The organism is Sorangium sp. So ce327 (assembly GCF_051530205.1).
Taxonomy (GTDB): domain Bacteria; phylum Myxococcota_A; class Polyangia; order Polyangiales; family Polyangiaceae; genus Sorangium; species Sorangium cellulosum_B.
In genome coordinates this window covers 1,845,046-1,901,474 of sequence record NZ_CP150330.1, presented here as the reverse complement: position 1 = coordinate 1,901,474, position 56,429 = coordinate 1,845,046, and the positions used below count along the sequence as shown (strand labels likewise).

The 56,429-nt window shown below is 70.7% G+C and carries 51 protein-coding genes and 1 riboswitch (2 of these 52 only partly in view); of the genes, 23 read left to right on the top strand and 28 right to left on the bottom strand.

From position 1 onward, the window contains the following. The 4 genes from WME95_RS07145 to WME95_RS07130 all read right to left on the bottom strand — a co-directional run. On the bottom strand, window positions 1-689 hold the 5' portion of the coding sequence (locus WME95_RS07145; RefSeq protein ID WP_437907669.1) for a TOMM precursor leader peptide-binding protein. 421 nt of this gene lie to the left of the window's left edge; the window shows 689 of its 1,110 coding nt (coding positions 1-689); the start codon lies at window positions 687-689; its stop codon lies beyond the left edge, outside the window. Then, window positions 661-1,182, bottom strand: a complete 522-nt coding sequence (locus tag WME95_RS07140) for a GNAT family N-acetyltransferase (RefSeq protein WP_437907668.1) — start codon at window positions 1,180-1,182, stop codon at window positions 661-663. The genes WME95_RS07145 and WME95_RS07140 overlap by 29 nt, the downstream gene beginning before the upstream one ends. Then, the gene (locus WME95_RS07135) at window positions 1,163-2,428 is read right to left on the bottom strand and encodes an MFS transporter (protein ID WP_437907667.1); all 1,266 of its coding nucleotides are present in this window, start codon (window positions 2,426-2,428) and stop codon (window positions 1,163-1,165) included. Before WME95_RS07135 ends, WME95_RS07140 begins: the two co-directional genes overlap by 20 nt. 241 nt (window positions 2,429-2,669) lie before the next feature. Continuing rightward, window positions 2,670-2,945 (bottom strand): hypothetical protein, encoded by a 276-nt coding sequence (locus tag WME95_RS07130; protein ID WP_437716179.1) that lies wholly within the window; start codon window positions 2,943-2,945, stop codon window positions 2,670-2,672. A gap of 804 nt (window positions 2,946-3,749) precedes the next feature. Here WME95_RS07130 and WME95_RS07125 point away from each other — a divergent pair. From WME95_RS07125 to WME95_RS07105, 5 genes are all read left to right on the top strand, one after another. Further along, complete coding sequence (locus WME95_RS07125; protein ID WP_437907666.1) at window positions 3,750-5,531, top strand: hypothetical protein; 1,782 nt, start codon at window positions 3,750-3,752, stop codon at window positions 5,529-5,531. Window positions 5,532-5,643: 112 nt separating this feature from the next. Continuing rightward, entirely contained in the window at window positions 5,644-5,775 is a 132-nt protein-coding gene (locus WME95_RS07120; RefSeq protein WP_437907665.1) for a hypothetical protein, read from the top strand. Between the two features lie 21 nt (window positions 5,776-5,796). Beyond that, window positions 5,797-6,315 carry a hypothetical protein gene (locus WME95_RS07115; RefSeq protein ID WP_437907664.1) on the top strand — a complete coding sequence of 173 codons (519 nt, stop codon included), beginning with the start codon at window positions 5,797-5,799 and terminating at the stop codon, window positions 6,313-6,315. A 66-nt stretch (window positions 6,316-6,381) separates the two neighbouring features. Then, window positions 6,382-6,783 carry a hypothetical protein gene (locus WME95_RS07110; RefSeq protein WP_437907663.1) on the top strand — a complete coding sequence of 134 codons (402 nt, stop codon included), beginning with the start codon at window positions 6,382-6,384 and terminating at the stop codon, window positions 6,781-6,783. A 258-nt stretch (window positions 6,784-7,041) separates the two neighbouring features. Next, complete coding sequence (locus tag WME95_RS07105; protein WP_437907662.1) at window positions 7,042-8,103, top strand: endonuclease/exonuclease/phosphatase family protein; 1,062 nt, start codon at window positions 7,042-7,044, stop codon at window positions 8,101-8,103. A gap of 240 nt (window positions 8,104-8,343) precedes the next feature. Here the strand turns inward: WME95_RS07105 and WME95_RS07100 are convergent, their stop codons facing one another. The 6 genes from WME95_RS07100 to WME95_RS07075 all read right to left on the bottom strand — a co-directional run bounded on the left by WME95_RS07100 (window position 8,344) and on the right by WME95_RS07075 (window position 14,315). Then, entirely contained in the window at window positions 8,344-10,026 is a 1,683-nt protein-coding gene (locus tag WME95_RS07100; RefSeq protein WP_437907661.1) for a methyl-accepting chemotaxis protein, read from the bottom strand. Then, on the bottom strand, window positions 10,005-11,000 hold the full coding sequence (locus tag WME95_RS07095) for a CheR family methyltransferase (protein WP_437907660.1): 996 nt from the start codon (window positions 10,998-11,000) through the stop codon (window positions 10,005-10,007). The genes WME95_RS07100 and WME95_RS07095 overlap by 22 nt, the downstream gene beginning before the upstream one ends. Beyond that, window positions 10,997-11,551, bottom strand: a complete 555-nt coding sequence (locus WME95_RS07090) for a chemotaxis protein CheW (protein ID WP_437907659.1) — start codon at window positions 11,549-11,551, stop codon at window positions 10,997-10,999. Before WME95_RS07090 ends, WME95_RS07095 begins: the two co-directional genes overlap by 4 nt. Before the next feature lie 55 nt (window positions 11,552-11,606). Then, window positions 11,607-13,295 carry a chemotaxis protein CheA gene (locus WME95_RS07085; RefSeq protein WP_437907658.1) on the bottom strand — a complete coding sequence of 563 codons (1,689 nt, stop codon included), beginning with the start codon at window positions 13,293-13,295 and terminating at the stop codon, window positions 11,607-11,609. 5 nt (window positions 13,296-13,300) lie between these two features. Further along, window positions 13,301-13,852, bottom strand: a complete 552-nt coding sequence (locus WME95_RS07080) for a chemotaxis protein CheD (RefSeq protein WP_437907657.1) — start codon at window positions 13,850-13,852, stop codon at window positions 13,301-13,303. 61 nt (window positions 13,853-13,913) lie between these two features. Continuing rightward, window positions 13,914-14,315 carry a response regulator gene (locus WME95_RS07075; protein ID WP_437907656.1) on the bottom strand — a complete coding sequence of 134 codons (402 nt, stop codon included), beginning with the start codon at window positions 14,313-14,315 and terminating at the stop codon, window positions 13,914-13,916. Window positions 14,316-15,060: 745 nt separating this feature from the next. After that, window positions 15,061-15,175: riboswitch (SAM riboswitch) on the top strand. A 36-nt stretch (window positions 15,176-15,211) separates the two neighbouring features. Here WME95_RS07075 and WME95_RS07070 point away from each other — a divergent pair. Then, window positions 15,212-16,684 carry an aminotransferase class V-fold PLP-dependent enzyme gene (locus WME95_RS07070; RefSeq protein WP_437907655.1) on the top strand — a complete coding sequence of 491 codons (1,473 nt, stop codon included), beginning with the start codon at window positions 15,212-15,214 and terminating at the stop codon, window positions 16,682-16,684. Window positions 16,685-16,699: 15 nt separating this feature from the next. Here the strand turns inward: WME95_RS07070 and WME95_RS07065 are convergent, their stop codons facing one another. Further along, window positions 16,700-17,716: a lipoyl protein ligase domain-containing protein gene (locus WME95_RS07065; RefSeq protein ID WP_437907654.1), complete on the bottom strand. Its 1,017-nt coding sequence runs from the start codon at window positions 17,714-17,716 to the stop codon at window positions 16,700-16,702. Window positions 17,717-17,836: 120 nt separating this feature from the next. Here WME95_RS07065 and WME95_RS07060 point away from each other — a divergent pair, with 120 nt between their 5' ends. Both WME95_RS07060 and WME95_RS07055 read left to right on the top strand, forming a co-directional pair. After that, window positions 17,837-19,672 carry a vWA domain-containing protein gene (locus WME95_RS07060; protein WP_437907653.1) on the top strand — a complete coding sequence of 612 codons (1,836 nt, stop codon included), beginning with the start codon at window positions 17,837-17,839 and terminating at the stop codon, window positions 19,670-19,672. A gap of 106 nt (window positions 19,673-19,778) precedes the next feature. Further along, a complete protein-coding gene (locus WME95_RS07055) occupies window positions 19,779-20,732 on the top strand; it encodes a serine/threonine-protein kinase (RefSeq protein WP_437550329.1) in 954 nt (317 codons plus the stop codon). Window positions 20,733-20,850: 118 nt separating this feature from the next. Here the strand turns inward: WME95_RS07055 and WME95_RS07050 are convergent, their stop codons facing one another. Next, a complete protein-coding gene (locus WME95_RS07050) occupies window positions 20,851-21,762 on the bottom strand; it encodes a LysR family transcriptional regulator (protein ID WP_437907652.1) in 912 nt (303 codons plus the stop codon). A 57-nt stretch (window positions 21,763-21,819) separates the two neighbouring features. On the opposite strand from WME95_RS07050, the gene WME95_RS07045 reads away from it, so the two are divergent. Both WME95_RS07045 and WME95_RS07040 read left to right on the top strand, forming a co-directional pair. Continuing rightward, window positions 21,820-22,827, top strand: a complete 1,008-nt coding sequence (locus WME95_RS07045) for an aldo/keto reductase (RefSeq protein WP_437907651.1) — start codon at window positions 21,820-21,822, stop codon at window positions 22,825-22,827. Between the two features lie 71 nt (window positions 22,828-22,898). Then, window positions 22,899-23,561 carry a glutathione S-transferase family protein gene (locus tag WME95_RS07040; RefSeq protein ID WP_437550324.1) on the top strand — a complete coding sequence of 221 codons (663 nt, stop codon included), beginning with the start codon at window positions 22,899-22,901 and terminating at the stop codon, window positions 23,559-23,561. 36 nt (window positions 23,562-23,597) lie between these two features. Here WME95_RS07040 and WME95_RS07035 read toward each other — a convergent pair whose 3' ends face one another. Then, window positions 23,598-23,975 carry a response regulator gene (locus WME95_RS07035; RefSeq protein ID WP_437907650.1) on the bottom strand — a complete coding sequence of 126 codons (378 nt, stop codon included), beginning with the start codon at window positions 23,973-23,975 and terminating at the stop codon, window positions 23,598-23,600. Then, a complete protein-coding gene (locus WME95_RS07030) occupies window positions 23,959-25,968 on the bottom strand; it encodes a sensor histidine kinase (RefSeq protein ID WP_437907649.1) in 2,010 nt (669 codons plus the stop codon). The genes WME95_RS07035 and WME95_RS07030 overlap by 17 nt, the downstream gene beginning before the upstream one ends. A 770-nt stretch (window positions 25,969-26,738) precedes the next feature. Between WME95_RS07030 and WME95_RS07025 the strand changes: the two genes are divergently transcribed. Genes WME95_RS07025 through WME95_RS07015 form a run of 3 tightly spaced genes read left to right on the top strand, consistent with a single transcriptional unit; the run spans window position 26,739 to window position 29,417 of the window. Then, complete coding sequence (locus WME95_RS07025; RefSeq protein WP_437907648.1) at window positions 26,739-27,392, top strand: hypothetical protein; 654 nt, start codon at window positions 26,739-26,741, stop codon at window positions 27,390-27,392. After that, window positions 27,362-28,930, top strand: a complete 1,569-nt coding sequence (locus WME95_RS07020) for a hypothetical protein (protein WP_437907647.1) — start codon at window positions 27,362-27,364, stop codon at window positions 28,928-28,930. Before WME95_RS07025 ends, WME95_RS07020 begins: the two co-directional genes overlap by 31 nt. 1 nt (window position 28,931) lies before the next feature. After that, window positions 28,932-29,417 (top strand): hypothetical protein, encoded by a 486-nt coding sequence (locus WME95_RS07015; protein ID WP_437907646.1) that lies wholly within the window; start codon window positions 28,932-28,934, stop codon window positions 29,415-29,417. A gap of 10 nt (window positions 29,418-29,427) precedes the next feature. Here WME95_RS07015 and WME95_RS07010 read toward each other — a convergent pair whose 3' ends face one another. The 4 genes from WME95_RS07010 to WME95_RS06995 form a co-directional block, all read right to left on the bottom strand. Further along, complete coding sequence (locus WME95_RS07010; RefSeq protein WP_437907645.1) at window positions 29,428-30,501, bottom strand: hypothetical protein; 1,074 nt, start codon at window positions 30,499-30,501, stop codon at window positions 29,428-29,430. 230 nt (window positions 30,502-30,731) lie between these two features. After that, on the bottom strand, window positions 30,732-32,153 hold the full coding sequence (locus WME95_RS07005; protein WP_437907644.1) for a multicopper oxidase family protein: 1,422 nt from the start codon (window positions 32,151-32,153) through the stop codon (window positions 30,732-30,734). Window positions 32,154-32,239: 86 nt separating this feature from the next. Then, window positions 32,240-33,817: an alkaline phosphatase D family protein gene (locus WME95_RS07000; RefSeq protein ID WP_437907643.1), complete on the bottom strand. Its 1,578-nt coding sequence runs from the start codon at window positions 33,815-33,817 to the stop codon at window positions 32,240-32,242. A 179-nt stretch (window positions 33,818-33,996) separates the two neighbouring features. Beyond that, entirely contained in the window at window positions 33,997-34,497 is a 501-nt protein-coding gene (locus WME95_RS06995) for a response regulator (RefSeq protein ID WP_437907642.1), read from the bottom strand. Window positions 34,498-34,688: 191 nt separating this feature from the next. Between WME95_RS06995 and WME95_RS06990 the strand changes: the two genes are divergently transcribed. The 3 genes from WME95_RS06990 to WME95_RS06980 all read left to right on the top strand — a co-directional run bounded on the left by WME95_RS06990 (window position 34,689) and on the right by WME95_RS06980 (window position 39,356). Further along, window positions 34,689-35,303: an NAD(P)H-dependent oxidoreductase gene (locus WME95_RS06990; protein WP_437907641.1), complete on the top strand. Its 615-nt coding sequence runs from the start codon at window positions 34,689-34,691 to the stop codon at window positions 35,301-35,303. Window positions 35,304-35,624: 321 nt separating this feature from the next. Next, on the top strand, window positions 35,625-37,604 hold the full coding sequence (locus tag WME95_RS06985; protein ID WP_437907640.1) for an ABC transporter ATP-binding protein: 1,980 nt from the start codon (window positions 35,625-35,627) through the stop codon (window positions 37,602-37,604). Between the two features lie 99 nt (window positions 37,605-37,703). Beyond that, window positions 37,704-39,356, top strand: a complete 1,653-nt coding sequence (locus WME95_RS06980; RefSeq protein ID WP_437910959.1) for a glycerol-3-phosphate dehydrogenase/oxidase — start codon at window positions 37,704-37,706, stop codon at window positions 39,354-39,356. A gap of 13 nt (window positions 39,357-39,369) precedes the next feature. On the opposite strand, the gene WME95_RS06975 is transcribed toward WME95_RS06980, so the two are convergent. The 4 genes from WME95_RS06975 to WME95_RS06960 form a co-directional block, all read right to left on the bottom strand. Further along, on the bottom strand, window positions 39,370-39,753 hold the full coding sequence (locus tag WME95_RS06975; RefSeq protein ID WP_437907639.1) for a response regulator: 384 nt from the start codon (window positions 39,751-39,753) through the stop codon (window positions 39,370-39,372). Between the two features lie 230 nt (window positions 39,754-39,983). Beyond that, a complete protein-coding gene (locus WME95_RS06970) occupies window positions 39,984-41,939 on the bottom strand; it encodes an ATP-binding protein (protein ID WP_437907638.1) in 1,956 nt (651 codons plus the stop codon). 117 nt (window positions 41,940-42,056) lie between these two features. After that, entirely contained in the window at window positions 42,057-42,734 is a 678-nt protein-coding gene (locus WME95_RS06965; RefSeq protein WP_437907637.1) for a hypothetical protein, read from the bottom strand. Next, entirely contained in the window at window positions 42,731-43,915 is a 1,185-nt protein-coding gene (locus tag WME95_RS06960) for a hypothetical protein (RefSeq protein ID WP_437907636.1), read from the bottom strand. Before WME95_RS06960 ends, WME95_RS06965 begins: the two co-directional genes overlap by 4 nt. A 294-nt stretch (window positions 43,916-44,209) precedes the next feature. Here WME95_RS06960 and WME95_RS06955 point away from each other — a divergent pair, with 294 nt between their 5' ends. The 5 genes from WME95_RS06955 (at window position 44,210) to WME95_RS06935 (ending at window position 48,539) form a co-directional block, all read left to right on the top strand. Beyond that, on the top strand, window positions 44,210-44,527 hold the full coding sequence (locus WME95_RS06955) for a putative quinol monooxygenase (protein WP_012233804.1): 318 nt from the start codon (window positions 44,210-44,212) through the stop codon (window positions 44,525-44,527). A 1-nt stretch (window position 44,528) separates the two neighbouring features. Then, window positions 44,529-45,707 carry an iron-containing alcohol dehydrogenase gene (locus WME95_RS06950; protein ID WP_437907635.1) on the top strand — a complete coding sequence of 393 codons (1,179 nt, stop codon included), beginning with the start codon at window positions 44,529-44,531 and terminating at the stop codon, window positions 45,705-45,707. Between the two features lie 27 nt (window positions 45,708-45,734). Further along, window positions 45,735-45,935: a hypothetical protein gene (locus tag WME95_RS06945; RefSeq protein ID WP_437907634.1), complete on the top strand. Its 201-nt coding sequence runs from the start codon at window positions 45,735-45,737 to the stop codon at window positions 45,933-45,935. Window positions 45,936-45,978: 43 nt separating this feature from the next. Further along, window positions 45,979-47,121: a class I SAM-dependent methyltransferase gene (locus WME95_RS06940; RefSeq protein ID WP_437907633.1), complete on the top strand. Its 1,143-nt coding sequence runs from the start codon at window positions 45,979-45,981 to the stop codon at window positions 47,119-47,121. A gap of 251 nt (window positions 47,122-47,372) precedes the next feature. Further along, window positions 47,373-48,539: an acyl-CoA dehydrogenase gene (locus WME95_RS06935; RefSeq protein WP_437907632.1), complete on the top strand. Its 1,167-nt coding sequence runs from the start codon at window positions 47,373-47,375 to the stop codon at window positions 48,537-48,539. 39 nt (window positions 48,540-48,578) lie between these two features. Here WME95_RS06935 and WME95_RS06930 read toward each other — a convergent pair whose 3' ends face one another. The 5 genes from WME95_RS06930 to WME95_RS06910 form a co-directional block, all read right to left on the bottom strand. Next, window positions 48,579-48,800, bottom strand: a complete 222-nt coding sequence (locus WME95_RS06930; protein ID WP_437907631.1) for an addiction module protein — start codon at window positions 48,798-48,800, stop codon at window positions 48,579-48,581. Between the two features lie 57 nt (window positions 48,801-48,857). After that, a complete protein-coding gene (locus tag WME95_RS06925) occupies window positions 48,858-49,337 on the bottom strand; it encodes a DUF2383 domain-containing protein (protein WP_437907630.1) in 480 nt (159 codons plus the stop codon). A 303-nt stretch (window positions 49,338-49,640) separates the two neighbouring features. After that, window positions 49,641-50,147, bottom strand: coding sequence for a hypothetical protein (locus WME95_RS06920; protein ID WP_437907629.1), 507 nt, complete (start codon window positions 50,145-50,147; stop codon window positions 49,641-49,643). A gap of 257 nt (window positions 50,148-50,404) precedes the next feature. After that, the gene (locus WME95_RS06915) at window positions 50,405-51,751 is read right to left on the bottom strand and encodes a DNA topoisomerase IB (protein ID WP_437907628.1); all 1,347 of its coding nucleotides are present in this window, start codon (window positions 51,749-51,751) and stop codon (window positions 50,405-50,407) included. A gap of 12 nt (window positions 51,752-51,763) precedes the next feature. After that, complete coding sequence (locus WME95_RS06910; protein WP_437907627.1) at window positions 51,764-52,114, bottom strand: polyhydroxyalkanoic acid system family protein; 351 nt, start codon at window positions 52,112-52,114, stop codon at window positions 51,764-51,766. 403 nt (window positions 52,115-52,517) lie between these two features. On the opposite strand from WME95_RS06910, the gene WME95_RS06905 reads away from it, so the two are divergent. Further along, the gene (locus WME95_RS06905) at window positions 52,518-54,362 is read left to right on the top strand and encodes a hypothetical protein (RefSeq protein WP_437907626.1); all 1,845 of its coding nucleotides are present in this window, start codon (window positions 52,518-52,520) and stop codon (window positions 54,360-54,362) included. Window positions 54,363-54,559: 197 nt separating this feature from the next. Beyond that, window positions 54,560-56,086 (top strand): amidohydrolase family protein, encoded by a 1,527-nt coding sequence (locus WME95_RS06900; protein WP_437907625.1) that lies wholly within the window; start codon window positions 54,560-54,562, stop codon window positions 56,084-56,086. 28 nt (window positions 56,087-56,114) lie between these two features. On the opposite strand, the gene WME95_RS06895 is transcribed toward WME95_RS06900, so the two are convergent. Further along, a protein-coding gene (locus tag WME95_RS06895) for an MATE family efflux transporter (RefSeq protein WP_437907624.1) crosses the window boundary here: on the bottom strand, window positions 56,115-56,429 show its 3' end. Its footprint extends 1,074 nt past the window's final position; 315 of the gene's 1,389 nt are visible here — the last part of the coding sequence; its start codon lies off the right edge, out of view — the gene reads right to left on this strand; its stop codon occupies window positions 56,115-56,117.

Genomic DNA, 56,429 nt, shown 5'->3' with positions numbered 1-56,429 from the left:
TCCGCAGAGAGCACGACGAAGTGAACGCCCTTCAGCGCGGCGCTCAGCTCTCGCGCGCTGCTCACCTTGAGCGGGACCGGACGGACGAGCGTGCCCCGGTTTCGCTCGGCCAGCCGCTCCGCTGCCACGTCGATCTTGGGCCGCCCGACGTCCTTCTCCGTGAACAGCACCTGACGCGTCAGGTTGCTGAGCTCGATGTCGTCGAAATCGATGAGCCGCAGCTCGCCGAAGCCGGCTCCGATGAGCGCCATCGAGACCCAGTTGCCGATTCCGCCCATGCCCACCAGCGCGACGCGCCGCCGCGCGAGGCTGGCCTGCACGGCGACCGGGTCGGCGCCCGCGAGATCGTAGAACAGAAGATGGCGATCGTACCGGCGAAAGCGCTCTGGAACGGGCTTGGCCGGGCGCAGGATGCCCGCGGACTTCAGGTCTCGTCCGAGCCGCTGCGCCTTGGCGGGGCGCTCGCGCACGCGCCGAGCCGCTGAGGAGAGCGTGGTGGGCTTCAGGAAGCCGAGCAGGAAGTCGAGCCCCTCGCTGTCCAGCGTGAGCTCCTTTCGCAGCCGATCCGTGTGACCCAGCGTGAGCTGAACAGCTCCGTCTCGCGTCGCTTCAGCACGCTCCAGCCCGAGGTAGCGTGGGATCTGAAGCCTCGATGCGCGCTCACTGCGTGCTTTGGTTGCATTTTGCATAGAGATACCTATCGCGCACCGCTCCCCGGTGCATCAGATAACATCGCAGGTGCCCTTCACGAACCATGCCGGCCTTCTCGAGGACGCGCATCGAGGCGACGTTGTCCGGATCGACATAGGCCTCGATACGCGCCACGCCCAGATCGGCGAAGCCTCGATCGAGCGCGAGCGAGGCCGCCCTCGTCGTGATCCCCCGCCCCCAGTGCCTGCGGGCGAGGACATACCCCAGCTCCGCCCTGCAGGACGCCGCTCCGGACCGGCGGTCGAGGGTGATGGCGCCGACCGGCGTGGCGTCCAGGCAGATGGCCATGAACCACGGGTGTGATTCAGCGACGTCCGCGAGGAAGAGGCGGGCACGCTCACGATCCTGGTAGCTGTCCCAGAACAAGGAGCGAGTCACCTCGGGGTCGGACGCCCACGTCATGAACGCGTCCAGATCACCCGCGCAGAGCGGACGCAGTGAGACATCCAGTTCATGTATGCTTCTTGTCATTCTTCACCACGAGCAGGAAGATCACCATGAGCACGCACAACCCGATGGATACGGTCGCGAAGAGGTTGTAGAGGTTCACGACAGATAGACGCTCGCCGTCCCGGCCCGAGAGCTGCCAGTGGATGATGGCGAGGGCGCCCATCATGCCGACGCGAGAGAACAGGCTCAACGAGCTCAGGACCGATGCGCGCGACGAGGAGGTGATGCGCTCGTTGATGCGGGCGCTCAGGAAGCTCCGCACCGAGGCAAGGCTGCCCTGGAGCAAGCAGAACACGACGAGCGCGGGAAGCCAGGCGCGCATCTGGCCGACGAGCATGTACAGGACCGAGAAGCTCATGAAGAGCGTCAGCATGAACGACGCGCTGCGTACCCATGCCCTCTTGGCGATGGCAGCGTAAACGGACCCGAACAGGGCGGAGGCGCCGGCATAAGCGATGAAGGTCGTGCCCAGGGCAGTGGTCTCGACGGAAGGATCGAGCTCCTGGAAGAGCGGCTGCCAGTAGTGGAGGATCGGCTGGATCACGAGCTGCACCAGCAGGCTCGCGAGGAACAGCGGCAGCACGGTCGGCCGCAGGATGCCGTCGGCGAAGGCGTTGCGCAGGTGCACACGGAGCGGCGTGTGCTCCGCCGCGACGCGAGAACCCTGCACGTCGCCAGGGAGCGCGAACACGAGCCATGCCATCGCGGCACCGAAGGTGAGCGCCGCGCCCAGGTACGGCAGCCCCACACCGCGGGCCGCGATGAGCCCGCCAGCGAAGCCGAACGCCATGACCGCAACGCTGTTGCACGTCTGGTTGAGGTAAAAGAAGCGATCGAGGTGCTGCGGTGAGCTCGCGAGCCCCGACGAGTCGATGGCGTAGGCCTCGTAGCAGCCGGACCAGAAGCAGAGCGACAGGGCGGTCAGGCATTCAGCGACGCAGAACCACGCCCAGGTATCGCAAGTGAAAAAGAGCAAGAACCCTGCGCCGCCGAGCAGCAGCGCGAGCGCAAGGCTAAGCCGCCGCCCGACCACGTCTGCCACGAGACCAGTAGGAAACTCGCCGACGAGAATCACGGCCGCTTGGACCGACTTCAACGTCGCGATGTCCTGCAGCTGGAAGCCCCGGGACAGGAGGTAGAGCACCGACGTTGCGCCGACGAACATCCGTCCGCCCTCGAAGAGCATGTCGAGAGCGAGAAATCGGCCCATCCTCGGCGGCGGCGCAGGGGCGAGGGGGATGTCGATGTGCTCTGACACGGTGGACATGGAGTTCCTATTGGGACGTGTCGACACTATCAATCCATCAAGGTCGATTCAAGCGCAAAATGGACGGCAACTCGCCCTCACGGTGCACGTCGATCCGCCATGGAAGACAGGTAGTCAATGATGGGCTGCGCTACGAGGGACGTCATCCCGCCTGGTCGTGATTGTCCTGGTGACGGCGGCGCGCCGCGGAGGCGAGTTCATCGCCGCCGCGGCGCGACCAATGTCCCTGTAGTCGCGGTCGCTAGTTACGGACCGAGCCGGCGTTGCGCACCGAGCCCGCGTTCCTCACCGAGCCCGCGTTGCGCACGGAGCCTGCGTTGCGCACGGAGCCTGCGTTGCGCACCGAGCCCGCGTTGCGCACCGAGCCCGCGTTGCGCACCGAGCCCGCGTTGCGCACCGAGCCCGCGTTGCGCACCGAGCCCGCGTTGCGCACCGAGCCCGCGTTGCGCACCGAGCCCGCGTTGCGCACCGAGCCCGCGTTGCGCACCGAGCCCGCGCTCTTGATGACGATCTTCATGCTGGGTTACCTCTCCTTTTACGCGTTACGCGTGTGGTCTGTAAGAAACGGCGTTTTGCCGCGGTGATGCGTGGTCTACTGAAGTGGTCTCTTGTCGTGAACGCACGCTGCGCGTTCACCTTGCCTCATACGAACACGTCGGAAGCTCCGGCTCTTCCTCCTTCGCTAGGAGCGTTCGCCTTAAGCGTTCAAGCTAGACTCTTCATTCCTTGTTTGGAAGCGTCGAAAATGTGCTGTTGGTCGGCTGATGTCTCGCGTCCCATGCGTTGGTCCGGTCATTACGCCTGTTCGAACGCGAGGGCGCCGGCGTGCGGGTCGCAGCCCCACGCGCCAGCGGGTCGGGTACGCGAGGGTCGGATGGCCCAGCTCGGCCGTCGTCCCTCGCGGGCCTCGCATCGCCGACGCAAACCCGAGCTTCGGCGGGCAAGAGGGCCCGTGGCCGTGTGCGTCGGCGCCGCGGCCTCGCCGGCAGCGTCGCCGGCGGACAGCGGGGTTCGGACTCTGCGACGTCGCAGGGTCATGGGGAGGCCTGCCCGAGCTCGAGCCGCCGGACCGCCGGAGCCGCAGCCCCGGCGCGCTCGATCGGTCCCTCCGGGGATCGTCATCGCGGCAGCCCACCGCAGCGCCGGCGCCGACGAGACTGCATAAGTGCCAGAGGAGCAGAAGTCGACGCATCGCCGCACGCTCCTGCTGCAAGGAGTTGTCATCTCCGGACTCGGAGCTCGGGGCGAAATGAATTAGAGTCGATCGGCAGGTCGAGGCGTGGAAGGGCGCCGAGCTCCGGCGCCGGGTGGGAGCAGCGCGATGAACGAGATCAATTTCTACAAGCTTCCGCGTACCATCCAGGACGGCGTGCTCGAGGCGTTCCGCGGGCGGTTCGCGCCGGCGCCGATCGTCAGCCGCTTCGGCACTCGGCGCACCATCGTGGCCTGGCTCACGGTCAGCGCCGCCTCGGGCCTCCTGCTGGCGGCGCTCTGTGCGGCCGGCCTGGGCGACGTGAACAGCGTTCTCGCGCTCCACCCGAGGTCGGCGGCCGCCGCGTACGTGCTGCTCGCCGCGACCACCGTCATCGGCGTGCTCCGGGCGCTCGCCTACAACGCCGACCTCGTCACGCTGCCGTTCGCGCCCGGCCTGTTCGTCTTCCCCGCGAACCTGGTCGACGCGCGCGACCACAGGCTCCGGGTCTTTTCGCTCGCGGAGCTCTCGCGCGTCTCGGCGGGCCCTCGCGGCGCCGTGGTCCTCACGTTCGGCGGCACGCAGCACGCCTTTCCCCTCGAGGACCCGTCGCGCTCGGACGACGTGATCCGGGAGGTCGAAGCGGCGTGCAGCCGCATGAAAGCGAAGCCCGACGCCGCCGAGCTGCGCCGGCTCGATCCCTTCGAGCCGCCCGCCATCCAGAGCCCGTTCGCGTCGCCGATCCCGCTCTCGCGCGAGGTCCCGGGGTGGCAAAGCTATGCGTGGCTCCTCGCGGCCGCGATCGGCGTGGCCCTCGGCCTGGGGCTCTTCTTCCTCCGCAACCGGATGAGCGACGCGCGGATGTACGCCGCGGCGCGGGAGCGCGACGACGTGGCCGCGTACCAGAGCTACATCGCGCGCGGCCGCGGCCACGCGGAGGTCGTCTCCCAGGTGCTGCTGCCACGGGCCGAGCTACGCCTCGCGGTGGCGAAAGGCTCGGTGGAGGCCATCGACGACTTCCTCCGCGCCCACCCCAAGACGGGCATCCAGGCCGAGGTCGACGCGGCCCGCCGCGCCGCGCTCGCCGCGGAGCTCGATCGGGCACGGGAGGTGGGTACGCTGGCGGCGCTGCTGGCGTTCGCGGAGCGCTACCCGAAGCACGGCCTGGACAAGACGTTCAACGACGCCAGGCACGCGCTTTATGCGCGCGCGCTCGATCGGTACAAGAGCGAGATGCCCGAAGGGGGCGAGCAGAACGCGGATCTCGTGAGGCGGCTCCTCGCCTACGCGGAGCGCGTGGGGCCCAGGAGCACGCCGCAGGGCCTCCGCGGCCCGGCCGTCCAGGTCCGCTTCCGGCGGCTTCCGTCGCAGGACCTGGAGCGCGCCGACGACATCGTTAGGAAGATCCCGATGTTCAGCGGCGCCGCGTCCCTGCCGAGCCGCTACGTCGATGCGACCCGCCTCGATCCCCAGGAGAAGCGGACCGCGTCGGCCCTGGTGGAGGGGTTCGCGCGGGGGTTCGAGCCGGAGCTCGTCACGTTCGAGCCGGGCCCGCCCTTCGAGGGCTCCGCCGAGGAGCAGCTCACCGTGACCTCCCCCTCGCTCGTGGTGAGCTATCGCGTCGAGTCGTCCGGGATCGCCCATGCCAGCAAGAAGCCGCAGATCATCATCATGGGGCTCAAGTTCCTGTTCAAAACGGAGTTCATCTTGCCCGGAGACGCGGAGCCGCTGCTCACGAGCTACAAGATCTCGCGGAAGGTCCCGGCCGGGCTCATCCAGCAGCAGACCCCCGCCCCGCGCCCCGGGGTCCTCGAGGCCGTCGTCTACGAGGCCATGATGCGCGAAGCCTTCATCGACCTCGAAGAGCGCTACCTCTCCAAGTGGTTCAGGAAGCGCGACGCGCCCAAGTGAGGGTGGACGCGGCGGGCGCGCGCGACGTCGGGAGAATGACACCGCCACGGACGTCCCGCAGCCCGGCAACGAGTTCCCCATCGTCTGCGGCATCGACGCGGGGGCCCGGTGGATGTGGTATGAGTGGAACCCGAGCCGCACGGCCGGCAGCCCGTTCGTCTGGCCCAGCGCCAGCGACAACGTGATCAAGGATTTCCTGATCTTCCGGCTGGGCGCCGAGTTCGTGCCCGAGCCGCCGCGCTAGCAACGCCTGGAGGTGCACCTCATGCGGCTCGACCGATCCTTTCGACGAACGCTCCTTGCCGGTCTCCTGCTGAGCGCCGGCCCGTCGACAACAGCTGCGCTCCTCATCGCAGCGCCGGGCTGCAGCGACTGGCTCGGCCGGGACGATATCCGCTGCTTCGAATGGCCCGACGAGCTCGGGGCGTGCCTGGACCGCGAGCAGGCGGTGGAGGAGCTCAACACGATCGATCGAAGTTGCAACGACCAGGTCGTGTCGGTGGAGAGCGCGAAGCAGCGAGACGGATTGTGCTGCTACAAGGTGACCGCCAGGAACTACGCCCGCGGCTGCCCCACGACGAGCGCTGCCAGCGCCGGGGGCAGTGGCCCGGTCAAGGGCAGTGTTGGCCACTCGGGGGGCGGTGGCGGCCAGTCCGGGGGCGGTGGCGGCCAGTCCGGGGGCGGTGGCGGCCAGTCCGGGGGCGGTGGTGGCCAGTCCGGGGGCGGTGGCGGCCAGTCCGGTGGTGGTGGTGGCCAGTCCGGTGGTGGTGGCGGCCGGTTTTGACTGAAACCGGCTGGATCAGACTGATTCGGCGAGCGCGGCTTCGAGGTCCACCGCATCGCGCTCGGCGTGTTCGACGCGATCGAGGCGTATCCGTGGGTGGGTGCGCAGCTCTCACGCGCTCCGTGGGAGACGGCGATGCTGCGGATCTACGAGCGCCTCGGCCGCCAGGTCGAGGCGCTGGGCGTCCGCGGGAGCGCCCAGTTCACCGCGGCGTCGACGCTGCTCAGCTACGTCATCGGGGTGAGCGGCCAGAACGCCACGGCGATCCAGTTCGCGCGCCGCGAGCTCGCGCCGTCGACGAACCGCGTCGGCTTCCTCGAGGCGGCAGCGGCGCGCTGGCGCGAGCTCGACGCCCGCGAGTACCCGTTCACGCGAAGCGTCGCCGCCCACCTCCCCGGCCACGACGACCGCGGAGAGCTCCTCGCCGGGATCGACCTGATCCTCGCCGGGATCGCCGGCTCGAGGTGAGCCGCGGAAACCAGCGCGTACAGCGTGGCTGTATGGTGGGATGGCCATTACGAGGAGATTGACATCCGGATCGCGTTTGGATTTCCTGGCTCCTGTGGCGCTCAATGGCACACCGACGACGCTGCACCTGCGGCGCATCGCATCGCGCATCGCGCATTGGAGCAGCGACGCGGAGAAGCGTCGCAGGACGGCGAATCTACGATTGTCGGGTTCGTCGTTCGTACTTGAGCGGCAATCCCCAGAGAAAAGGAAGTGTCCATGAATCTGAGAGAGCTGAGCATTGCGACATTCAACCTCTTCAACCTCAACGAACCTGGCTTGCGGATGTACTCGGACCCGGAGGGCTGGACCCAGGATCAATACAATCTCAAGCTCCAATGGGTCGCCCGGCAGCTGAAAATGCTGAAACCCGACGTTTGCGGGTTCCAGGAATTATGGCACCGCGACTCCTTGGACAACTGCTTGCAGACCGCGGGCATGACGGAGAATTACGATGTGCTGGCGCCGCCAGAGGCTACGGGGACGAAGATCGTCTGTGCCGCCATCGTACGCAAGGGGCTCCTGGAAGGCCAGCCGGACTGGATAGAGCGTTTCCCCAGAAAATTCGTCCTGCAATCCAGCGGCGACGATCCGCAGACGCCGGACATCAACGTGAGCATCAGCGGCTTCTCCAGGCCGGTCCTCCACTTCACGATAAAACCGCGTGAAAACGACCCTGCGATTCATGTCTACGTCTGCCACTTCAAATCCAAGGCGCCGACGAAGGTGTTCAACGAGGCCTGGTACAAGGCAGACAGGACTACCTATTCAAAGCACTCGGCCGGGCTCGGGTCGGCGCTCTCGACGATCCGTCGAACGGCGGAGGCGGCGGCGCTTCGCTTCCTTCTGACAGAACAGATGAAGGGCAACAATACACCCGTCATCGTGATCGGCGATATCAACGATGGGCAGCAGAGCAACACGGCCAACGTGCTGACCGGCCAACCGAAGTACCTGGTAGGCGATTCGGCTGGAGGTGGAGACACCGCGCTCTATACCGCGCAGACCTTGCAGGAGTACCGCGACACGAGGGACGTCTACTACACGCACGTCCATCAGGACATACGCGAATCGCTCGATCACATCCTGGTGAGCCAGGAGTTTTACGACAACAGCCGCAAACGCCTATGGATGTTCAACGGCATGACGGTGAACAACGATCACTTGAACTTCGAGGATCACAAGGCCGACGGCACCAACGATCACGGCATCATTCGCGCGATCTTCAAGTACAAGCCGATGAAGAAGGAAGCGCAGGACGTGATCGAAGACGAGGCTTGAGCCCGCTCGCGCGTCCCGCGGCTCTGCGCGCCGTGACGCCCGCAGGCCGCGGAGTGGACGCGGCCTCCTCGATGCATCGATAAGTTGCTGTTATAGCGTCACCTCTTCGAGGAGCAGAGCGGCGGGCGACCGCACAGGAGACGGGCCCAGATCGGCGTTTTCGGCGCGGAAGCGCACTCCTGTGCGCTGAGCACCGAAAACGTCGAGATGGGCCCGTATCCGAAGCGGGCGACCGCCGCTCTAGAAGGGGATGAAGTCCTGATCGCCTGGGGCGTGCGGCACGCGCCCGTTGCTCGATGCGCCGCCGCCGCTCAGGGGGCCCTTCTGCGGCGGCCTCCACAGCGCCTTGCCGCCGCGGCGGTCCGGTAGACGCGGCGGCGCCGCGGGCCTCTGGCCCGGGTCGCCGTCGCTCTCCTGCGCGAGGCGGAACGACGCCATCACGTTCTGGAGCTGCTCTGCCTGCGCCGAGAGCTCGGCCGCCGTGCTGGCGAGCTCCTCGGAGATCGCGGCGTTGCGCTGCGTGGACTGCTCTATCAGCTCCACCGCCCCGCTGATCTGGGCCACGCCGTTCGACTGCTCCTTGGATGCCACGGCGACGCCCTGCACCAGCTCCGCGGTCTCCCGGATCGACGGGACGAGCTCCGCGATGAGCTGGCCCGAGCGCTCCGCGACGACGATGCTCGACGCGGCGAACGAGCCGATCTCCTTCGCCGCATCCCGGCTTCGCTCGGCCAGCCGCCGCACCTCCGTGGCGACCACGGCGAAGCCCTTGCCGTGCTCGCCCGCGCGAGCCGCCTCGATCGCGGCGTTCAAGGCGAGCAGGTTCGTCTGGTACGCGATCTCCTCGATGATCACGATCCGCTGGGTGATCGCCTTCATCGCCTCGACCGTCTCCCGGACGGCCTGACCGCTCTGCTCCGCGTCCCTCGTCCTCCGGTGCGCCGTCTCCTCGACCTGCTTGCAGTTGGCGGCGTTCTTCGCGATGGTGCCGCTCAGCTGCTGCAGGCTGGTCATCGTCTCCTCCACGGACGCCGCCTGCTCGCTGGTGCCCTGCGACAGGCTCTGCGCCGTCGCCGAGAGCTGCACCGAGACCGACGAGACCGAGACCGCGCCGCTCCGGACCTCGCCGATGAGGCCCGCCAGGCGCTCCGACATGGCCTTCACGGCGCCGAGCATCTGGCCGAACTCGTCGGAGCTCTTCACCGTGACCTGGCCCGTGAAGTCGCCCCCGGCGATGCGCTGGTGGATCGACACCGCCTGGGTGAGCGGCAAGAGGATCATCCTGCTGAAGACGACGGCGAGCACGGCGGCGACGACGATCGCGAGAAGACCTCCTATCTGCAGCGTCACGTACATCGTCTTGACGAGCGCGTTCGTCGCCGCCTGCCGCTGGGCGAGGAGGGAGATCTCCTCGTCGTCGATCTCCTTGAGCGCCGTGCGCATCTGGTCCATGAGGCCCTTGCCGCGCCCCTGCTTGACCTCCTCGGCGGCGCGATCCACCGGCGCCTTCGCCTCGTCCGCGCTGCGGCGCTGCTGGATGATCGGCTCCAGCACGGAGGAGAGCCACTCGTCGTGGAGCTTGTCGATCCTGTCGAGGCGCGTCTGCTGGCGCGGGTTGTCCCTGGTGAGCTCCCGGGCACGGCTCAGGTTTTTATCGAACCGGTCTCGCCCGCTGCGGTACGGCTCCAGGAACGATTCCACCCCGGTGATGACGAAGCCGCGCTCTCCTGTCTCGGTGTCGAGCAGCGACGCCATGATCTCTCTCGTCGTGAGCATCACCTCGTAGGTGTGCTGGTCCCACGAGCGGGCCTCGTCGAGCTCCGCGAACCTCATGTAGGACGTGCCCGCCAGTCCGAGGACGAGGACGACCATGGCGGCGAAGCCGAGGTAGAGCTTCCGGCCTACTCCGATATGCGCAAGCATGATGCATGCTCCGGGCTAGATGTGGTGCGGCTTCCTGCGAGCCCCGCCGGGGGCGGGAGCCGATAAACGGATGGCGCGACGCACCGCACGCGGTGGTCCGTCCCGTGGAGGCCCTCGGCGTGTCCGAGGAACAGGTACCCTGAAGGCGCGAGGCTGGCGATGAGCCTCGCCACGATCGACGCCTTCGTCGCGGCGTCGAAGTAGATGAGGACGTTCCGGCAGAAGATCAGATCGAACAGGCCGAATCGCTTGGGCGCCGCGTCGAGCAGGTTGAAGCGCCGGAAGGTGATGAGCCTGCGCAGCTCCGGCCGGGCCTTCATGAGGCCCGCGCTCGCGCCCGTCCCGCGGAGCATGTAGCTGCGCAGGCGCTCCTCCGGGATCTCCGAGGCCCGCTCGAGCGGCCACACCGCGCGTTGCGCCTGGTCGAGCGCGCGGACGGACAGGTCCGTCGCGAGGATGCAGATCCCCGGAGCGCCGGGCGACGCGGCGGCGGCCCATGGCGGCGCCTGTCCCGCCGTGTCGCCGCGATCCCGGGAGGGCAGGCTGTCGAGCAACGACATCGCTATCGAGTAGGGCTCTTCCCCGGTCGAGCAGGCCGCGCTCCAGGCGCGCAGCGGGCGGCGGCCGCGCGCGAAGGGCGCTCCGTGGCCCGCGCTCTCGTGCCACGCCGGGAGGATCTCGCGCTCGAGGAGCTCGAACTGAGCGCGCTCCCGGAAGAAATGGGTCTCGTTCGTGCAGATGCAGTCGAGCATGTGCACGAGCTCGCCCTCGCCGTCCGGCGCGGTCACGCGGCGGTAGTACTCGCCGAAGCTGCGGAGCCCGAGCGCGCGGAGCCGGGGCCCGAGGCGGCAGAGCAGGAGCGGCTTCTTCTGCGGGCCGAGCGCGATGCCCGAGGCGCGCTTGACGAGCCGCTGGAACAGCCCGAACTCCTCGTCGCTGAGGGCGCGCGGGCCCAGCTCGGCGAGCGAGATCATGGCCTGTCCCCTTCGCCGGCCGGCGCGCCGTGGCCGCCTGGGAGCGCCGGCGGGGCCCCGGGGGCCGAGGGGCCGGACGGCGTCGAGGCCAGGAGCTCCGCCGGCGAGAGGATGCGGTCGATGTTGAGCAGCAGCACGAGCTTCTGGCCCACCTTTGCCATCCCGAGCAGCTGATCCACGCGCACCTGCGCGCCAAAGGCCGGCGCCTGCTCGATCTCGTCCTCGGAGAGCGTGAGCACATCGCCCACACCGTCGATGAGCAGGCCGAGGCGGGTGTTCTCGCCGTCGAGCTCGGTCTCGACGATGAGGACGCACGTCCATCGGCTCACCCTCGTCGGCGGCAGCCCGAGCTTGACCGCGAGATCGATGACCGGCACGACGCGGCCCCGGAGGTTCATGGCGCCGACGATGCACGCTGGCATCATCGGGACCCGCGATGTGACGCTGTGCTCGACGATCTCCCGCGCCCGGAGGATGTTCACCGCGTACTCGTCACCCGCGATGATGAAGGAGATGTATTGCGACACGGGGCTCGACGCGTCGGAGATCATGACGCCTCCATAAAGAGAGATGGCAAACGGGCGCCCTGCGCGCCGGGGCGCCGGCTCATCCTGGGCTGCCTCCGGCGGCCGATGGCGCTGCCCTGCGCTCGTCGGGGGCGTCGACCGGGCCGAGGTCCCCGAGGACGCCGCCGAGCAACGCGTCGACGTCGAGGATCATCGCCACGCTGCCGTCGCCGAGGATGGTCGAGCCGGAGATGCCCCGGACGCGGCGAAACAGCTGGCCGAGCGGCTTGACCACCGTGCGCCCCTCGCCGTCGAGGAGGTCGACAACGAGGCCGGCCTCGGAGCCGTCGTGCGCGACGATGACGACGCGCTCCTCCGGCGGGGGAGATCCGCCGAGCCCGAAGAGCGCCCGGAGGCGGACGCACGGCAGCGCGCGCCCGCGCCGGATCATGAGCCCCTGGCCGCCGCCGTGCGCGAGCGTGCCGCGGGGCAGATCACAGCAGGCGAGCACCGCGCGGAGCGGGATCACGTACCGCTCGCCGCCGATCCCGACGGAGAGCCCCTCGATGGTGGCCAGGGTGAGCGGGAGCTGGATCGACAGCGACGTGCCGATCCCTTCGCGGCTCTCGATCCGGATCGTCCCCTGGATCGACTCCACGCTGCGCCGCACGACATCCATGCCCATGCCGCGCCCCGCCAGGTGGGACGACTCCGCCGCCGTGGAGAACCCGGGCTCGAAGACGAGGCTGAAGAGCTCATGATCGGGGAGCGTCTCGGGCGCCGGGTGCCTCCCCAGCGCGCAGACGCGGGCGGCGATGCGCTCGCGGCTCATCCCGGCGCCGTCGTCGGAGATCCGGAGCGCGATGCCGCCCCGCTCGTGCGCGGCGTGAAGGGTGATCGTGCCGCAGGGGTCCTTGCCCGCGGCGCGCCGCGCCTCGGGCGGCTCGATGCCGTGACAGATCGCGTTGCGCAGGATGTGCGTCAGGGCGTCCCGGAACCGCTCGACAACGGCCGTGTCCACCTCGACGTCGCCGTGCACGACGAGGAGGCGCGCCTGCCGGCCGTGCGCGTGGGCGAGATCGCGCACCGTGCGCTCGTAGTGCCGGAACCAGGGGCCGACCGGCACCATGCGCGCGGCGCGCACCGCCTCCTCCAGCTCCTTGCAGAGCCGATCTTGCTCCTCCATCTCGTCGCGCAGCGCAGCGCCGGCCTCGCCGCGCACCGCGCGGAGCGTCCGAGCGATCCTGTTCCGGCCGAGGGTGAGCTCTCCGATGAGATCCGCCATGCAGTCCAGCTTCTCGACGGCGACACGGATGCTCTTGATACCGGTCGCTCCCTCCGCGTCGTCCTCGGTCGCGCGGCGCGCGCTCGTCGCCCCCGCGTCCTCCTTCGCCGTGAGCCCTCCATGCCGCGCCTGCTCCAGGCGCGCGACGACCTCTCTGTACGAGGTGCTGCGCTCGGCCTGCCCCCGCTCGACCTCGGCGACGAGCCGGCGGGCTGCGTCCACCGTCTCGAGCAGCAGCGAGACCACGGGCGTCGAGAGCGGGAGCTCGCCGCGGCAGAGCGCCTCGATGATGTCCTCGGCGGCGTGCCCGAGCTCGCTCAGGCCGCCGAGGCCTACCGAGCCGGCGCTCCCCTTGAGCGTATGGGTGGCGCGGAAGACGCGCTGGAGGACCTCGTGAGCGTCGCGGCCGGTCTCGAGTTGCAGCAGCGCGCGCTCGATCTCGTCGAGGATCTCGTGCGCCTCTGGCGTGAACGTCTGGAGCAGCTCGTCGCGATCGCTGTCCATGCGGCTCACAGAGGCTGGATCGAGATGGCGCCGTCGCTCGTCCGGAAGACGATCTTGCGTCCCCGGTTGCCGCCCGTGTCCAGCTGGGCGATCCGTATCCGCTCCGCGCGCAGGAACGCGAGCCCGGCATCCACGTTCTGGGCGCCGAGGTGGGTGCCGCGCTCCCGGAACGCGGAGATGAGGCAGGCGCCCCCGACGACGTGCGCTTGCAGCGCCTGGCTGGAGGCCCCGAGCGCCACGAGCCGCTCGAGGAGGCGCCGGCATGCGAACTCGGCGAAGCGGACCGAGGCCATCGCCGGGCTCGGGCATTCCGGAAGCACGTAATGGTTCATCCCGCCGACGCCGGCGGTGGCGTCCCAGAGGCAGATCGCCACGCAGGACCCAACGATGGTGGTCACCATGGTGGGCTCGGGCGAAGCGAACAGCTGGCCTGGCATGACGTGCTGGGTCTCCGCCGGCAGCGAGCGCCAGCTGGACGGTCCGGCCGACGCGGACGGCGCCCTCGGGCCGGACGGGCTCGTCCTCTCCTCTCCGCCGACATCGTCGGGCAGGGCCATGGATCCATCGTCGCCGCTGGAAGGGGCGAGACGTGCGCCCTCGAATGCCCTCGCCGCCGAGTCAGTCGCCAAGGCAGTTCCTGACCTTTTCCAGGAGCTCCATCGTGTCGATAGGCTTCGTGACGAAATCGGAGCAGCCGCACCGGAATCCCTGTTCCATGTGCGCGACATCGCTCCGGCTGGTGACGAGCAGGATCGGCGTACCGCGCGTCGCGTCCTCCGCGCGCAGCTGCTGGCAGGCGTCGAACCCGTTCATGTGCGGCATGACGACATCAAGGAGGATGAGATCCGGCCGCTGCGCCAAGGCCACTTCGATCCCCTGGCCGCCGTCGTTCGCCGTGATGAGATCGTAGTCCTTGCTCAGCGCCATCTGCTCGATACGCAGGATGGTCTGAGAATCGTCGACCAGCAGAATCTTCTTCCGAGGCATCGTTGCCCCCCCTCGATCCGATTCAGCGGACATGGCCCGGCCGTGCCGTCGCGCATGAGCACGACTCCCCCTCTTCCCACCTACCTGCAGGGCGTCTCCCCCGAGCAGGATCACCCTACCACGAGGGCAGGCGGAATCTCCAATAGAAATTTGCAACAGGCACGCATCTGGTCCCTGTCGGTCGCGATGATTTGCCGGCGCGCCCGGATCCTCTCCATGAGGTTCGCGGCCACGGCGCTGGCGGCACGCGGGCGGGCAGGCGCTGGCAGGCCTGCAGCCGGAGCGCGCGGCCTCGAGTGGAGGCGCCATCCCCGCGGCGGCGGCGATCGAGCGCGGAACAGGCGCGCGAGCTCCGCGACCGTGAGCTCATGGAGGTCGAAGGCCGCTGGAAGGGAGGCGGTAGGGAGACAGGTAGCAGGAAGGCAAAGGATGTGCGCCGCAACCATGCACAGCAAGCCTGAAGGCGCGACGCGCGGGTGCGTTCGGATGTCGCGCCCAGGCAGAGTCATCGTCCACCTGGTCGACGGCCGCCCGCGTCGCCGAGGGGGTGGACACGGAGGAGAGGACGAAGAAACGTCGCGTCCTCTCCATGGCTCAGATTTGGTGTGTTCGAGTTCTTCCCCATCACGGCGCCAGGGATGAGCTTGGGAAACGCTCTGTTGGGCTCCGCCCGACGGCCGTCAAGCGCCCGGGGAGCGCGCGCGAGGAAGACGGAGACCGCTCCGGTCGATCGAGGCGGTCCTTGCCACGAGGCAACCAACGCGGTAATGGTCCGGCAGGTCATGAGCGCCAGCGCGTAGCCCCGGCTCGCTGGCCGACAACCCTCCGATCCGCGGTGGGGTGTCCCGGGTGACGACCTGGCCGGCCGCATGTGCGGCGGGCAAGCGCGGACTCTGGTCGCCCGGAGTCCCCTGGACTCCTGAGGTGATATGTCGATCGCTTCCATCGTGGACTGGCGCCCTTCCGCGGGCGCGCCGGCGCCGTCTGCCCTCGGTTCGCTCCCTTCGCTCCCTTCGCTCCCTTTGCCCGTCGTCGGGGCGGATCTCGCCGTGCCGCTCGTCACCGGCGAGCAGGTGGGCTACGTGAACCTCGATTACGCGGCGAGCGCCCCGTGCCTGCGCTCGGTGCTCGACGCGGTCTCGGCGCTGTTGCCCTGGTACAGCAGCGTGCACCGCGGGGCGGGGTTCGCGTCCACCGTGACGACCGAGCTCTATGCCGCCGCTCGCCGGGAGGTGGCGGGCTTCGTGGGAGCGCGCGACGAGGACACGGTGGTGTTCACGAGGAACACCACCGACGCGCTCAACCTGCTCGCCGCGGCGCTGCCCGAGGACACGACGGTGGTGATGTTCGCCTCGGAGCACCACGCGAACCAGCTGCCGTGGCGGCGCGGCCGGTCTGTCGTCCTCCCGGTGCCCGCGAGCGCGGACGAGGCGATCGCGCGGGCCGACGACGCGCTGCGCGGCGTGCGCTCACGCCATCGGCTGCTCGCCGTGACGGGGGCGAGCAACGTCACGGGCGAGCTGTGGCCGCTCCCGGAGCTCGCCGCGGTCGCCCATCGCCACGGCGCGCGGCTCGCCGTGGACGCGGCCCAGCTCGCGCCGCACCGCGCGATCGATCTCGCCGGGATCGGGGCCGATTATGTCGCGCTGTCCGGTCACAAGCTCTACGCCCCCTTCGGCGGCGGGGTGCTCGTCGGCCGCGGCGACTGGCTCGACGCCGCGCGCCCCTACCTCGCCGGCGGCGGCGCCGTCCGGCGCGTCACGCACGACGGCGTCGAATGGGCGAGCGGCGCGCCCCGCCACGAGGCCGGCACGCCCAACGTGGTCGGCGCGGTGTCGCTCGCGGCGGCGTGCCGCGCGCTCTCCGAGGTGGGCATGTCCGCCGTGGCGGCGCACGAGGCGCGCCTGCTCGACCGCGTCACGCGCGGCCTGTGCGCCGTGCCCGGGGTCGAGCGCCTCGCGATGTGGGGCCCGGAGAGCCCGCGGATCGGCGTCGTGACGTTCAATGTGCGGGGCCTCCATCCCGGCGCGGTCGCCGCGGCCCTGAGCGCCGAGCACGGCATCGGCGTGCGGGACGGGTCGTTCTGCGCGCACCCGCTCATGACGGCGCTCGCCGGGGATCGCGCGCCGGAGGCGAGCGGGAGCGCGGCGGTGCCCCTCGCGGTGCGGGCGAGCTTCGGCGTCGGCACCGGCGCGGCGGACATCGACCGGTTCGTCCTCGCGATCGCCGATCTCGTCGCCCGGGGTCCCCGCTGGCGTTATCGCCTCGACGGCGGGCGGCATGTCCCCGATCCGGATCCTCGCCCGCGCCCCGCGCTGGCGGGCCTCCTCGCCGGGGGCGCGGCCGGCGCGGCGCTCGGGCCCCTGGCGAGCCAGCTCGCGCCCTGCCAGGCGCTTCTCTGAGGCCTCCGAGGCGGATCAGCCCCCGGGCGCGCGGCCCAGGGCGAGCGCGCGCCGCGCGAGCGCGCGCAGGTCGGCGAGGGTCGCCCCCTCCAGCGGCGAGGCCTCGGCGTCGACGTCCTCGCCGCGCGCCGGCGCATCCCCCCGGCCGAACGCGTCGAGGAGCCAGCGCGCCGTGAGCACGTCGCCGCCGAGCCACGCGCGCGCCGGCGGAGCGTGCGGAACGTCGGAGAGCGCCGCGGCCTCGATCCAGCCGATGGGCACGCGCGCCAGCGCCGCGGCGGAGGCGCCCGGCGGCACCGGGTCGTCGGGCGCGGTCACGGGCTGGAAGCGCTCGGCCGCGAGCTCTGGCGCCTCGCCGCCGTCGATCAGCGGGAGCGCGGCGCGGAGGGCGACCCCCTCGACGACGGCGCGCGCGAGCGCCTCGAGCGAGAGGCGCGCCGGAAGGACGTCGGAGAGCGCGGCCGGGGCCTTGCCCAGCCAGCGGTCGATGACGCGCTCGTCCGGCGCCGCGAGCTCCGGGGGGATCGCGGGCGGCGCGTCGAGGCCCGCGAAGACCTCGATGAGGACCGCGCCGTCCGGCGTGGCGTCGAGGCCGACCAGCGCGGCGGGGCGGTGCTGCAGCGAGATCCACTCGCGCCCGAAGTAATGCGCGGGCGCGCCGGCGCGGGAGAAGCCCTTGAGAAAGCCGCGCACGTTGCGGTTGAGGAGCGTCCGGGCCGTGGCGTCGGGCGCGAGCGCGGCGGCGTGCGGCAGCGCGAGGGTCCACACGACGCCGCGCCCGCCGAGGAAAGCCGCGGTGCCCGTCGTGGCGCGCCGCAGGACCTTCGCGCCGCGCGCGGCGCAGGCCGAGAGGTCGACCACGCGCGCTGCGCGCTGGGCCGCGCCCAGCACCACGGCGGGGCCCTCGACGAGGCTGGCGGCGAGCCAGGGCGCCGCCTCTGCGGAGCCGGCGCGCGCGAGCAGCGCGGGGCCGAGCGCGAGCGCGTCCTCGAGAGGGCGATGAACCGGCGGGAGCGAGTGCATGGCGGGCATCGAGGGAGTCTCCTTGGCGTGAAGCTCGGCGCGCGGCGATGCGGCGAGGCGGCGATCTGCCGGCCTGCGGAAGCCATCGACCCGTTGACGGCAGCCCGGGGCGGGGTGTGCCATGGTGCCATGTTCAACGCCCGCCCCGATCGCCCCTTGCTCCCCGCCGAGCCCTCGGAGCGACTGATCCGGGTGGAGATCACGGTACCCCGGCCCGAGGGGAGCCAGGCCCGCAAGCCTGTCCACCTCTCGCTGGTGATCGACCGCTCCGGCTCGATGTCCGGCGAGAAGCTCCGGCTCGCGCTGGAAGCTGCTCGCCAGGCCATCCGCACCCTCCAGCCCGGCGACCGCTTCAGCGTGGTCACCTTCGACCACCAGGTCGAGGTGCCCATCCCCTCCACCGAGGCCACGCCCTCGGCGCGGCTCCGCGCCGAGGCCGCGCTCGACACGGTGACCGCGCGAGGCAACACCGACCTGGGCGGCGGCTGGCTCCGCGGCTGCGCCGAGGTGGGCGCGCACCTGCCCGAGGATGCCATCGGCCGCGTCCTCCTGCTCACCGACGGCCAGGCCAACCACGGGATCACCTCGCCCGACGAGCTGACCTCCCGCGCCCGCTCCCAGCGGCTGCGCCGGGTCACCACCAGCACCATTGGCCTGGGCGAGGGCTTCAATGAATTCCTCCTGGGCCGCCTCTCCGAGGAGGGCGGCGGCAACTTCTATTTCGCCGCGCGCGCCGACGAGCTCCCCGGCTTCGTCGGCCGGGAGATCGGCGAGGTGCTCTCCGTGGTCGCCCGCGACGCCGCGCTCGTGATCCGCGCGCCCGAGGGCGTCGAGGTGGAGTCGCTCAATGACTACCCCTGCACCCGCGACGGCGGGACCTGCTCCTTCTCGCTCGGCTCGCTCCCGGGCGGGATGGTGCTGGCCCCGATGTTCCGGCTGCGCTTCCCCGCCGGCGCGATCGGCGAGACGCTCCCCGTCAACGTCGCGCTCACGGACCGGGACGGCGCGCTGTCGAAGGAGCCCTGGACGCTGGCATGGCCTCGGGTCGCGGAGGAGCAGATCCGCGCCCAGCCGGCGGATCGGGAGGTGCTCCGGGCCGCGGCTGCGCTCGACGCCGCCCGCGCTCGCCGGGTGGCCCTGGGGCTCAACGACGCTCGCCGGTGGCAGGAAGCCGCGTCCACGCTGGCCGACGCGGCCAACCGACTCCGAGGCTACGCCGACGGGGATCCCGAGATCCTGGCCGAGGCGGACCGGCTCGACGCCGAGCGGGACGCCTATTCCAGGCCGATGTCCTCCCTGAGCAAGAAAGGCCACTATTTCGACGCGATGATGGCCATGAAGATGGGCGTCCGCGGCCGCGCCAGGCCAGGCCCTCAGGTCCTCGGTCTCCCCACGGCTGCCCGGCTGGCGCCGCTGCTCCGGACGGCATCCCAGGCGCTCGGCGGTGTGAAGGGGGCGCCGGCCTTCGACGTGGACGAGTCGCTCCAGGGGTCCCCGATCCCCGCCGGTCCGCTCTCGCAGCGCGACGAGGACGAGCTGGCCGCCGACGCGGACTTGCTGGACCCAGGCGCCCTCAAGGTGGTCTTCGTGGAGCAGCCCCTGCCGGACGGCTGGTTCTCGCACTGGCATCCGGGATCCCGGACGGCGGTGATCTCGCTGGCCGGCCTGGACCAGCTCATCTCCTTGCCAGCCGCGTCCTTCGTGGCCTACGAGCTGCTCCTCTACGGGCTGCACGCTCTCTCCGCCGAGTATGAGCCGGCGAAGCTGTTGCACGCCGAGACCCTCGCCTGCCTCTTCGACCTCTGCCAGCAGAGGTCCGAGGTGGGGCTCAAGCTCCAGGCCGGTCATGTCTGCGCCGGGTGCCTCGGGAAGCTCTCCACCGTCGGCCTGGATCGCGACGTGGTGACCCAGCTATGGCGAGCGGTCCAGGCGCTCGCTCAGTCGGGGACGTCGACAGGGCGTTGACCGCCAGCATCCCCCGGGGAACGCGGACGAGGCCCTGCAAGAGGGGCGCGGACGAGACCCTGCGGGACGAGGCCCGGCGGGGAGCCGCCGGTGGTAGCATCTCCCCATGGCGACCGAAGAGGAGCTGGCGGAGCAGCGCGTCGGCACGTGGATCGGCCCCTGGGCGGTGGAGAGCGTCCTCGGGGTCGGCGGCATGGCGAGCGTCTTCTTTTGCCGCCGGGCTGACGGGTGCGTGGCGGCGGTCAAGCTCCTGCACGCCGAGCTCGCCGAGATCGAGGCGGTGCGAAAGCGGTTCTTGCGCGAGGGGCCGATCGGGAGCGCGCTGGCCGCCGTGGCGCCGCTCTGCGAGGGGCTCCCCCAGGTGCTGGAGGCCGCGGCCACGGCTGACGGCCTTGTCTACATGGCCATGGAGGTGCTCGAGGGAGAGACCGTGTTCGACCGCATGGCCCGGCACGGGACGCTCCCTGTCGGTCAGGTGATCGCGCTCGGCGAGCGGGTCCTCGACGTGCTGATCGTGGCGCACGAGCACGGCGTCGTTCACCGCGATCTCAAGCCCGAGAACCTCCATATCGGCAACGACGGGCGCGTGAGGGTGCTCGATTTCGGCCTCGCGCGCGTCCTCGACCCGCTGCTCGAGGACGTCGCCGGGGTGCCCGAGATGACGAAGACCGCGACGGGCGTGTCGATCGGCACCGACGATTACATGGCGCCCGAACAGGCCCTCGGCCTCATCCGCGAGATCGACGGCCGGACGGACCTCTTCGGCCTCGGAGCGACGATGTTCCGGCTGCTCGCGGGCCGCACGATCCACGGCAACCTCGAGGACGCGCGCCTGCTCATCGCGGTCGCCACGGAGAAGGCGCCGCCCCTCGCGATGCACGCCCCCACGGCGCCGCCCGGCCTGTGCGCCGTTGTCGACCGCGCCCTCGCCTTCCTCAAGCAGGAGCGTTATCCCGACGCGAGGACGATGCGCGCCGATCTCGCGGCCGTGCGCGCCGGCCGCGAGCCGCCCTATGCGACGGCCGTTGCGCGGCAGCCGCGCGGGGCGACGGGGGCGTAAAGACCAGGGGCAGACCGCGCTCCAGGTGGAACCAGAAGGCCGGACGAAAGATCGATGATCTTCGTGCCTTCATGGAACTCTCTCCGGGCCGATGGGCGCTGACGGGCCGGCAGGCCGGTCATCCCTTGCTCAACGGCCGCGCGATCTGGACGATCTTCTCCCGAGCGAACTTGCACGCTTCGTCGTCGTCCGTGGCGGCGGGCCAGAGCAGCTCCATGTACCCGGGCTGGACCTCGAACGGCAGGGGCTTGGTCCGAAGGTGCGGCCTGACGGCGCGGATGTCGTCGGCGACGATCTCGGGCACGGTCGCCAGCATCGCTGTGCCGTCGATCAGCGCGCCCAGGTTGGAGAAGCTCGCGACGGAGCACCGGATCCTCCGCGTCTTGCCGAGCAGGTCCTCCACGAAGCCGCGCAGGTCCCCGTTGTACGAGACGATGACGTGATCGTGCGCGAAGTACTGGGCCTCCGTCAGCTTGCGCAGGCGCGCGTGGCGCGGGTCGTACAGGCAGGTGAAGCCGGTCTTCAAGAGCCGCTGGCGGCGGACGTTCGAAGGGAGATCGTCGGCGACCGTGATCGCCGCGTCGACGCCGCCGGCGAGCGCGGCGCCCACGGTGCGGAACTGCACGGGGACGGCGACGACGCGCACGCGCGGCGCCTCGCGCTCCAGCGCGCGCAAGAGCGGCGGGAGCAGCCACACCTCGGCCGTGTCGGAGAGCCCGAGGCGGAGGGTGCGCTCGCACGTCTTCGGGTCGAAGGTCGGCGGCGCCAGCGCGGCGTCGATCAGGGCGCCGAGGTGCGGCTTCAGCGACGCGCGCAGCCGTTCGCCGCGGCTCGTCAGCGCGACCCCGCGCCCGCTCCGCACGAAGAGCGGCGCGCCGATCGTCGCGGTCAGGCGCCGGAGCGCGGCGCTCACCGCCGGCTGCGTCAGGTACAGCCGGCTCGCCGCCTCCGTGACGCTGCCCGCCTCGGCGACGACGGCGAAGACGCGGAGCAGGTTCAGGTCGAGGTTTCTCCCATAAACGTCAGGCATGTCGAGAATACATCCTATTCATTGGAGCAATGAAACGCGAGCGCCTAGGGTGACGGCATGACGACGACGAACACCACCAAGCTCGGCAAAACTGGCCCCTCCATCTTCCCCCTCGCCCTCGGCTGCATGAGCATGGGCGGGGGCAGCTGGTACGGCGAGAGCGACGAGGCGGAGAGCATCGCGACCATCCACGCGGCGCTCGATCGGGGCGTGAGCCTCCTCGACACCGGCGACTTCTACGGCATGGGCAAGAACGAGATGCTCGTCGGCCGGGCCATCAAGGACCGGCGCGACAAGGCCGTGCTCAGCGTGAAGTACGGCGGCCTGCGCGCGCCGGACGGCACCTTCCTCGGCTTCGACGCCCGTCCGATGGCGACGAAGAGCTTCCTCGCCCATAGCCTGTCGCGCCTCGGCGTCGACTACATCGACGTCTACCGGCCCGCGCGCCTGGACCCGGCGGTCCCGATCGAGGACACGATCGGCGCCATCGCCGACATGGTGAAGGCGGGCTATGTCCGCCACATCGCCCTCTCCGAGGTGGGCGCGGAGACGATCCGCCGCGCCGCGAAGGTGCACCCGATCGTGGACCTCCAGATCGAGTACGCGGTCGTGAGCCGAGGCCCCGAGGCGACGATCTTCCCCGCGCTCGCCGAGCTCGGCGTCGCGGTCACCGCGTACGGCGTGCTCTCGCGCGGCCTGCTGGCCGGGAGCAAGCCGGCCGGCGCGGGCGACCTGCGAGCCCACATGCCGCGCTTCTCCGGCGAGAACGCCCGGAAGAACCAGGCCCTCGTCGACGCCTTCGTTCGCCTCGCAGAGAGGCGCGGCGTCACCCCCGTACAGCTCGCGATCGCCTGGGTCCGCGCCAAGGGCGCCGCGCAGGGCGTCACGGTGATCCCGACGATGGGCGCGCGCACGCGGAAGCAGCTCGACGATGCCCTCGCCGGCCTCGAGATCGCGCTGGCGCCCTCCGACCTCGCCGAGCTCGAGGCCGCCGTCCCTGCGGAGGAGATCGCCGGCGCCCGCTACCCCGCGCCCATGATGGCGATGCTCGACAGCGAGAGGTGAACTCAGGGCGGCCTCATCGTCGATGCATCGAGGAATTGACCGGGTTGGCGGAGAGGAAGAAGAAAGGATCTATGAAACTGTACTTCAGCCGAAACTTGAATCCACGGGTCGCCGTCGCCGTGGCGCGCCACCTCGATGCACCCGTGGACTACGTCCACGCGGCTCCTCTCGACCCGTCACAGCAGGAGAAGTTCCGAGCGCTGAACCCGAACCTGCGCGTGCCCATCCTGGTCGAGGGGGACCAGTCGCTCTGGGAGACGGACGCGATCGCGTGCCGCCTCTCGCAGCTCACGGGCTCGGACTTCTGGCGCACGGGCGCCGCGCAACCGGAGATGATCCGCTGGTTGAGCTGGGGTACGCACAACTTCGTCGCCGCGTGCGACAAGGTCCACTTCGAGCGGGTGACGAAGCAGCGCTACGGGCTCGGTCCCATCCGCGACGACCTCGTGGCGGAGGGGCTCTCGGGGTTTGCCGAGGCGGCGGCGCTGCTCGAACAGGTCCTGAGCGGCAGGGACTGGCTCGTCGGGAGCGCGGTTTCGTATGCAGACTTTCGGATGGCATCGGTGCTTCCGTTCGCGGATCTCGCCGGCCTGCCGCTCTCGGACTACCCGCGCGTCGCGGCCTGGCACGCGCGCCTGTGGCAGCTCGACGCCTGGCGCGATCCGTTCGCGGGGCTCGATGCCCCGGAGCTCCCGGAGGTTCCGCGCTTCGATGCCACCGGTCGGCGAGGGTGAATGTCTCGAGCGCCGAACGAGCTCCCCGACGCGAGCTCATCGTGTCTTCGCGACCACGGCGAGAAGGGTGTCGAGATCGATCGGCTTCTTGAGCAGCGCACACACGTCCAGGGTGGCTGCCTTGGCTTCCAGAGCGTCGACGCCCGACAGGATCGCCACCGGGATGTCCGCCAGCGCGGGCTCCCGTCGTTTGAGCGCGAGAAACTCCCAGCCATTGATCTCCGGCATCATGAGGTCGAGCAGGATGATGCTCGGGCGGAGGCCGCTGCGGAGCAGCTCCAGCGCCACCGCGCCGTTCTCCGCGCAGACGACCTCGTAGCCGCATGCCTGCAGGAGCTCCTCCACGACGGCGCGAAATCCGCTGTCGTCGTCGACGACCAAGACACCGTCGTGAGAATCATGCTGCAGGCTCATCGGGACCTCCAGCCGGCGGAGACACCTCGGTCGGCAGAGCGTCGCGGCGCCGGTGCAGGGGGAGCTCCACGATGAAGGCAGCGCCCGCGCCGAGCTCGCTCTCGACCCGGATCGAGCCATCATGGCCGTCCACGATCTGGCGGCTGATGTACAGCCCCAGGCCGAGACCGCCGTAGTGCTGCGCCGAGACGCCTCGCTCGAAGCGTTCGAAGATGTACGGCGCGCAGCTCGCGTCGATCCCGATGCCGCGATCGGCGACGACCAGCCTGGCCACCTCCCCCTCGGCCGCGACGCTGATCTCGATCGGGCTGCCCCTTCCATACTTGATGGCGTTCAGCACCAGGTTCGTCACCACCTGCTCCAGACGGGCCCTGTCCCACACACCCACGACGGGAGCGTCTGCCCGCCAGCTCACCGTACTTCCTGCCTGCTTCAGCTCCACGTCGAAGTGCTCCACGACCTCCTGCGAGAGCGCCCGGAGATCGACGTCTCCCAGCTTCAGCTCGAGCTTGCCAGCCTGGATCCGAGCCACGTTGAGCAGATCTTCGATGAGCCTCACGAGCCGCTGGCACTGCCGCTCGGCCATCCGGGCCAGCTTCGTCGCGCCGGCGGGGAGCGTCGTCGCCTCGCGCATCAAGCCTTGCACGGCGAGCTTCAGGCCCGCGATGGGGGTATAGAGCTCATGGGAGGCGATCGACAGGAAGTCGTCGCGCATCCGCACCGCCGCTTCGGCGGCGGTCCGAGCCCTCTGCTCGCGCTCCAGGACCAGGGCGCGCTCCGCCTCGATCCTCTTGCGCTCCGTGATGTCCGTGGAGATGCCGCCCACCGCGTACGGGACGCCGGCGACGTCGCGCAGAGGGAACTTGATGGTGAGATAGGTGTGCGCGCCGTCGTCCTCGGCCACCACCTCTTCGTCCTTCAGCGCCGTCCCGGCGAGGAGCGCCCGCCGGTCGAAGGCGCGGAGCGCCTCGGCGTGCTCCCGAGAGAACACGTCATCGTCCCTCTTGCCCACGATGGCCTCGCGAGCGACGCCGAACAGCTCCTCGAAGCGGCGGTTGACGAGGAGGTAGCGCCCCTCGATGTCCTTGACGGAGACGATGGCCGTCGAGCTGTCGATGATGGCGCGCAGGAGCTCCTGGCTCGTGCGCAACGCCTCCTCCGCGCACCTGCACTCCTCCGCGACCTTCCGCAACGCCGCCTCCGTCCGCTCGTGCTCACCGATCTTCCGCCTGAGCTGGGCGTTGGCGTGGCGCAGGTCGGCGGTGCGCTCGGCGACCTGCTGCTCCAGCCGCTCTTTCGCCCGGGCCTCTTCTGTCAGGCGAGCATCGAGGGCGAAGATGGACTTCAAGTCCATCTCGATCACGTCGCGACACTGCTCCATGAGCGCCTGGTAGGCCTTGCTGTAATGGTTCGCGCGGTCATCCAGCACGCAGATCGTCCCGAAGATATCCCCCGTGGGCCAGGAGATCGGGAAGCCGAGATAGGATATCAACCCGAGCTCGATGTCCGGATTCGACTTCCACTGATCGTCTTTCAGGGCGTCAGGGATCAGCAGCGGCGTTCGGGTCTTCATCACGCTCTCGCAGTAGAGGCCGGAGCCGAGGCGCGCTCGCTCGTTGGGCGCGAAGGGGTTCCCCTTCGACTCGCTGGAGACGCAGACGACCATCTCCGGCGGCTCGATTCTCATGATCAGAGCGGCCGGGACGCGCAGGATCTCCGCGAGGAGATCGGTCATCTCCTGCCACTTGCGAGCGATGTCCGTCGGGATGTCGGTCGCGACCGTGCTCGACTGGGCTCCTCGGCCGCTCCCGGGCGGAGGGCTCTTCGTCCCGAGCTCGTCCGTACGTTGCTCCGGCGGGCAGCCCGAGGCGGCCTTGTGCGGCCCGAAACCCGCCCGCTCAGCGCGCTCCGCGGGCTCGCCCGGCCCCGGGTGGCGGGCGTGCTCGACGACGAGCGCGCCTGGCTCCGTGTGATCGTCGGGTCCGGTACGCATGCTCCCTCACGATGAGGAATCGTGCGAAGGCCCATCAGGTTGTCAAGCAATCCACAATGACGCTCACCGACCCCCGAGCGATCCGGCAGCGTACGCGCCCCGGACCGGGTGACGTCACGCCGGCCGGCCCGGGGCGAGCGCGGCGGCTCCCGGGTGTCCGGATGGTGAAAACACGGCGAAGCCGGCGGATCGCCTCCTGGGCCTCGGCGAACAGCCGGGCGTCGTCGAGCGCGACGCCGGACAAGGAGTATCGTCGGATGCTGGGCGCACCGCCGCTCCACGTGTAACACAACCGCTCACGCCGGCGCCGAGGCTGTCCCGCTCGACGCCCGTGAGAGGCCGCCCGGATCCGCGGAGCGCAGCGCGAGCTCGGGTCGCGCTGCGCTGGGCCGCCCTCCGAGGTGCGCAGATTGGCCTTCCACTGGCTGCAGATCCCTGTAGCATTGCCCATGTGCGGGCGGTTCGGGGCATGGCCGCAGTGGAAGGGACGCTGGGACCTGGGCAGACCAGCCACGATGGCAGGTGCCGGGCTGCCCTCCGGTGGGCTCGACAACAGAGAGCATCACTCCTCTTGCAAACTCTGCGTTCGAAGGCTGTGCAACGAACCCAACAACAAGGAATGAGCCGTGATGTCTGCGAGACTGCTGCATGGACCTCCCCCCTCCGCGTCACGCCGATGGGGTCGAGTCTTTCTGATGGCCAATGCCGTTGCTTTTTCGTTCCTTGGTTGCGTCTACGACAGCGAACAGCCCTGTGGACCTGGCCAGACCGTGAGATCCGTGTCGGAGTACTCGGAGGTCTGCGTCTGCGCCGAGGGTTATGCTGCAACGACGGCGGGCTGCGTGCGCTGCGGCGAGAACGAGGAGATCGGGCCGAGTGGCTGCGTCTGCAAAGCCGGATATGGCCGCGCCGACGCCGCGGCGTCCTGCACGGCGTGTGGCGAGAATGAGGTGACCGGAGCGACAGGGGCGTGCGAATGCGCGACCGGGTTCAGCAGGGCGTCCGCCGGGGCGCCATGCACGGCGACCCCGGCCGGCCTGGCTGCGGCGTGCGACACCGCGACGACGCCTTGCCCCGAAGCAGAGTACAGCTACTGTCACGCCACCTCGGGGACCAGCGGCTACTGCACCAGCCAGGGGTGCGAGGGCCCTGCCGACTGCCCGGGTGGAACCATGTGCGACCTCACGGTCACCCCGTCCTACTGTCGCCGGCCGCCCATCGGCGCGGGGAAGCCCTGCACCGGCGACGCAGATTGCGCAGGGACCGAGGCCACGTACTGCAATATCCAGCTGACGCAAAAGTGTCAGGTTCAAGGCTGCACGCTCTCGCCGAACAATTGCTTCACGGGCACCGTGTGCTGCGACTTTACCGCCTACGGAGTCGAGCAATACCAGTGCGTCGCGGAAGGGAGCTGTCCCAATTGAGAACGCGATCCGTTGCACCCCGCGGCGTGCCCGTTCACCTTGCCTTCGCCGTCTCCTCCGCGCTGTCGCTCGGGTCGTCGTTCGCGGCGGCACAAGCAGCTCCGACGCCTGCGGAGGCCACGGGTCCGGCGGCCCCCTCCGGACCGGCTCCGGCACCGGACGGCTCGGGCGCCGTTCAATCTCCGGAGCCGGCGCCTCCGGCTCAACCTGCCGCGAGCGCAGAGCCGGGCGCAGCAAACACACCTTCGCCGGCGGCCAGCCCGGCTTCGAGCGCCGCGGCGCCTCCACAGGCAGGGGCTGCCGGCCCGGTCGACGCGGGCGCTGCGCCGGGAGTCGACGGAGAATCGGTCGCTCAAGCGCTGGCCGGCGAGGAGGTCGCGGAGGAGCTCACCTCCGGAGAGACCAAGCTCAGCGTCTACGGCTTCGCTGATTTCACCTTCGCCGCGCTGCTCAGCGACAAGAAGACGTCCGGGGCCTTGACCGGAGTGGGCCCGAACCCGACGTTCTACGTCGGCAATCTCAACGTCTACCTCGACTCCAACCTGGGCAAGAAGTTCCGCTCCTTGATCGAGCTCCGCTTCACTTACCTGCCGGACGGGGCGATCGTGACCGACCCGGCGACGTTCCAGAGCGCCCGTATCGGCGCCGCCTTTCCAGACTACACCGACTTCAATCGGCCGAAGAAGGTGGGCGGGGTGATCATCGAGCGCGCGTGGCTCGAATACGCCGCCCATCCTCTCTTCAACGTCCGGCTCGGACAGTGGCTTACCCCGTATGGGATCTGGAACGTGGACCACGGGACACCCGTCATCCTGAGCGCCACGCGCCCCTATATCGTCGGCTCCGAGTGGCTGCCCCAGCGACAAACCGGCATCGAAGCCTATGGAAGTCATGGCATCAATGACACGCAGGTAGGGTACCACCTTACGCTGTCGAACGGCCGTGGCCCGGTCGACAGCTACATGGACCTGGACAACAACAAGGCGGTTGGCTGGCGCCTCTGGCTACGGCAAGACACTCCGTTCGGCAACGTCGCCGTCGGCACATCGGGCTACAAGGGCCGCTACACCGACGCCGGGCAGGTCACGACGCTGGAGGACGACACGTTTGTTACCAGCTTCCCGATCACCGCGAGGTACGACGAGCTCGGCCTGGCCGCAGATCTCAAGTACACCTGGGGAGGCTTCCTGTTCCAGAGCGAGTACATCATGCACGATGTACGCTACGACGACGACCACCGGCCTCCTGGCATTACGCCAGGGACATGGACCCCTGACAACCGTGGCTGGGGCTTCTACTTTCAAACGGGTTATCGATTGCCCTGGTACGGCATCATGCCCTGGGTCGGCTTCGAATACGACCGCGCGGGCAAATCCAGCTTCGTGTACGAGGCGTGCGATATCGTCGGGGGCTTGAACATACGCCCCACGGAGAACGTCGTGCTGAAGGTCGTGGGCGTGCATGTATGGATGCCCTACCTGAAAGAGAAGAGCATCGATCTGGATCAATTCATCACGCAGGCCGCGTGGAGTTTCTAGCATGATCGCACGAAGAACCCTCTTGACGTCGTGCGCGTTGGTGTTCGCGGCGGTGGTCACGGCAGCGCCGGAGGAGACGTACGGCGCGGGAGACCTGGGACCTCTGGCGATCGTCGTTTCGAAGAGCTTCCCCGCGGCGGGGATCTCGTTTGGAGATCTGAAGCGCGCGTACATGGGCAACCAGGTCATGGTGAACGGGAAGCTGCTGGTGCCCGTCACCTATCCCAGGGCTGCTCCGGAGCGCATCGATTTCGACGAGGCGGTCCTCGGCATGTCACCCGAAGAGGTGGGTCTCTACTGGATCGATCGCAAGATCCGTGGCCAATCCGGTCCGCCGAAGAGCGTGTCGAACGCGGCCACGGTCGTCTGGATCGTGGGCAGGGTGGACGGGGCGATCGGGTTCGTTCGCGCGTCTGCGGCGGGGAATGACGTCAAGGTGCTTCGCGTCGACGGCAAGCTGCCGCGCGATCCGGGGTATCGTCTCTAGCGCAGAGATTTCATCCCGCCTCGCCGGCCCCCCTCTCGGCCTCTCCCATTCGCCCCTCGTCCTCAGGCGACGCCTCCCACGGCCGCGTGACCTGCGCGGGCCGCACCAGCGGCACCCACGGCCTCGGCCCTGCCGCCGCCATGCGCCCCTCCTCGGCCGCGATCTCCATCAGGCTCTCGCGGCTGATGCTCACCAGCTCGAGGCGCACCGCCTCCGGCATCGATCCCACCCGCGCCGGCTCCGGCATCTCCACCCCGATCGCCGCCGCGTCCCCCTCCCCCGCCGACGCCGACGCCGCGCCGACGCGGATCTCGGGCGCCGACGGCCACGCCCCGCCGAGCTCTCGCCCGATGGCGTCGAGGCTCTCGCGCCCGAGCGCCGCCTCGCCGATGCGGATGTCCGGCAGCGACCCGGCCGGCCGCGCCGGCGCCCCGGGCGACGCCGGCGCCTCGCGCAGCGCGACCGGGCGCGCCAGCGACCGCGGCGGCCCCCCGTTGGCGAGGAGGGCCAGCCCCGCGACCGCGCTCCGCTTGCGGGCCGGCGGCGACGGCGGCGGCGGGCGCCTGGAGGCCGGGGCCGGCGCCTCGCAGACGACCGCGGCCCCGCAGATGGCCGGCGGCACCTCGCGCACCTCACCGACCGGGCGGCGCGCCGAGGCAGGCACCGCCTCCCCCCGCGGCCGCGACCGGGTGCGCCGCGGCGCGCTCCGGATCGGCTGCTGCGCCGCCGGGGTCCCCTCGTCGATGGCACGCAGGCCGCGCTCGATCGCAGACGCCACGTCCCGCCGGTCCGCCCACGTGGGCATCACCACGCAGAGGATCGCCTCGGCGGCCACGCCGAAGTACACGTCGACGGGCGCCGCGCCCCCGTACGGCACCAGATCCTCGCGCCGCAGCTCGACGCACCCGAGCCGCCCTCGCTCCCCGAGGCTCAGCGCCGCCTCGACGATCTGGCTGCGGCCCTCCCTGGGCATGTCGCGCGGCACGCGTTTGGTGATGACCCGCCCCCGCCGGGTGATCACGAACGCGAAGTCCGCCCCCGCAGCCACGTAGGTTCGGTCCGAGATCGCATCGAGATCTACCACGCTCGCATCCTACCCGATCCAGGGCGTCCCCGTCTCGGGATCATGCCTGTCCGCGCATCGCAGCCCGCTCCCACCGCGGCGGAGGTGCTGTGTTGTGCGAGATACCGACAGAGCCCCTGTTTTTCTACAGCGCTGGTATCAACCCGACCCGCGCACCGCTCACCCCGCGCGTCCTGCTCCGCGCGCTTCGCCGCCTTCGCCCGCCGCCGCGCTCACCGCTCTCATCGCGCTCATCGCAAGACTTGCAGCATCCCCATCATGCCCGCGTCGGCGTGATCGAGGATGTGGCAGTGGAACATCCACATGCCAGGCCGGTTGTCGTAACGCACCGCGAAGCGCGCCGCGCCGTCGACAGGCACGTTCACCGTGTCCTTCCACGCGAACGGCCTCACCGGCTGGCCATCGGCGCCGAGCACCTGGAAGAAGAAGCCGTGCAGGTGGAACGGGTGATCGAACTCCATCGTGTTCTCGACGGTCCACACCGCGGTCTCACCCACCGCCGCCACGAGCGGCTCCGCCTCCCAGGAGGGCACGCCGTTGATGCCCATCACGAGGTCGCCCTGGCCCTCCTCCCGCGTCAGCTGCAGATCGACGCGCCTCGCCGCCGCCGTGTCGAGCGCCTCGATGCCCCGCGCGATCGCGGGGAGCGGATCCTCCTCGGCCAGGGGCTCGTCCGCGAGGCGCAGCCGGAACGCCTCGACCTCGGGCCTCCCGAAGGTCGCGCCGTAGCCGCGATCGTAGGGCACCCAGCGCACCGAGAGCGTCGCGCCCGGCGCCCCGCGCGGCGTCACGAGCACGTCGGCGCGCTCTCCGGGGGTGAGCAGGATCCTGTCCTCCTCGACCGGATGCTCGAGGAGCCCGCCGTCGCCGCCGATGCGGGTGAAGCGGTGATCCGTGATCAGCAGCTGGTAATAACGGGACTTGGCCGCGTTGACGATGCGCCATCGCTGCCTGAGCCCGGCGCGCGCCCCGATCACCGGGTTGACGCGCCCGTTGACGAGCAGGAGGTCGCCCTCGCGCCCGAACAGCGTGCCGAGGTTGCCGCCCGCCTCCGGGTCCTCGAGCGAGCCGTCGTCGCGCAGGCTGACGTCGCTGAGCACGAGCACGAGCTCGTCGCCGAGCGCCGCGGGCTCGTCCGGATCCTCGACCAGCAGCGGGCCGTAGAGGCCATTGCCCGCCTGCACCGCGGAGTCGACGTGCGGGTGGTACCAGTAGAGCCCCGCGTCCGGCACCACGAAGTCGTACGTGAAGCCTCCGCCCGGCGGCGTCTCGGGCTGGCTGTGCCCCGGCGCGCCATCCATCTCCGCCGGCAGACGCACGCCGTGCCAGTGGACCGTCGTGGGCGCCGGCAGCTCGTTGCGGAGGTGCACGATCACGCGATCGCCCACCCTGGCGCGCAGCAGCGGGCCGGGGAGCCCGCCGTTGTAGGTCCACGTCGGCGTCTTCTTGCCGGCCACGATCTCCACGTCCTCGACCCGCGCCGTCAGATCGACCTCGAGCACCCCCGGGCTCGCGTCGAGATCGCGCGCCGGTCGCAGCGCCACCGCGCTGTTCCACCCCTCGGGCTGCGACGGACGCTCGCCCGCACACCCGATCGCGGCGACGGCGAGCCAGAGGCTCGCGACAGGACCAGCAGAACGCCCGCACAGCATATCGCTGGGACGGATCTTACCACCAACCGGCGGAGAACCCGCGTGATATCGCGGGCTTCGCGGGCCCGCCGCACGTCGGCTCCAGGTCAGCTGACCCGAGGCGCGGCTTCCGGCGGGTCGTCGATGGCGGGCGCCGCCGCCTCTTCGCGGCGCAGGTGGCTCTCGCCGCGGCGCGCGGCGAACGCCGCGGCGAACACCTCGTCGACCTCCGGGCGCTCGGGCGCATCGTACAGGAACCACGCGCCCTGCACGCGCTCCGGCGTCACGTCGAGGACCACGTACCCGCGGCGCCACAGGTCGGCGTACTTGACGTGCGGGTTCGCGAGGACCAGCGGCTCGACCGCCCGGGCCTGCTCCTCGGTCAGCCACGGGGAGGTGATCCCCGGCACCGCGATCTCGACCGCCAGCGCGCCCCGGCCCGTCGCGGCGTCGTAGCGCGCCGGATCGAGCGGCGCCGGCGCGAGATCGATCGCCCACGACGCGTGGGTGTCGCCGCTGAGCACGACGACGTCGCGCACGCGCTCCTCGTCGAGGAGCTCGAAGAAGCGCTGGCGCGCCGCCGGATACCCGTCCCACGCGTCCGTGTTCAGGTCCTGCGGGAGCTGGCCCATCAGCACCTGCTGGCCGATGACCTTCCACGCCGCCGTCGAGCCCGCGAGCTCCGCGCGCAGCCACGCCTCCTGATCGCGCCCGAGCATCGTCCGCGCCGGCGCCTCGATCGCCGCGCGGTCGCTCGGGTCGGCCTGCCGGTCGCGCCCCCAGGAGCGCGTGTCGAGCAGGAAGAGGTCGACGAGATCGCCGTAGCGCAGCGCGCGCCAGATGCGGGCGGCATCGCGGGGATGCTCGCGGCTCGGCATCCACTCCGCGTAGGCGCGCTGCGCGACCGCCCTGCGCTCCTCCCACGACCCCTCGGCAGGCCACGCGTGGTTCCCCGCGCCGCCCTTCCAGGTGTTGTTCGCCAGCTCATGGTCGTCCCAGACCGTGATGAACGGGTGCTGCTGGTGCGCCGCCTGGAGGTCCCTGTCGCGCCGGTACTGGGCATAACGCGCGCGGTAGTCGGCGAGCGTCACGATCTCGTGCGCGGGCTCGTAATGCCGCGCGCTCCCGTACTGGCCAGCGCCGAATTCGTAGATGTAATCGCCGAGGTGGATCACCGCGTCGAGGTCGAGGCGCGCGGCGATGCGCCGGTACCCGTGGAACAGCCCGTGCGCATAGCTCGCGCACGACGCGACGGCGAAGCGCAGCCGCCCCGCGCGGCCGCGCGGCGCCGTCCTCGTGCGCCCGACGGGCGACGATCCGCCGAGGGCGATGAACCGGTAATAATAGGTCTTCCCTGGGTCGAGCCCGCCGGCGTCGACCTTGACCGTGTGATCGCGCTCCTCGTCCGTCAGGAGCGCCCCCGTGCCCACGATCCGGCTGAAGCCGGCGTCGAGCGCGATCTGCCATGTCACCGCCACCGGGCCCGCCTTGCCCGGCGTCACGCGCGTCCAGAGGATGACGGCATCGGGCAGCGGATCCCCGCTCGCCACGCCGTGCTGGAATACCGCCTTCGACAGCTCGCTGGCCGGCGACGGAGCGTCCCCCGACGCCGGCAAAGGCGCGTCGCCGTCCGGCGCGGCGCCCCAGCCGCCCGACAGTCCGGGGAGCGCGGCGAGGCTGAACATGGATACGCTGCAAAGGAGGCTTCGCCGGGCCATCGCCATGATCACGCCCCTTGTCGACCGCGTGCGGTGAGCTGCGTATGACGCACGCACCGCCGCCCCGGCAAGCAGAAACGAGCGCTGTAACGCGTCCGTCGCGCCGCGCTCTCAGCGATGTTCGTTTCGGGCGTCCCGGCGCCGACTCAGGTGTTGCGACCGACCACGTCGAGCAACGCGACGAGATCGACGGGCTTCTTCAGGATGTCGACCGCTCCGAGCTCCGTCGCCCGCGGCGCCGCCCCCGCCGTCAGCACGACCACGGGGACGTCGGAGATCGCCGGCGTGCGCAGCTGCTCTGCGCGGAACGCGTATCCGTCCATCCCGGGCATCATCAGATCGAGCACGATGAGCGCCGGCGTCGGCGCCTCGCGGAGCCTGGCCAGCGCGTCCGCGCCGTCCACGGCCGTCATCACATCGTATCCCTCATCGCACAGGACGGTCACGAGAGCATCGCAGACGCCTTGGTCGTCCTCGACGATGAAGATCGTCTTCCGTCGAGAGGGGCCCTGCTCGGCGAGCCTCCGCCCCATCGCGCCCGGAGGGCACGGCGGCGCGGCCGGCGGATCGCCCCGCTCCGCGCCGCACCCCCTTCCGGGGGCGCACGGGACATCGACGCCGCCCCTGCGCAATCCGCTCCGGACCATCAAAGGACCCATAAGCCGTGGAGCCGCGACGCGCAATTTGAATCGCGACGCGCGCTCTGCGCCATGCGTCATCCACGGCTGCGGGGCCTGCCAGCCTGCCCCTCACGCCGTTCTCGACGATGCCATGACGGGGCGCACGGCGGGCTCATCGGGCATGGCATGGAGCGCTCCGGCCATGGGATCACGGCGGTATGCGGGCTGCATGCGCGCTCGGCATGAACGTGGCCGTGATCTTCTATTCCCGCTATGGCGACACGGCCGCGCTCGCGGCCGCCGTCGCGCAGGGCGCCAGGCAGGCCGGAGCGACCGTGCGGCTCCGGCGCGTCGCCGATCTGACGGTGATCGAGGACCGGTGGAGCGCGGCGAATGAGCGGATCCGCGCCGCGCGGGGACACCTCGCCTCCGTCCCGCTGGCGCAGCAAGACGACCTCTTCTGGGCGGACGGCATCGCCATCGGCTCGCCTGCGCGCTATGGCGCGATGTGCGCGGAGATCCGGCGCTTCCTCGACGGATCGAGGCAGCCCTCGGGAGATCTCGCCGGCAAGGTGGCCTCGGTGTTCTGCTCGCCGTCCGCGGTCGAGGGAGCGCAGCGCGCGACGCTCACGGCGACGCTCGGCTCCCTCGCCGGCCATGGAGTCCTCGTCCAGGCCCCCGCCCGCGCGGAGATGGATCCGACGGGCAGGGCCGCGCAGCGCGACGGCCCGCCTCGGGCGAGCGCGGATCACGCGCCGGCGGAGCTCGACCTCGGGCCGGCGCGCGCCCTCGGCCGGAGGCTCGCGCGGCGCGAGAGCCGGACTCGCGGGTAGGCGCGGAGAGCCGGCCGCGCCGTCGGCCTGTGCCGTTGGCCGCGCCGGCGTCGCCGGCCCTGGAGTCCCGGACAACCGCGCAGCAAATCAGCAAACGCCAACCTCGTCTCCGGCACTCGCGTCGAGCGCGTCCGCGTTGGGCTGTTACACCAGCGGCGATACCTCGCTACTGGTCGTAACCGATGGATCGTCAGGCCGGGCCCGAGATGGGCCGCCGACGACCACCTCAGCCGTAGACAGGAGAGAGCTCAGCGAACCATGAGCGCACCGGCTCACCGCAAGCACTATCATCCTTCGCCTCGGCGCGAAGGCAGGGTCAGGTTGTCGAGGCATTCTCCTCGGACGACCACGCAGCTGACCGCCGCGCGCGCCGCGCCCAGCCAGCCGGCCGGCGCGGAGCGGGTCCGCTTCTTCCTCCGGGTGGGCGCCTATTTCAAGGGCGAGTGGGCGCGCATCGCGGCGCTCGCCGTGCTGGTCTGCGCCTCGATCGCGATCAGCCTGCTCCAGGTGTGGCCCGTCGCCGTGATCGTGGATCTCATCTCGACCGGCCCGCGCACGGGGGACTTCGTCCATCGCATCCTGCTCGCGCCGCTCCCGGACAGCCTGCTCGGCCGCGTCCTCGGGCTCGCGGCGATCACGCTCGTCCTCCGCGTGGCGCAGGAGTTCGTGGGCATGGGCCGCGCCTTGCTCACGTTCCGCATCGGCTATGGCGGGCTCACGCGCGTGCGGCGCGACGTGTACCGGAAGCTCCAGGCGCTCCATATGGGCTATCACCGGGCGCAGCCGCAGGGGGACGCCCTCTACCGGCTCAACCAGGACGCCTCCGGGTTCCACGGCATCCTCAACGTGGCGGTCGCGGTGATGGGGAGCGCGCTGACGCTCGCCGTGATGATCTGCATCATGGCCTCGCGCAGCCTGGAGCTCACGCTGCTCGCGCTCGCGGTCGTCCCGCCGCTCCTCCTCACGAACGTCAGGTTCGGGCGCGTGCTGCACAAGAAGTGCACCGAGGCGAAGGAGGTCGAGAGCGAGTTCGCGACGTCCGTCCAGCGCTCGATGGCGTCGATCGGTCTCGTCCAGGCGTTCGGCCGCGAGGCGGACGAGGAGGCGCGCTTCCACACGACGCTGCGCAACAGCGTGAAGGCGTGGCTCCGGCTCCACCACGACGAGCTCCGCCACACGCTCGCCATGGGCTCGATCCTCGGGCTCGGCGGCGCGCTGGTGCTCGGCTACGGCGGCTACCTCATCGTCCAGGCCCGGGCGGGCGGGGGCGAGGCCGGCATGACGCTCGGCGCGCTGACGGCGTTCCTCGGGTACCTGGGCATGCTCTACGACCCGCTCTGCAAGCTGACCGGCGCCGGCGCCGCGGTGCAGGGCGGCGTCGCGGGCGCGCAGCGCGTCTTCGAGGTGCTGGACCGCGACCAGGCGGTCGTCGACAGGCACGACGCGGCCAGCCTCCCGCCCCAGCCGCGCGCGCTCTCGCTCGATGGCGTCGGGTTCGAGTACCGCCCGGGCCACCCGGTGCTGCGCGGGCTCGACGCGACGATCCGGCCGGGCGAGATGGTCGCGTTCGTGGGCTCGGTCGGCGCCGGCAAGACGACGCTGCTCGGCCTGCTGCCGCGCTTCCACAACCCGACCTGCGGCGCGCTGCGGCTCGACGGCATCGACACGCGCGCGGTCCGCGTGGCCGACCTGCGCCGGCACATCGCGCTCGTCCTCCAGGACAGCATCCTCCTGCCGGCGACGATCGCCGAGAACATCGCCTACGGCCGCCCCTCCGCGACCGACCCGGAGATCCGGAGGGCGGCCGAGATGGCGGGGGCGGCCGGCTTCATCGAGGCGCTGCCGGACGGCTACCGGACGGCGATCGCCGACGGCGGGCTCAACCTGTCGACCGGGCAGCGGCAGCGCATCGCGATCGCGCGCGCGCTGCTGACGGACGCGCCCATCCTCGTGATCGACGAGCCGACCGACGGGCTCGACGCCGAGCACGAGCGGACCATCGGCGAGGCGCTGCGGGCCCTGAAGGGGAAGCGGACGATCGTCCTGATGAGCCACCGCCTGAGCACGGTCGTCGACTGCGACCAGATCTTCGTGATGGAGCGCGGCCGCATCGTCGAGCACGGCGGGCACGGAGAGCTCCTGCGGCGGGGCGGCGTCTACACCAAGATGGCGCGCTGGCAGCACCTCCACACCGGCCACGCCGCCGCGGCGAAGAGCAGCCCGCGCCGCGTCCTGCCGGCGCCGTCGTCCGAGGCGTACCGCGGCGAGGAGGGCAGCTGGGCCGATGGGCTGATGGGCTGAGCGAGACGTCGCGAGCGCCATCTGCCGCCCCGAGGCGACGGGGACGTGATAGAGCAGATGGGGGCGCGCGCCGGCCGCGCCTTCGCCGGATCGCCATCGATGCTGCGGGCCACGAACATCGACAGCTTGAGCCGCGACACGTTCGACGTCCTCGTCCTCGGCGCCGGGATCAACGGCGCGGTCGCGGCCGCGGCCCTCGCCGCGCGGGGGGCGAAGGTCGCGCTGATCGATCGGGGCGACTTCGCCGGATTCACCAGCCAGGAGTCGTCGAACCTCGCCTGGGGCGGCATCAAGTACATGGAGAGCTTCGAGTTTCCGCTCGTGCGGAAGCTCTGCACGTCGAGGAACCTCCTCCTCAGGAGCTACCCGTCGTCGGTGCAGGAGATCCGGTTCTACGCCGCGCACGAGCGGGGCTTCCGCCACGGGCTCTTCAAGCTCTTCCTGGGCACCTGGCTCTACTGGATCATCGGCAGCTTCTTCACGCGCATCCCCCGCCTGCTCTCCCGCCGGGCGATCGCGCGGGAGGAGCCGATCGTCAACCTGGACGGCTGCGACGGAGGATTCGAGTACTCCGACGCGTACCTTGTCGACAACGACGCGCGGTTCGTCTGGGGCTTCGTGCGCGCGGCGCTCGATCACGGCGCGCGGGCGGCCAACTACGTCGAGTCGCTCGGCGCGCGGCGCGAGGGGGGCGCGTGGGTCACGCGCGCCCGAGACGTCCTGTCGGGCAGGGACATCTCCATCCGGTCGCGGGTGCTCGTCAACGCCTGCGGGCCGTTCGTGGACGCGCACAACGAGCTGACGGGCCAGCGGACGAGGCACCGCCACATCTTCTCGAAGGGCATCCACCTCATCGTGGATCGGCTCACCGCGAGCCGGCGGGTGCTCACGTTCTTCGCGGACGACGGCCGGCTGTTCTTCGTGATCCCGATGGGATCGAGGACGTGCATCGGCACGACCGACACCCGCGTCGAGGGCCCGCGCGCGGCGGTGACGCCCGAGGACCGGCGCTTCGTGCTCTCCAACATCAACAAGCGCCTCAACCTGCCTCGCCCGCTGACCGAGGCCGACGTCATCGCGGAGCGCTGCGGGGTGCGCCCCCTGGCCGTCGAGGGCGGCGGGGACGGCGAGGACTGGCTGCAGCTCTCGCGCAAGCACGCCCTCGAGGTGGACGGGGCGCAGGCCCACGTGAGCATCTTCGGCGGCAAGCTCACCGATTGCATCAACGTGGGCGACGAGGTCTGCGCCGCCGTGCAGGGGCTCGGCGTCGCGCTGCCCCGCCCTGCGCAGCGCTGGTATGGCGAGCCTGGCGAGGCGCTTCGTAAAGAGTTCTTTCACAAGGCGCGCGCCCTCGATCTCGACGCGCTGACGCCGCCGCGCGCCTCGGAGGCGCTCAGCACGCGGCTATGGCGCCGCTATGGCGCGCAGGCGATCGGGCTGCTCGAGGACATCCAGCGCGATCCGAGGGTGGCCGAGCCGCTGTTCGAAGGGGCGGACGACCTGCGCTGCGAGGTCGCCCACGCCGCGAAGCACGAGATGATCGCGAAGCTCGATGATTTCCTGCGGCGGCGCACGAAGATCTCGCTCTTGCTCCGCCGCGAGGCGCTCGCGAGGTCGCCCGGCCTCCGCGAGGCGTGCGAGCTCCTCTTCGGGGACGAGGCCGACAGGCGGCTTACGGAGTACTTCCACGAGCACGGCGCCGGCCGCCTCGCGGAGGGGAAGGCGCCCGCCGCGGCGCAGCCGGTCAGGTAGCGCCCCGCCCGGCTCACCGCGCCGGCGCGCCGCAGATGCGGTGGACCAGCTCGAGCAGCGGCTCGATCTGGAGCGGCTTCTTCAGCAGGCCCGCTACGCGCAGCCGCGACGCCTCCTGCTCGACCCGCACGTCGGCGGACACGATCACCACCGGGATCGACGCGAGCGACGGGTCGCGCTGGAGCTCGGCGCGGAGCTGCCACCCGTCCATGACTGGCATCATCAGATCGAGCAGGATCAGCGCGGGCGGCGCGTCCCGACGCAGCAGCGCGAGCGCCTCGGCGCCGTCCGCGGCCTCCTCGACGTCGTACCCCTCGAACACGAGGAGCTGCGTAAGAATGCTCCTGATATCCAGATCGTCCTCGACGACCAGGATGCGGCCAGTTTTCTCGATCATGACCGAACCTCACGACCGGACTGCGCCGCGCGGCGCGCTTCTTCTGCCGCCCCGCCGAGCAGCCCAGCTGCGGCCCTGACCGATCGAGTGTTCATGGGGCCGGTGACGCAACTTGAGCGAACGCCGCGGCCCTGGCAAGCGGTCGGTCCCGCGGAGCGGCCCCGCGGCGCGCCGGAGCACGGACCGGCGCGCCGCCTGACAGAGCCCGTCCGCCAAGGACGGCGGAGCGCCTACTGAGCCGCCTCCTCGGGAAGCTCGTCCGAGGCCCCGCCCGAGCCGGCGTTGCGCTCCTCGCCTGTCCCCGCGCGATGGTCATGGACAGGCAAGAGCACGCGGAAACACGCGCCCTTGCCGACCTCGCTCTCCACGCCGATCTCGCCCCGGAAGCTCGTCACGATGCCGTGGCAGATCGCGAGCCCGAGCCCCGTCCCTTCCCCGATGGGCTTCGTCGTGAAGAACGGGTCGAAGATGCGGCTCCGCAGCTCCGGCGCGATCCCAGGCCCGGTGTCGCACACCTCGATGCACACGCGGCCGGGCGGCGCGGGGGCGGTGGAGATCCGGATCTCGTTCTCCGACACCTTCCCCTCGGGCAGCGCCTGGGCGGCGTTCACGAGCAGGTTCAGGATCACCTGGCCGAGCTGCGCCTCGTTCGCGTGGACGGCCGGCACCGGGCGGAGCTCCAGGACGAGCCGCGCCTTGCTCCGTATCTGCTGCTGCGCCATCCGCAGCACCAGCTGGATCACCGGGTCGACGTCGACCGGGCCGAGCTCGCCGTAGTCGGCCCGCGAGAACGTCTTCAGGCCGCCCACGATGTGCCGTACCCGCGCGCCGCCCTCCGCGGCCTCGTCGAGCGCCGAGAGGAGCGCGTCGAGGCGCGCGCCGGCCCCCTTCGCGCGGAGCTCCTTGCGCGCGAAATCGACGTTCGCGACCATGTACGCGAGGGGGTTGTTGATCTCGTGCGCCACCCCGGCCGCGAGCGTGCCGAGCGAGGCCATGCGATCGGCGAGCTGGAGCCGCGTCTCCATCTGCCGGCGCTCCGTGACGTCGGACACGGCCCCGAGCATCCGGTACGCCCTGCCGGTCGCGTCGCGCAGCACGATGCCCCGGTCGTGGACGTCGGCGTAGCTGCCGTCCGCGAGCAGGCACCGGTACCAGAGCTCGAACGTGCCCTCGTCCCCTTCCATCGCGCGCCGCAGCCCGTTCATCACGCGATCGCGATCCTCGGGGTGGACCCGCTCGAACCACCACACGGCGTCCTCCTCGATGTCGGCGCCGCCCGTGCCATAGAAGCTCCGCATGCGCTCGCTGCCGGTGACGCGCCCGGACGAGAGATCCCAGTCCCAGAAGGCGTCGCTCGTGGCGCGCACGACGAGCCGCATGCGCTCCTCGCTCGTCCGGAGCGCGTCCTCCGCCGCCTTGCGGGCCTTCATGTCGAAGGCGAAGCAGACGCCGCGATCGCGCGCCCCCTCGACCAGCGCAGGCGCGATGAGGACGGGCACGCGCCGCCCGTCGCGGGCCAGGAACTCCTTCTCGAACGGCGGGCAGACGCCGTTCTTCAGGACCTCCGAGAGGGCGCGCTGGTCCGCGGCGCGGTGCTCGGGCGGCGTGATCGCCATCCAGTTGAGGCGCCCCGCCTCGACGTCCTCCCGCGCGAAGCCCACCATGCCGAGGAACGCGTCGTTCGCGTCGAGCACGCCCCCCGCCGCGTCCCACACGAGCAGGCCGATCACCTCCGCGGACGCGTCGCGGAAGGAGCGCGCGGCCCGCTCGAGCAGCGCGCGCTCCGCGGGCGCCCGGTCGGCCACGTGCGCCGACGGCCGCCGCACCCACCACACCGCCGCGTCGAGCTGGATGGCGATCGACGGCTCGAGCGCCGCCGCCACGACCGTCGCGCCCGCCTCGAGCAGCGCCGCGGTCGCGCCCGCGCTCCCGGTGACGGCGACCACGGCCACGCGATCGCCCCCGGGCGCCGCGCGCAGCCGCCGGCAGAGCGCGAGCGTGTCCTCGAGCGGCCCCTCGTCCGCCAGCACGGCCACGTCGAACGGCTGAGTCGCCAGGAGATCCAGCCCGGCCTCGACGTCCCGCGCCGGGACCGCGACATAGCCGCGCGCCGCGGCGAGCGCCTGCGCAGCGCCCGAGGGGCCGCCTGGGAAGATCAGGATCCTGGGTGCCTGTGGTCCCGCCACGCGCGCAACATCCCGCGCGCGGCGCGCAGACGCAATACCGGCGCAGCGGTGATCCACGTTCTCGCACGTTCCGGCGCGTCCCCGCGCTTTCCCGCGCGCTCCGCGCCTACCCCCGCCTCACCCGACCCCGACCCTCCGGTCGTCGAACCATTGCCACGCGTTCGCGAACCCCACGCGCTGGGATGATTTCTTGTAACAGAGGAAGTAGAGCCTTCCGCCCTGAACACCGCACTCCGTGCGGTCTTTCCAGCAGGTGAGGAGATCCGGGTCCACGGCCGGATTGCTCGAAAGCACCGTCCCTTCCTCGAGCTCCTGTGTCCCGGCGGCGTCCAGGCAGGCCGCCGGGCTGGAGGTCACCGGAATGCCCACCGCGCTCGATTCCACGCCCGTATTGAAGAGCGCCTCGGCCACCCGGCGCACGGCGGCGGCGCGGTCTGGACCGCAGAGAGAGAGGATATCGAGGGTCGCGCGATCGACCTGGACGAGAATGAAATTGCGCCCCTCGATGACGGTGAGCCCGAGCCCGCCCGCGGCGTACTCGTGGCGGAGCAGGTCGGGCGTATCGTCCGTGGCGGCATGAAACGCGTGGCGCGCCTTCACGGCCTCGCCGTGCGGGTTGAGCTCGTCACGGAAGATGGAGTCGCACCAGTAGAACGACTCCGCGCGCGCCTGGGCCGGCACGTCGTCGAACCGCTCGACGGGCGTGAAGCCCTCCGGCGAGACGCGCGCCACGGCCGCGAGCCACCCCGCGATCTTCGCGTCGACGTCCTGCTTCTGCAATGCGTGCGCGCTCATCCCCAGCCTCCGTTCCTGTAGGTCGCCACGATCTGCTCGACGCGGTACCCGTCGTCCGGCGCCGAGCTGAACCAGATGAGCCCCCAGAAGACGCCCAGGATCGGCTCGACGGAATCGAACACGCCGGCGCCCCCCGCGTAATACCTGGTCACGCCGCCGTGGGAGAACTCGAGGCACGCCTCGTACCGGTTGAGCCCCGGGCTGAGCGTCCCGTCGGGCATGCGCGTATGGGACGCCGGGTAGGTCCTCCCCACCTCCACCGGCCCGTCGACGAGCGCCGCGCGCCACACGCGGCCGCCCTCGACCTTCGTGACGTCGAGCCCCGCCCACGGGTTCTGCTCGACGTCGGCCGACAGCGTCCTGCGCCCGCCGCCGACGTTGGGGTCGCCCCAGACCACGATCATGCGCGTCCGCCCCGGGATCCCGAGCTGGCGCAGCATGCCGCGGAGGAGGCGGACGATCGCCTGGCACTCCCCGCTCTCCTCCACGTGATCGGTCATCGGCCAGGCGCCGCCCTCGTCGTTCATGTACGTCGGGTGATGGTACTTCCGGGGCACCCTGGGGCTCGGCAGGAGGGTGTACGTCGGGAACCTGGCCATGACCCCCTCCACGATCTCGTGGGGATTGAGGGTATCCATCGGCGCGATCCAGGAGACCGCCCTGTCCATCCGCTTCAAGGTCACCCCATCTTCCTGCCAGACATCCTGTCTGTCGGTCTGGGGCCTGCCCATCGTGACATAGACGACGTTCGAGGTCCGGGCGGGCGACACGGTAGCTTCCGCCCCTGCAGACCAGCTCAGGGCGAGGTTGAACTTCTGGATCTTCCTCCCGAGCTGCCGCGAGGAGAAGAGATCGAGCGGCCCGGCGACAGCCCCGCTGCCGCGGCTCTCGAGGACGATGCCCCCCGGCCCCACGGCGCGGATCTCGGCCGCCGCCGCGCTGTAGGCGTCGCGCTGCGCCAGCTCGAGCCGGACGACGATGTGCCGCCCCATCGAGATCGAGAGGGGGACGGCGCCCCCCGGCGTCCACTCCGGCCGCGGGCACAGGGCCCCTTCGTTCCTCCAGCCGCTCTCCTCCTTGCAGTCCTTCAGGAGACCGTGATCGGACCTGAACTCGATGGAATGCAGCGCGATGGGCCGCGCCGCATCGGGCTCCGGGCTCTCCGTGGTCGGATCCGCCATATCGACCTTCCTCGCTCGCGGCGCTCATGCACTCGACGCTTGCCGAGCCGCACGCCGGGTCACGACGATCGTAGTGCGCGAGCCGGCCGAGCCAAGTCGGGAGTCCACGCAGGGGGCGACGGCGCTCTGCCGGCCGCCCCGCCACCCGCGCGCCCGCCCCGCCACCCTCCGCCCCGCCCCGCCCGGAGGCAGCGCGCTCGGCCGAGCCCGCGCGGCCCGCGCGCGCTCTCCCGGAAGGCCGGCCGCGGCGCGAGCCGGGTTCCTGCGGCAGCGCGCCCGAGCTAGATTGCGCGCATGTCCAACAGCCTGTTCGTCGTACATGTGCATGTACGTGTCAGACCCGAGCTCGTCGACGCCTTCCGGAGCGCGACGCTCGAGAACGCACGCGAGAGCGTCAAGGAGCCGGGGATCGCCCGGTTCGACGTCGTCCAGGACACCGAGGATCCCGCGCGGTTCGTGCTCGTCGAGGTCTACAGGACCAAGGAAGCGCCGGCCGCACACAAGGAAACGGCGCATTACCAGCGGTGGCGGGACACCGTCGCGGAGATGATGGCCGAGCCGCGGACCAGCCGGAAATACGTCAATGTCTTCCCTGACGACGCGGGGTATTGACATGGCGCCTCCCAGCAATGAACCCGCCTTCGAGTTCGCCACCGCGACGCGCATCGCCTTCGGCGCAGGCAAGATCGCCGAGGTGCCCGCGGCCGTGCGGGGCCTCGGCGGGACGCGGGCGCTCGTCGTCACCGGGCAGGATCCCGGCCGCGCCGCGCCGCTCCTCGCCGCGCTCGCGGCCGCGGGCGTCGCCGCGGTGCGCTTCGCCGTCGCGGGCGAGCCCACGGTGGACATCGCCCGCGAGGGGACGTCGCGGGCCGCGGCCGAGCGGTGCGACGTCGTTGTGGCGCTCGGCGGCGGCAGCGCGATCGACGCCGGCAAGGCGATCGCCGCGCTCGTCGCGAACGGCGGCGACCCGCTCGATTACCTGGAGGTCATCGGCAAGGGGGGAGCGCTCTCCAGGCCGTCCGTGCCGTTCGTCGCGATCCCCACGACCGCGGGCACCGGCGCGGAGGTGACGCGCAACGCGGTGCTCGCGTCGCCGGAGGCCGGCGTGAAGGCGAGCCTGCGCAGCCCCCACATGCTGCCGCGCCTCGCGGTGGTCGACCCCGACCTGCTCGCGGGCGCCCCGCCCGGGGTGCTCGCGTCGAGCGGGCTCGACGCGCTCTCGCAGCTCATCGAGCCGTTCCTTTCGAGCCGCAGCAACCCGCTCACGGACGGCCTCGCGCGCGAGGGCATCCGCCGCTCGGTGCGCTCGCTGCGCCGCGCGGTCCTGGAGGGCACAGACGCGCCGGCCCGGGACGACCTCGCGATCGCCAGCCTGCTCGGCGGCCTCTGCCTCGCGAACGCCGGCCTCGGGGCCGTCCACGGCTTCGCGGGGCCCGCGGGGGGCATGTACGACGCGCCGCACGGCGCGGTGTGCGCGGCGCTCTTACCCGCCGTCCTGGAGGTCAACCTGCGGGCGCTGCGCGCGCGCGACCCGGCTCACCGCGCGCTGCCGCGCTTCGACGAGCTGGCCGCGCTCGTCACGGGGCGCGCCGGCGCCAGCGCCGAGGAAGGGATCGCCTGGGTCCGCGAGCTCTGCCGTGACCTCGCGATCCCGGGGCTCCGGCGCTACGGCATGGGTGAGGCGGACCTCCCGGCGCTTGTCGCGAAGGCCAGGGCGGCGAGCAGCATGAAGGCGAACCCGCTGCCGCTCACCGACGAGGAGCTGTTCGACATCGCGGCGGCGTCCTTGTGATCGCGGCGCTGGTGGTATCATCAGGGGGTGGCAAGCCCGTACCGCACGAGACCGCCCACTCCGCCGCGGGTCCGGTCGATCGACCAGCGGCGGCGGATCAGCGTGGCGAGCCTCGTGTTCGGCATGCTCTGCGGCGTGTCGGGGATCTCGCTCGCCGACGAGGGGCGGGCCGAGTGCGCGCTGCTGTTCACAGGCGTCTGCGGCTTCGTCTTGCTCCTCCAGCGCTAGGGTGCACCCTAGCCTTGACCCCACCCCCGACGACCGGAGCTCGATGAAGAACGATCCCGCCCCGAATCCCACCCTCGACGCCATGCTCGCCGCCCAGCGCATCGCGTTTGCGCCCGTCATGTTCCAGGTGGCGCGGGTGATGCGAAACCGCGGCGTCCTCAAAGCGCTCCAGCGCGCTGGCAAGGGCGGCAGGACACCGGCGGAGGTGGCCCAGGACACCGGCCTCTCCGCCTATGCCGCCAAGACCTTGCTGGAGGCGAGCCTGAGCTTCGGCCTGGTGGAGCGCGCAGGCGGCGCCAGCGTCGCGAGCGGCGCAAACGCCCACGCAGAGCCGCGAGAGCGTGGCGAGCGCTACACGATCACGCGGGTCGGGCTCATCGTCGAGAATGACAGGATGACCCGCGTCAACATGGATTTCATCCATGACGTTTGTTACGAGGGCATGCGCTTTCTCGACGAGGCCATCGAGGGCGGCAAGCCGGCTGGCCTGAAGGTCTTCGGCGAGTGGCCGACGGTCTATGAGGCGCTCCCGGCGCTCCCGCCGAAGGTGAGGGAGAGCTGGTTTGCGTTCGATCACCTCTACTCCGACTCCGCGTTCCCCGAGGCGCTGCCCGTCGTGTTCGAGCGGAGGCCGAGGACGCTCCTCGACATCGGCGGCAACACGGGGCGGTGGGCGATCCAGTGCTGCACGCACGACCCCGACGTGCGCGTCACGCTGCTCGACCTGCCGGGCCAGCTGGAGGACGCGCGCGTCAACGTCGAGCGGCACGGGCTGCTCGGCCGGATCATGGGCACCCCCATCGACTTCCTGGATCACGGCCAGGCGTTCCCGACGGGCTTCGATGCCATCTGGATGAGCCAGTTCCTCGTGTGCTTCTCCGAGCCGGACATCGTCCAGATCCTCCGGCGGGCCGCGTCGGCCATGGGGGACGAGACGGTGCTCTGGATCCTCGACACGTTCTGGGATCGGCAGACGAACGAGGTGGCGGTCCACTGTCTTCACGGCTCTTCCCTGTATTTCACGTGCCTCGCGAACGGGAACAGCCGCATGTACAGCGCCGCCGATATCCGGCGTTGCATCGACGAGGCGGGCCTCGTCGTCGAGGCGGAGATCGACCAGCTCGGCCTCGCCCACACGCTGCTCCGGTGCCGCCGGCGCGACGCACCCGCGGGCAAACGCGCGTGAGCGTCCAGGTGAAGCGACGCGCGTGGCAGCCTGGACGATCCCGACCCCGGAGCGAGCGGCGACACAACGGATGAGGCGGCTCGGGGCGGCGCGCCCCGTCCGCCGCCGGCGCGGCGTGACCTGCGTTGCGCCGCGGCGATGACCGGGCGTGGCGCGCGCGAACGGCTTTCGCTCGTGGCCCTCGCGTAGCATAGTGGGGCGACGCCGCCACGGCGCCGCGCCGCGCCATGGGCCCACAAGGAGAAACCGTCGTGTCCCACCCCCCGCTCACCCAGCTCTCCGACGAGGAGCGCCTCTTCCGCGACTCGGTGCTTGATTTCGCCCGGAAGCGCGTCGCGCCGCGCGCGGCGGCGATGGACGAAGAGGGCGCGCTCGACCATGATCTGCTCCCTTCGCTGTTCGAGCTCGGCCTCATGGGCATCGAGATCCCGGAGGCGTACGGGGGCTCGGGCGCGGGCTTCTTCAGCGCGATCCTCGCGATCGAGGCGCTCGCCGTGGTCGACCCGAGCGTGAGCGTGCTCGTCGACGTGCAGAACACCCTGGTGGCCAATGCGTTCCTCCGCTGGGGCACCGAGGCGCAGAAGGAGAGGTACCTCCCGCGGCTCGCCCGCGACTGGATCGGCTCGTATGCGCTGAGCGAGGCGGGCTCGGGCTCGGACGCGTTCGCGCTCGCGGCCCGCGCCGAGCGCCGGGGCGACCGCTGGATCCTGAACGGCCGCAAGCTCTGGATCACGAACGCGAACGAGAGCTCGGTGTTCCTTGTGTTCGCCAACGTCGATCCGACGAAGGGCTACAAGGGCATCACGGCCTTCGTTGTCGAGCGATCCTTCCCCGGCTTCTCGGTGGGCAAGAAGGAGAACAAGCTCGGGATCCGCGCCTCCAGCACGTGTGAGCTCGTCCTCGAGGACTGCGAGGTGCCGGAGGGCAACGTGATCGGCGAGGTCGGCAAGGGCTACAAGATCGCCATCGAGACGCTGAACGAGGGCCGCATCGGCATCGGCGCGCAGATGCTCGGCCTGGCCGCGGGGGCGTTCGACCACGCGATGCGCTACATGGGCGAGCGGAAGCAGTTCGGACAGCCGATCTCGAGCTTCCAGGGCGTGCAGTTCCAGGTTGCGCGCGTCGCCATGGAGATCGAGGCCGCTCGCCTCCTCGTCTACAACGCCGCGCGGCTCAAGGACGCGGGCCAGCCGTTCGTGAAGGAGGCGGCGATGGCCAAGCTGTTCGCGTCCGAGGTGGCCGAGCGGACGGCGTCGCTCTGCATCGAGTTCATGGGCGGCGTCGGCTTCACCAAGGACTACCCTGTCGAGAAGCTCTACCGCGACGCGAAGATCGGGAAGATCTACGAGGGGACGTCGAACATGCAGCTCTCCACGATCGCGAAGCTGCTCCAGGCGGGATACGACGCGAAGGGCTGAGCGGGGGAGTTCACCCCCGTCCCAACACCGACGTTGCCCTCAGCTTCTCCGAGCGCGCGCCTGGGCGACGACCTCATCCCAGGTGAGCCCGACTGGCCCCTCGGCCTCGAGCTCATCGAGGCGCCGATCGAGCTCGACGCGCTGGGCGTCGCTGAGAGGCAGCGCGTCAGGGTCTCGCCCGAGGCTCGCCCATAACTCGTCGAGGAGGTCGAGCTGCTCGTCGCGGCTCAGTCGGGTGATGTCCAGCGCAGCCCTGCCCATACGCCCGAAGTATCGCACGGGGGGCCCGCCCGAACAATCCGCCGACGGCCTCGCGCGTCACGGCAGCTGTCGCTTGAGATCCGCGAGCCACCGGCGCGTCGATACCTGCTGCGGCAAGATCACGTCCCGCACCAGGGCGTGCGACTCGGTGTCGAGCTCCTCGATGTCGTTCCGGTAGTCCTTCAGGCCGTGCTCCTCGCCCTCGGCCAGCGCCGAGAGCGCCGTCTTGTGGCCGAGCGCCACAGCGGTCCCCTCGACGGCCTTGGCGAACGCGCCCCATGGCCCGGAGCTCGCCGGGGGGTCGCCTCCGAGCTCCTCGATCCGCCGGCGCAGCACCTTCACCCGCGCCTCGTGCGACGCGAGGTTCAGCCGGAGGTGGTGAGCAACCCAGCCCTGGCGCGCCGCGGCGATGGCCTGACGGTAGGTCTCGACCGCGGACATCTCACCGCGGCAGAACGATTTGAGCTGCTCGATCGAGTCATCGTCGATGAGTCCGTCCAGGCCCACGCTCTCGTCTGCGAATGCGACCGGTTCCATGGGTACTCTCCTGAGATGTCTGGTGAACGCCCGATTCCTCTCCTCCTTACCTCCCAAGGTGGGCCACCACGCCATACGTCCACGCAGGAGCCGCGATCGCCAGGGATCGTCGCCGCTGGGGAAGGCGCGCGCCCCCTGGTGCCTCAGGGGTACATGTTCGCCTCGTACTGCATCAGTCTCGGCTGAACTCTTTCATTCCCTTCAAGTCCCGTTCCAATGTCCGGGACTTCGCGGGCATGAAGCGAGCTCATCGATCCGGCGGCTCCCTTCAGCGGTGATGCGGCGCGCTGAGCGCCGCCGGGCTCACAGCGAGGCGAACACGCGGGCTCCCTGGCCCGTCCCACAGAAGTCGCCGCTGCCTGGGTCTCGCAGGATCGCGCGCAGCGCCGCGGCGTCCTTCTCGTCGCGGGCGAGGGCGCCGAGGAGCATCGCGCCTTCCTTGAGGCGCCTCTCGACCTCAGGCGCGCTCTGCTCGGGGATCCCGGCGTCGACGAGCACGCTGCTCAGGCTGGCCGTCTCGCTCGCCGAGCTCGCGTCCGCGAGCCTCACCGCGATGGGGCCGGCCACCGCGAGCCGCAGCCCCGGGACCACGAGCCCCGCGCTCGCGGCGGCGAGGACGGAGGTCAGCGCGCTCCCGTGCGAGGCCGCGCCGTATGCGCGCGAGCGCAAGATGTGCTGGCGGCGCGTCGCTTCGCTCACGATGGCGCAGACGTCCCGGCGCGTGTGCCCGCTGTCCAGGATGCGCCGGACGACGTCTTCGGCCTCTCCACGTGCTCGCACCATCCCCGTGATCAACCGCTGGCTCGCCATACAGACCTCCTTGGCTGAGGGTTCGCGCCGCGCGCGCTGGTTTCCAAGGAGCTATGCACAACACGAACCGTACCGCGCGCGTATCCGGCGGGAGATCGCCGGCCGCTCGCGAACCCAGCAACAGCGCCCGTCGCGTCCGCGGCACGATGCCACAGCGAGGCGATCACGCTGTGACGCAACGACACGGCAGACCCGTCGGGAATAGCGGGGCGAGGCGCATCCCCGCGCGGCTGCTGCAGCGCTCGCCGCGGCGCGGCTCAGGCCGCGGCGCGTCGTTCCCTGGGGGGACGCGTCGCGCTCTTGCCGGCTCGCGGCGCGTTCACCGCGCGCACCGAGCGCACGCTCTCGCGGAGGCGGGTCACGAGCGGCACGGCCTCTCGTTCGCCGAAGCCGCGGACGATCCGGAGCATCTTCGCCTCTTCGGGCCGGAGCGCCGCGAGCGCCCCGTCCGCGACGGCCTCCTCGGCGTCAATCAGGGACTGCAGGGCGCCCTCCGTGTAGGCGCGGATCACGGCGGGGTGGACATAACAACGCTGGCAGACCGCTCGTGTGTTGCCCAGACGGGCAGACACCCTGTCGATCACCTGCGCCACGCGCTTCTTCACCTGGCGGACCGAGCTCGCGATCTCCATCTCGCAGAAGAACGACGCGCACAGCACGGTGCCGGTCCAGGTGCGGAAGTCCTTCGCCGTGAAGTCGTGGCCCGCGACCAAGCGCAGGTACTCGTTCACGTCTTCCGAATGGATCCTTTGCCGCCGGCCCTCGCCGTCGATGTACTGGAACAGCTCGTGGCCGGGCACGTCCTGACAGCGCTTCACGATGCGGGCGAGCCGCCGATCCCGCACCGTCATCGCGTGCTCCTTGCCGCCCTTGCCCCTGAAGTGGAACCTGATGAGACTCCCCTCTATCTCGACGTGCTCGTCGTGGAGCGTAGTGAGTCCATACGAGTCGTTGTCGCGCGCGTACTCGTCGTTCCCTATGCGGATCGACGTCTCGTCGAGCAGGCGCACCACCGCCGCCAGCACCTTCTCGCGCGGCAGGCCAGGCAGCGCGAGATCGCGCTCGCTCGCCGCGCGGATCGCCGGGAGCGCCGCGCCGAACGCGAGCATGCGGTCGTACTTCGTCTCGTCGCGGACCTCGCGCCAGCGCGGGTGATACCGGTACTGCTTTCGGCCGCGCGCGTCCCGCCCTGTCGCCTGGATGTGCCCGCGCTCGCTCCGGCAGATCCACACCTCGGTCCACGCGGGCGGGATCGCGAGGCGGCGGATGCGCGCGAGCGTCGCCTCGTCCTTGACGGGGCGACCGTCGGCGTCGACGTAACGGAAGCCTTTGCCCGCCCCTCGCCTGGAGATCCCCGGCTCCCCGTCGTTCACATACCGGAGCCCGGCCGACTCGGCGGACTCGACCGGTGACGGGGTGAGCTGCCCTGTCCCCGCGAGCTCGCCGTCAGCGCGGGCGAGCTCGACCGTCTCGACGGACTCGACCGACACGCTGACGCGGCGCCGGCGGAGGACGACGCCGTTCGCGGATCCGCGCCTCTCGCGGCGCGGGGCGCTCCGCGGGCGGCGCCTTTCACGGGTGGTCGTGCCGCTTCCGCTCTTCATGGCGCGGGCCGCTCAGAGCGCCTCCTGCGCGACCGCGCCCGGAGCGCGCCGCCGCGCGCGATCGCGGTGCGCGTCATCGATGCACCGCCTCACCTCGGCGTCGATCGCCGCGATCGCCATCCGGTTGAACATGCGCAGCGGCAGGGGCATGTCGATCGCGAAGTCGACGGCCCTGGGCCGGAGCTCGAGCCGCCCGGAGAGCGTGAAGCCCTTGAAGGAGATGCCGACATCCGCGCGCCGCTCGTCGCTCCAGAAAATGGAGGGAGCGTACTCCGCGTATCGATCACAATACTTCGCCATCGCCCGCAGGACCGCGCGCTTCGCTTCTTCGTCGTTCAGGTCGTGATGGACAGTGTGGTTCATGGTGACCTCGGGTGATGGCTGGAAGCTGGAAGATCGACACCAGCGGACCTCCAGCGGCGTCGACGCGACAGGCTTGCCAGCGCCGGCGTTCGCGGGGTTAGCAAGCCGGGTGCCTGCCGGGTCCGACGGGGGCCGAGCGCTCGCGGCAGGGCCATTTCCGGGCGCGTCCGCGCGAGATCGGGCCTCCCCGCGGTCCGCGCATGTCGAGGTTCGCCACGAGCGGGGCAGATCGCCACGGCCAGCCTTGAGCCCGCCCCCTTGCGCCGCGGCTCAGCTCGCGGCATGGCGCGTGCGATCGATGGAGCTCATGCACGCGCTCCTGCACGAAGCTGCCGCGCTGAAGTCTCCACCTGCGCTCAGCGGGCGTTTCGGGCCACGGGCCAGGAGGGCGCTGAAGGCGCTGTTGATCCTGCCTCTCGCGCTGTGGCTCGGCTACGTCGTCGTGGTGAACGTCATGCTGAGCACGGGGCTCATCGCGAGGCTCGTCAGCTACAACCCCGTCGACGCCTCGCTCTATTATGGCTCGGCGTGGAGCCTCTGGCCCGGCGTCGTTCACGTCAAAGAGCTCCGGCTCAGCGGCTCCGACAGCGTGCTTCAGTGGGCGGTGGAGCTCGACGAAGCGGACGTCGATATCCACCTGACCGATCTTCTCCGGAAGAAGTTCTATGCGGAGGACATCCGCGCCACGGGCTTCGTGTTCCGGATGCGGATGCTCGTGGATCCGACGAGCGAGCGCGATCTGGAGGCGCCGCACATCCAGGCGCTGCCGCCCATCCCGGAGTTCGCGAACCCGCCGCTCAAGCCGGAGCTGCCGCCGAAGCACGATCTCGAGAACTCGGACGAGGGCTACAATTTGTGGACGGTGCACCTGGAAGGCATCGACACGACGCTCAAGGAGGTCTGGATCCAGCAAGTCCGGTATGCCGGCGGCGGTCGCGTGCGGGGAGGGTTCTATTACAAGCCGCTCCGCGCCGTTCGCGTCGGGCCCGTCGCGCTGGAGCTCCGGTCGGGCGAGGTCCACGTCGCCGATCGCGTCGTCGCGCGGCTCGACGCCGACGCCGACGTGACGATGAGCACGTTCGATCCGAGGGACGTCGACGGGCTCGACGTCCTCGAAACCGCCTGGGCGCGCGTCCGCCTCGACGCGCAGCTGCCGGGGCTCGACTTCATCCCCCTTCCCGCGGGTGATGGCGCCGGACCCCAGCTCGAGGACGGGAGCGGAGAGCTCCGGACGAACCTCGTCGTGAACCGGGGGAGCGTCGAGCCGGACAGCACCGCGTCCTACGAGACGAGCCATTTCGTGGCCTCCACCGCGTCGCTCCGCGCGACCGCCGAGGCGCGCGCGGCGCTCCGCGTCGACGAGCGCGGCGCGGCGCGCCTCGCCGTGACGCTGCCCCGCGCGACGCTCGAGCGCCCGGGAAGCGGGTTGCCGCCCATCGTCGTGGAGAGGGCGAGCGCCACCTTCGACGCGCCGGAGCTGCACCTCCTGCGGCTCCAGCCGGGGTTCGCGTCGAAGGTGGATGTCGTCGCCGCGGCGATCCCGGACCTGCGCTGGCTGAACGCCGAGGGCGCCGCGCCGGACGCGCCGCGGTTCACGGGCGGCGCAGCCTTCCTGCGGAGCAGCCTGGAGGTCGACCCGCTGGGCCGGGGGACGGGCTCGCTGCACCTGCTGTTGAAACACGGCGCCCTGCAGTGGAAACAGACGAAGGTGAAGGGCGACGTGGCGGCGCGCATGACGCTCGACGCGGCGAACGTCCTGAATCAGGCAGCCAAGCTGCGGAAGGGCCGCATCGACATCGAGGACCTCGCGGTCGAGCACGAGGGCGAGGCGGTCCCTGGCTGGTGGGCGCACATCGACATCGAGGACGCCGAGGTGAGGCGGGGGCTCATGGAGGCGGCGATCCGGTTGGAATGCAAGGACGCGCGGCCGGCCGTGATGCTGCTCGACGCCGAGGATGCCATTCCCGGCTGGGCCGCGGGGCTCCTCACGATGGAGGGGCTCAAGGCATCCGCGAAGGTGAGGCGCGCGGACGCCGGCGTCGATTTCAGGCTGCTGGAGGCGACGGGGGGCGATCTCGCGATCCGCGGGCGGCTCACGAAGTCCGACGGGCAGACCCCCAGGGGGGCATTCCTCGTGAAGAGCGGGCTGCTCTCGGTGGGGATCGCGCTCGATCGGGACGGGGCCGGCGTGCACCCCCTCGCCGGCGACGACTGGGTAAACGAGAAGATGATTGCGCTGGGCAGGTGATCTCGCGAGACCACGGCGGCGGGCCGTGGGACGACCACCGCGCGGCTCGGCGCCGCATCGCGTCTCACGAGGCTCGACGCTGGCTTCCGCACCGGATTAGTCTCTGCTTTGCTCAGCCCATCAGAACGCGGCGGTCGGTGTCTCGAGAGACGGGGGCACGACAGAGGGACGCGTGAGCTGAGCAGGAGGAACTTGGTATGTGCCAGAAGCTCTGTGGAAACGACTCGAACCATGACGGAGAGCCGGGCGAGGCGGGCTCGTCTCGTCGCCGGTTTCTCGCGGTGGGAGCTTCAGCGCTCGGTGCTGCGGCGGCCTTCTCGACGCCCGCGGCGGCGATGGGGAGGGCGGAGCACGATGACGACATGCCGCACGGGACCGGCGCCCCGCACCGGCGTTACATCCTGAGAGGCGGCGCCGTGCTCAGCATGGATCCGAACGTGGGGGACTTCGCCCGGGGCGACGTGCTCGTGCAGGGCAAGAAGATCATCGCGGTCGGGCCGCACCTGCACGCGCCAGGCGCGGAGATCATCGACGCGACGGGCACGATCGTGATGCCGGGGTTCGTCGACACCCATCACCACCAGTACCAGACCGCGCTGCGGAGCTTCCTCTCGGACGGCCTCCTGGCCAACGACGGGCTGCCGCACGGAGAGAGGAACTACCTCGACATCATCCACTTCACCATCACGCCGGTCTTCCGACCGCGGGACGCCTTCCTCGCGATACTGGCCTCCTCGCTCAGCCAGCTGGATGCCGGGGTGACGACGGTCGTCGACACGTCCCAGGTGGGCCACACGCCGGAGCACACCGATGCCGTCATCCATGGGCTGCTGGAATCGGGCCGCCGCGCGCTCTTCGTGTACTCGCCGGGCGCGGGGCCTGGCAACATCTTCCCGAACGATCTCGATCGGATCCAGAGCCAGTACTTCTCCTCGACCGACCAGCTCCTGACCCTGGCCATGGGCGGGGAGGTGTTCGACCCCGCGTGGCGCGACACCTGGGCGATCGGGCGCCAGCACGGCCTGCCCATCGTGACGCACCTCGTCGGCAGCATCGGCCAGGGGACGCTCATCGAGCAGATCGAGAGCGAGGGCCTGATGGGGCCTGATCTCGAGTTCATCCACGCCAGCGCCATCTCGGAGGCCTCCTGGCAGGCGATCGCCGATTCGGGCGCGAACGTCTCGATCGCGGCCCCGATCGAGATGACCATGCGACACGGCATGCCGCCGATCCAGGCCGCGCTCGATCATGGCGTCCAGCCCGCGCTGAGCACCGACGTCGAGTGCACGATGACCGCGGACTTCTTCACCCAGATGCGGACCGTCTTCACGCTTCAGCGGGCGCTCATCAACGAACGCGCGCTGGCCGGAGAGACGGACCTGCCCGAGCTCCTCACGTGCCGCGACGTCATCCGCCTGGCCACGGTCGAGGGGGCCCGGGTGGCCGGTCTCTCCCACAAGGTCGGCTCGCTGACTCCGGGCAAGGAGGCAGACATCCTCCTGCTGCGAGCGGACGCCATCAATGTGGCGCCGCTCAACAACGTGCCTGGCGCCGTGGTGACGTTGATGGACCGCAGCAACGTGGACACGGTCATCGTCGCGGGGAGCATCCGGAAGTGGCGAGGCAAGCTCGTCGGCGTGAACTTTGGCCGGCTCCGCGCCGGCCTCGAGGCGTCCAGGGACTACCTCCTCGACGCGGCGGGCGTCGAGCGCGTGCTCTTCTGAGGCTGTTGCCCCCACCCTCCGCGGCGCGTCACGGCGACACGGGCGCCTTGAGGGCGAGCTCGCGCCGCAGCAGGATCTGCTGGAACCCGAGCTGGCCGAGCGTGGCGGCGACCGACACGAGCCAGATGGTGTGCATGCGGAAGCCGGGCCGCGCGCTCAGGACGAGCACGGGGAGGACGAACGCGACCGCCCGCGCCCCCGAGGCGGCGAGCGAAGGCCAGGTGTTGCCGAGGCCTTGAAAAACGCCAGCGCAGACGAACACGATGCCGCTCGCGAAGTAACTCCAGGAGGTCACCTGGAGGTAGTCGACGCCGGCCGCGACGACGTCCGGCGCGGGCGAGAA

Coding starts and splice junctions, on each gene's coding strand:
- WME95_RS07100 (WP_437907661.1), bottom strand. CDS start 10,026: ATGCTTGCGCATATCGGAGTAGGCCGGAAGCTCTACCTCGGCTTCGCC.
- WME95_RS07085 (WP_437907658.1), bottom strand. CDS start 13,295: ATGGACAGCGATCGCGACGAGCTGCTCCAGACGTTCACGCCAGAGGCG.
- WME95_RS07080 (WP_437907657.1), bottom strand. CDS start 13,852: ATGGCCCTGCCCGACGATGTCGGCGGAGAGGAGAGGACGAGCCCGTCC.
- WME95_RS07030 (WP_437907649.1), bottom strand. CDS start 25,968: ATGCGTACCGGACCCGACGATCACACGGAGCCAGGCGCGCTCGTCGTC.
- WME95_RS07070 (WP_437907655.1), top strand. CDS start 15,212: ATGTCGATCGCTTCCATCGTGGACTGGCGCCCTTCCGCGGGCGCGCCG.
- WME95_RS07000 (WP_437907643.1), bottom strand. CDS start 33,817: ATGTTCAGCCTCGCCGCGCTCCCCGGACTGTCGGGCGGCTGGGGCGCC.
- WME95_RS07015 (WP_437907646.1), top strand. CDS start 28,932: ATGATCGCACGAAGAACCCTCTTGACGTCGTGCGCGTTGGTGTTCGCG.
- WME95_RS07040 (WP_437550324.1), top strand. CDS start 22,899: ATGAAACTGTACTTCAGCCGAAACTTGAATCCACGGGTCGCCGTCGCC.
- WME95_RS07140 (WP_437907668.1), bottom strand. CDS start 1,182: ATGACAAGAAGCATACATGAACTGGATGTCTCACTGCGTCCGCTCTGC.
- WME95_RS07060 (WP_437907653.1), top strand. CDS start 17,837: ATGTTCAACGCCCGCCCCGATCGCCCCTTGCTCCCCGCCGAGCCCTCG.
- WME95_RS06925 (WP_437907630.1), bottom strand. CDS start 49,337: ATGGAACCGGTCGCATTCGCAGACGAGAGCGTGGGCCTGGACGGACTC.
- WME95_RS07125 (WP_437907666.1), top strand. CDS start 3,750: ATGAACGAGATCAATTTCTACAAGCTTCCGCGTACCATCCAGGACGGC.
- WME95_RS06990 (WP_437907641.1), top strand. CDS start 34,689: ATGCGGGCTGCATGCGCGCTCGGCATGAACGTGGCCGTGATCTTCTAT.
- WME95_RS06980 (WP_437910959.1), top strand. CDS start 37,704: ATGCTGCGGGCCACGAACATCGACAGCTTGAGCCGCGACACGTTCGAC.
- WME95_RS06995 (WP_437907642.1), bottom strand. CDS start 34,497: ATGGTCCGGAGCGGATTGCGCAGGGGCGGCGTCGATGTCCCGTGCGCC.
- WME95_RS07075 (WP_437907656.1), bottom strand. CDS start 14,315: ATGTCCGCTGAATCGGATCGAGGGGGGGCAACGATGCCTCGGAAGAAG.
- WME95_RS07130 (WP_437716179.1), bottom strand. CDS start 2,945: ATGAAGATCGTCATCAAGAGCGCGGGCTCGGTGCGCAACGCGGGCTCG.
- WME95_RS07090 (WP_437907659.1), bottom strand. CDS start 11,551: ATGATCTCCGACGCGTCGAGCCCCGTGTCGCAATACATCTCCTTCATC.
- WME95_RS07135 (WP_437907667.1), bottom strand. CDS start 2,428: ATGTCCACCGTGTCAGAGCACATCGACATCCCCCTCGCCCCTGCGCCG.
- WME95_RS07105 (WP_437907662.1), top strand. CDS start 7,042: ATGAATCTGAGAGAGCTGAGCATTGCGACATTCAACCTCTTCAACCTC.
- WME95_RS06955 (WP_012233804.1), top strand. CDS start 44,210: ATGTCCAACAGCCTGTTCGTCGTACATGTGCATGTACGTGTCAGACCC.
- WME95_RS07120 (WP_437907665.1), top strand. CDS start 5,644: ATGTGGTATGAGTGGAACCCGAGCCGCACGGCCGGCAGCCCGTTCGTC.
- WME95_RS06950 (WP_437907635.1), top strand. CDS start 44,529: ATGGCGCCTCCCAGCAATGAACCCGCCTTCGAGTTCGCCACCGCGACG.
- WME95_RS06975 (WP_437907639.1), bottom strand. CDS start 39,753: ATGATCGAGAAAACTGGCCGCATCCTGGTCGTCGAGGACGATCTGGAT.
- WME95_RS07005 (WP_437907644.1), bottom strand. CDS start 32,153: ATGCTGTGCGGGCGTTCTGCTGGTCCTGTCGCGAGCCTCTGGCTCGCC.
- WME95_RS06930 (WP_437907631.1), bottom strand. CDS start 48,800: ATGGGCAGGGCTGCGCTGGACATCACCCGACTGAGCCGCGACGAGCAG.
- WME95_RS07065 (WP_437907654.1), bottom strand. CDS start 17,716: ATGCCCGCCATGCACTCGCTCCCGCCGGTTCATCGCCCTCTCGAGGAC.
- WME95_RS06910 (WP_437907627.1), bottom strand. CDS start 52,114: ATGAACCACACTGTCCATCACGACCTGAACGACGAAGAAGCGAAGCGC.
- WME95_RS06900 (WP_437907625.1), top strand. CDS start 54,560: ATGTGCCAGAAGCTCTGTGGAAACGACTCGAACCATGACGGAGAGCCG.
- WME95_RS06940 (WP_437907633.1), top strand. CDS start 45,979: ATGAAGAACGATCCCGCCCCGAATCCCACCCTCGACGCCATGCTCGCC.
- WME95_RS06960 (WP_437907636.1), bottom strand. CDS start 43,915: ATGGCGGATCCGACCACGGAGAGCCCGGAGCCCGATGCGGCGCGGCCC.
- WME95_RS07095 (WP_437907660.1), bottom strand. CDS start 11,000: ATGATCTCGCTCGCCGAGCTGGGCCCGCGCGCCCTCAGCGACGAGGAG.
- WME95_RS07045 (WP_437907651.1), top strand. CDS start 21,820: ATGACGACGACGAACACCACCAAGCTCGGCAAAACTGGCCCCTCCATC.
- WME95_RS07050 (WP_437907652.1), bottom strand. CDS start 21,762: ATGCCTGACGTTTATGGGAGAAACCTCGACCTGAACCTGCTCCGCGTC.
- WME95_RS06965 (WP_437907637.1), bottom strand. CDS start 42,734: ATGAGCGCGCACGCATTGCAGAAGCAGGACGTCGACGCGAAGATCGCG.
- WME95_RS07035 (WP_437907650.1), bottom strand. CDS start 23,975: ATGAGCCTGCAGCATGATTCTCACGACGGTGTCTTGGTCGTCGACGAC.
- WME95_RS06915 (WP_437907628.1), bottom strand. CDS start 51,751: ATGAAGAGCGGAAGCGGCACGACCACCCGTGAAAGGCGCCGCCCGCGG.
- WME95_RS07055 (WP_437550329.1), top strand. CDS start 19,779: ATGGCGACCGAAGAGGAGCTGGCGGAGCAGCGCGTCGGCACGTGGATC.
- WME95_RS07115 (WP_437907664.1), top strand. CDS start 5,797: ATGCGGCTCGACCGATCCTTTCGACGAACGCTCCTTGCCGGTCTCCTG.
- WME95_RS06920 (WP_437907629.1), bottom strand. CDS start 50,147: ATGGCGAGCCAGCGGTTGATCACGGGGATGGTGCGAGCACGTGGAGAG.